The organism is Ciceribacter ferrooxidans, from assembly GCF_004137355.1.
In the GTDB taxonomy this organism is placed as follows: domain Bacteria; phylum Pseudomonadota; class Alphaproteobacteria; order Rhizobiales; family Rhizobiaceae; genus Allorhizobium; species Allorhizobium ferrooxidans.
In genome coordinates this window covers 168597-226267 of sequence record NZ_SDVB01000311.1, presented here as the reverse complement: position 1 = coordinate 226267, position 57671 = coordinate 168597, and the positions used below count along the sequence as shown (strand labels likewise).

Sequence of the window (57671 nt, the reverse complement as noted above, 5' to 3'; positions counted from 1 at the left end):
CGACGTATTCGCTGCCGTCCTTGTCGAAACCGCCGAAGCCGTTCCAGAAAAGCAGATCGCTCTGTTCCGTCAGCAGAACGTCCCGACCCTTATGTGGCTGGGCGGGCGGCAACCCGCTCCAGTCGGGTTCGGCGCCCTCTGGCAGCCGGGGTGTAGCGAACAGGGAAACCGCGCGATTGACCTGGTCTACGATCTTGCCGTTACGGGCATGGAGGACGACGCGGGCCGCTGCCACGAGAGCCTGGGTTGTGCCTTCCTCCATGAGGTCGTTACGCACTGTGAACACGTGCTGGCGCCCACCGTCGGCCTGCCGGTAGCGCAGGTTCTCGGCGAGCCGTTCCAATGCGTGCTGCATGTCCTGCGCATAGGAGGTTGCTCGTTCGTTGATGACCGCAAGATCGGCGACCACGCCGCGCCGACGCAGGAATTCGAGGGCGCTGAGCGCTTCGCGTGCGATCTCCATGTCCATATCGTCGTTGATGCGTAGCGCGAAGATCGGGAAGTCTCCCGAGATCGCCAGCGGCCAAAGCGCGGGCTGCGACGCAAGCCCGGTTCTGACGGTTTCCGGGTCTGAACGCAGATGATTATCGGGATAGACCAGATAGCGACCCAGATGCTGAAACGCGGCGGCCTGCTGCGAGGTGATGCCGATGTGCCGCAACTCGACCTGCGCACGTGTCCAAGCATGCACCAGCTCGTGACTGAAGGCATCGGGGTGACGATAGCGCTCGATGGCGCGATCCACCTCCGGCCGGCTCGGGGCCGCAATGGTCCAGAAGATCACGCTGACCTTCTTGCCGGAGGGCACCCGTACGACCCGGCGCAGGCTGAGGATCGGGTCGAGGGTGTACCCCTCCGTCCCCGAAAGCGTTGCCCCCGGATCGAAGGCTGCCGCATTGGCGAGATTCCGGCCACGGCCGAGGAACTTGCGCCGGTCGGTTTCGAATTCGGTCGGCCGGCCCGGACCTGCATTATCGACCACGAGATGTGCAACGCAGATATCCGGATCGGAGGGGCTGCGCTTGTTGCGTTCCGCACGAATGACGTCACGGCGGCGGCCGAACTCGGTCTTGATGAACATCCGCGAGAACGCCGTGTGGGCATTGTCCGCGTCTTCAAAGGCGAGAACCGGTTCGAGGTAGGATGTCACCTCGACAAACCGGTCGTCCGGCCCGGTATTCAGGAGTGTGACGCGTCGGCCTTCGGCGTCATGCTCGGTTGCGACGATGCACTCGACGGAGCTTGAAATGTCGCCGACGGTCTTGAAGAATTCCGCCTTGTCGTCTCCGAAGATGGCCTTGGTCTTTTCGTCTTCGGCGCGCCGCGGCGTTGCCGTGGTCGACCACCATTCGCCGCTTCCCATGTCGCGCAAGAAGATGAAGGTGCCCCAGCGATCCTCGGTCGGATCTGCCTTCCATCTCGAAACGGCCTGCCCGTTCCATCGCGAGAAGCCCGAACCGGTCGCGGTGAGCATGACGGAGTAGTGTCCATTCGACAGGAAGACCACTTCGCGGTCCTTCATCGCGGGATCGACGATGGTGCGGATCTCGGGTCGCAGGAGATCGGCCTGACCCTTGCCGGGGGTCTGCGGTTCGTACTTCGCGCTCATGACCGGGATCTCGCGTGGCGCCTTTTCCTGCAACAGGAGTTCCGCTGCTTCGATTACCGGATCGGAGTGGAAGAGCTCGCGTAGCCGGCCGTTGAAGGCGACGTTGGCAATGGCGGCAATCGACATGCCGTGATGGTGGGCATAGTAGTTGTAGATGACCGCGCAAGTCTTTCCTTCAGGCACGCGGGTCGGCGTAAAGTCGACCGCGTCGTGGAAGCCGTAGGCGCCCAGCGCGCCCAGTTTCCGCAACCGCTCGAGGTTCTCGAGGGCAGCTTTCGGGAAGTACTGGCTGGCCAGGATCGACGCATAGGGTGCAATGACCGCGTTCTGGCCGAGGCCGCGCTTCAGCCCGAGGGTGGGGACCCCGAAATTGGTGTACTGGTAGGTCAATTCGTGGTCGCGGGCGTTGAAAGCGGCTTCCGAAATACCCCATGGAATGTTGAGGCGCTTTCCGTGATTCATCTGCTCCCGGACGACGAGATTGTTCGTCTGGTTGAGAATGCCGCCTTGCCGCTCCTGCATAACCAGTGGCGGCATCAGGTACTCGAACATCGAGCCGGACCACGAAATCAGCGCGGCGCGGGCGCCGATCGGCACGACCTGGCGGCCAAGACGATACCAGTGCTCGGTCGGAAGATCTCCCTTCGCGATGGCGAAAAGACTTGTGAGGCGGGCTTCCGACGCCAACAGGTCGTAGCATGCCTCGTCGAGTTCCCGGCTGTCGACGCGGTAGCCAATCGACAAAAGGCGACGTTCGGGGCGGAACAGGAAACCGAAGTCCATTGAGAAGGCGATGTCACGGGCGCGGTCGCGCAGCGTGACCAGTCGCTGACGAAGCGGTTCGATAATGGAAAGGTCGAATGTGCTGTCGGAGATGTGCACCTCGCAGGCTCTCACCAGTGATTCCGTCCAGCGGGTGACTTCCTTGCTCTGTTCGGAGCGCACCTCATGGTGGAGGTTCGACGCGAGCTTTTGGATGTCGCGCGCGAGCACCGCCAGATTGATAACCCGGATGGACGCGAACTCATGCTCGCGCTTGACAGCTGCAAGCGCGTTGTTGAAGCCGTTGATGCGCTCTTCGAGCCGGCGGCGCAGCGGGCGAACGGTCTTGCGATCGTCCGGTAATTCGGCAAGCGCTTCCAGCAGGATGCCGCCGACATCGCCGATGCCGTCTAGATTGCCCTGCAGGTGCGCGGAAGGTGCTTCGGCCCATTCCCGGCAAGCGGACGAAACGGCGATGAGATGGCCGGCAAGGTTGCCGCTGTCGACAGCCGAAATGTAACGCGGGCCGAGTGTCTTCAGCGTATCCGTGTAATACCAGTTGTAGAGGTGACCACGGAATTTCTCCATCGTCTCGACGGTCGCGATCGTCTGTTCGAGCCGCTCGATCGTCTGCTCGAAGCTGACCCAGCCGAACTGTCGCGCCGAAACCACGGAGAGCAGATAGACGCCGATATTGGTCGGTGAGGTGCGGCGGGCAAGGACCGGCTCCGGTGTCTCCTGGAAGTTGTCGGGAGGCAGGTAGTTGTCTTCGGCAGTCACGAAGGCTTCGTAGTAGCGCCAGGTTCGGCGAGCGATCTTGCGCAACTCGATCGTGACCTCCTCAGGCACGAACAGGCGATCCTCCGTCTCTGCCGACTGGCTGACATACCATGCGACCACGGGCGAGAGGATCCAGAAGATCGCGAACGGCACGCCGATCAGGAAACCGTAATTGCCGGATAGAGAGGCCAGGCCGATTGCCGCGAGTGCGAGTGCAGGTGCGTGTCGCATCGACCGGTAATAGGAGAGGGGGTTCCCCTGGGCGACGGACTGGATGCTGCCGGCAGTGCGCCACTCGAGCAGGAGCTTGCGGCTGACGAAGAGGCGGTAGAGAGAGCGAACGATCGCGTCCCCCATCATCCATGCGGCGTCGGCGATGAAGACAATGCGGAGGGCAACCTGCGCATTGGCGGACCGGACCTCCGACCAGAGCGACTGGAAATGGGCCTTGGGAACGATATCGGTTTGGCGTGGAACGAGGCCCGAGAGCAGCGACAACGTCGGCGCGACGAAGATGCAGAAGATCAGCAGAAGCTGCCAGATTGCCGCTCCGACCGGGGTCATGGCGTACCAGCCGATCGCCGAGGCCAAGAACCACGCCATCGGCGTCAGAGAACGGCGAAGATTGTCGACCATTTTCCATCGGCCGAGTGCGGTGATGCCGCGTGATGGATCGAAAATGTAGGGGAGGAGCTGCCAGTCACCCCGCGCCCAACGGTGCTGGCGAGAAATCTCGACCTCATAGCGGGTTGGAAAGTCTTCGACGAGTTCTACGTCCGTAACGAGAGCACACCGCGCCATCGAACCTTCGAGTAGATCGTGGCTGAGGACCGTGTTCTCGTCGATGCGGCCCTTCAGCGCCCGTTCGAAGGCGTCGACATGATAAAGGCCTTTGCCGGTGAAAGTACCCTCTCCGGTAATGTCCTGATAGACGTCGGACACCGTGAAGACGTAAGGGTCGACGCCGCGGTTGATCGAGAAAACGCGCTGGAAGACCGAAGCGTCTTCGCCGGTGGTCAGCGACGGCGTGACGCGGGGTTGCAGCACGCCATAGCCGCTGACGACCCGGCCCGTTTCCGGATCGTGTACCGGCCGATTGATCGGATGGTGCATCTTGCCGACGAGCTTAGTCACCGCATCCCGCATGAGTCGGGTGTCGGCGTCGAGCGTCATGACGTACTGGACGCCTTCCGGAACGATGTTGGCTCCGGGTAGATAAGTCGTATCGCGGTCCCCGCGCAGCAGGAGATTGAGCTCGTGCAGCTTGCCGCGCTTGCGTTCCCAGCCCATCCAGACGCCCTCAGCCGGATTGAATAGCCTGCGGCGGTGAAGGAAATAAAAGCGCGTCTTTCCGTCGTGGGCGTAGCGAGCATTAAGGGTCGCTACTTCGCGCTTCGCATATTCCAGGATCTCGATATCCGCGGGCGTCTCCTCCACCGCGCTGTCACGCCAGTCGCTGAGCAGGGCAAAGGAGATTTCACCTCGCGGATTCGTGAGGTGATGAACCTCGAGATTGCGGATGAGTTCGTCGACGTCATCGCGCTTGGCGATAAGGCAGGGCACGACGACCAGCGTGCGCGCGTCTGCCGGAATGCCATCCTTGAATTCGTAACCGGTGAGGCGGGCCGGCTTGACGATGAAGGTCACCAGCGTATTGAAAAGGCCGGTCGCCCCTTCGGAGGCCGGCAGCGACAACATCAGCAACAGGATCAGGATCAGCGGCGAGGAAAGCCCGGCACCGGCGAGGAACCAGCCGACCGTTGCCAGAACCGCGATCGTGATAGCGATCACGGGGATGGCGATTGCCATCCAGTTCATGCGGCGCACGAGATCGGCGATGCGCAGGTGCAGCGGTGGACGGTAGCCGATCGCCTGTTCGAGGCGTTTTCGTTGCGATCCCACCAGGAAGCCGCCGACATTGGAGTGCGCGTCGGCACTCTGCGGATCGCGGGCGGAAGCGGCTGCCATGTCGATTGCAAGCTGCGCGATCTCGATCTCGGTCTTTTCCGAGCGACGGGCGAGGCGTTCTACGGTGTTGCGGTAGGCGTTGCGTGAGCCGAAATCGAGTTGGTGGTAGTCGGTGTGCTGGCCGAGGATCTTGTCGACCTGCGATACCTGTTCGACCCAGACCGACCACTCCTTGTCGTCGATTTCACGAAGACTCTTGACGATGTTGCCGGTGGTGACGTTGCCCGAGGAGAGCCGATTGTGTTCGGCGGTCATCGCCTCGTCTGCAGTGCGGCCCGAGCGCTCGAGGCGCTCTTCCAGCCAATTGACGGCAAAGCTTGTGTCCTGCGAGCCGTTTCGCATGCGATAGAGGAACTGGGTGGCGAAGGTGTTGTCCTCAGCCAGAGGCTCGATGCGGCTGAAGAGCTCCTTGCATGCAGACGGGTCGTTGAGACGGATGACCTCGTCTGCGATCTCGTTCGACTTTCGCCGCATCCGGCGAGAGCGGTCGACGCGCGTCGAAATGCGTCGCAGGTTTTCGATCAGGACGAACCGCACGATCGAAGGGAGTGCCCACAGCTCGCCGATTTCCAGCGTCTGCGACGACTGAAAGCCCTCGACCAGCGCGGTCATGCTTTCCTGGGACACGGTACTGTGGGTATGAGCGACGTAAAGCCAGGCGAGCGCCATCGTGCGCGGGATCTCGTATTCCCCGATCTTCATGGTCGGCAGCTGCCGATAGAAGCGGCGCGGGAAATCCCGGCGGACCTCCTGGATGGCCTCTTCGATGACATAGTGATTGTCGAGCAGCCATTCGGCTGCGGGCGTGATCGTCGCGCCGTTTTCGACGTCGGCGGCCGTCGCTCGGTAGACCCGCAGGATCTCCCGCTCATTCTCCTTGTGGCGCGCGAAAAAGTCGAAGGCGAAGAGAGCCGGCAACTCGCTGGCACCGTCGCGTGCGAGCGCTGCTGCGCTTTCATACAGTTCTTCGTTCGAGAAGTAGGCAGCGCGGATCGAATCGTTGTGATCGATCTGTTTTGTCTCGAATTCGCGCGACGAGGTAAGCAGCGTCATGGGTAAGGACATATTCTCGAGTTCTGTCATAAAGATGATTGCCGGACTGTCCTGACCTGCCTCTGTCCCCGGGCGCACCAATCTGACGGCCATGCTCTTGTTCCGATACCGAACTTTAAGCCGCCGATGGATGACGCTGGTGAAAGAAAACCGGACCTAGACGGAGATAGACTGCCCTCTACGGGAAAATGGGCTTTTTTATGCCTTATTTCAAAGCGGTAGCCAAGAGCTATTGCGCCGAAGCCCGGATGAAGTGACTTGGGCACCGATCCCTTTGTCCCTTTTGTCTCAGCGCCCAGAGGCTTCCGAATCGGTGCCGCGACCCTCCGAAAGGCTCAGACCTCCAAGAAGCAATTCCACCGCTGCGAGGGCGATACCGGGCAGAGGGTCGTCCTCGAAAAGGTCGTCTGCCAATGAACCCTCAAGCCAGAGACCGTCGATCATGCCGTTGATGGCGATGGCAAGCTTCCGGCAGTCCCCGGCGGGCGCGGGCCGCCCGGCGTCCGCGAGGAAGTTTTCCACCAGCTGCTGGAGGACGGCCAGATAGGCGAGGTAGTTTTCCCGCTGGATCTTCGCGAAACCCGGATCTACACGAACGTGACTAATGAAGGCCGCCCACAGCGACATCGTGCGGGGATCAGTAACCGGCGGTGTCAGGTTGGCGACAATGAAATCGTGCAGGCGTACTCTTGGGTCGTCGCCGGCTTGCTCCAGCGCATGAAAGGCTGCCGAACTCATCGTGTCCATGATTTCGCGGTAGGCGGCCTCCAGCATCTGGCCCTTGCCCGAAAAATAATGACGGATGAGGCCGCCGGTGACGCCGGCTCTCGCGGCAATCTGCCGAACCGTCGCTCCTTCCAGGCCATACTCGCTGATACAGTCGAGCGTTGCCCGGATAAGAGCCTTTCGTCGCTCGGCTTCCCCTGCACGGTGGAAGCTCCGTCGGACGGGCGTTTCCTGCGCCGGGTTGGTAGGGTTTTTCTCCGCCATCTGAAGAATCCTCGGGCGCCGATTGGCTTCGCAGGCTGGTTATACGCTTGATGAATTGCAGGACAAGTGCAAAACTCGCCCATCTCGCCGGCCGAGTTCGCGGCTGGCGAGCCACTCTCTTCCTCGCCGGAATCGCCGATGGTGTCCGGATTTCTCCTTCGATCAACAGCCGGTGAAAAGATGACGATACGCTTTTCGAATTACATGCCCGAGATCGTGGCAACGCGACGCCATCTGCACCAGCACCCCGAAATCGGCCTCTCCGAGTTCGAGACCTCCGATTATGTGGCGGCCCAGCTTGCCGCCATGGGGTACGAGGTCACGCGTGGACTCGCGAAGACCGGCGTCGTCGCGACCCTTCGCTATGGAAGCAGCAGCAGGAGCATCGGCATCCGCGCAGACTTCGATGCGTTGCCCATCCTCGAAGAAACCGGTGCCGAATATCAGAGCCGGAATCCGGGTGTGATGCACGCCTGCGGACATGACGGCCATACGGCCATGCTGCTTGGTGCTGCGAAGATTCTCGCAGAGCGGAAGAATTTCGACGGTGTGGTGCATCTGATCTTCCAGCCTGCCGAGGAGAATTTCGGCGGAGCCAGGCTGATGATCGAAGATGGTCTCTTCGATAGATTTCCGTGTGATGCGGTCTTCGCTCTCCACAATGACCCCACGATTCCTTTCGGCCACTTCGCTTTTCGTGACGGGCCGATCATGGCGGCCGTCGACGAGTGCAAGATCACGGTCAACGGGCGGGGCGGACATGGCGCCGAGCCGCAGGATACGGCCGATCCCATCGTCGCTGGCGCCAGCATCATCATGGCGCTGCAAACGATTGTCTCCCGAAATGTTCATCCGCTCGACCCGACCGTGGTGACGGTCGGTGCGTTCCACGCCGGCGGGGCCAGCAACGTCATTCCCGAACGCGCCGAGATGCTGCTCAGTGTCCGCTCCTTCGATGCCAAGGTGCGGGACCAGCTCGAACAGCGCATTCGCGGGATCGCGGAGGGACAGGCCGCTAGTTACGGCATGACGGCGACCGTCGCCTACGAGCGTGGCTACAACGCCACCATCAACCACAAGGCTGAAACCGATTTCGTCCGGGCGCTCGCGACACGGTTTGCGGGATCTGAAAAGATCATCGAGATGGAGCGGCCGACCATGGGCAGTGAAGACTTCGCCTATATGCTCGAGAGGCGACCCGGGACCTATTTCTTCGTCGGCACGCAGCGGACTCCCAACGATCCTCCGCTGCATCACCCGCGTTACGACTTCAACGACGACATTCTGCCGATCGGTACGAGCTTCTGGGTCGAGCTTGCGGAGGCTTGGCTACCGGCCAAATGAACGGCAGGCATATCAGCGTCTGAACGAAGACGCCCGCAGAATCGTCGTTCTGCGGGCGTTTGTTTTGATCGTGCAGGCGCCTCAGGTACGGAGAACGCGGTAGATCGCCGGAATGACGAGGACCGTCAGCAGTGTCGACGATGCCAGACCGAAGAGCAGGGAGATCGCCAGCCCCTGGAAGATCGGGTCGGTGAGGATGACCGCTGCGCCGATCATCGCCGCAAGCGCGGTCAGCAGGATCGGTTTGAAGCGGATCGAACCGGCCTCGATCAGGACGTCCGTCAGCGGACGCTCCGGCGTACGAGCATGGCGGATGAAGTCGACGAGCAGGATCGAGTTGCGCACGATGATGCCGGCGAGTGCGATGAAGCCGATCATTGAGGTCGCAGTGAACGGTGCACCGAACAGCCAGTGGCCGCCGAGGATACCGATGAAGGTCAGCGGAATCGGGGTGAGGATCACCAGCGGCACCTTGAAGGAGCCGAACTGCGCGACGACCAGGATATAGATCCCGAGGAGCGCGACCATGAAGGCGGCACCCATGTCGCGGAAGGTGACCCAGGTCACTTCCCACTCGCCATCCCACAGCAAGACAGGCTTGCTCTGGTCGGTCGGTTGACCGTGCAGGGCGATCTCGGGCTTCTGCAGTCCGGTCCAGTCCTGCGCGTCGAGCGCATCCTGAACGGCAAGCATACCGTAGAGCGGCGCCTCGAAGTCTCCAGCAAGCTCCGCAGTCACCATCTCGGCGTAACGGCCGTTGTGGCGGAAGACCGGGAACGAGGCCTGTTCTTCTTTGACGCGGATGACGTCGCCGAGCTCGACAACCGATCGGGAGCCGGGCAGGAGGTTCGCCGGGATGGGGGTCGCAAGGAAGGTCTCGTCGAGAACCTTGGTACCCTTTGGCCGGGTGATTTCGATCGGAATCGGCGCGCGCCCTTCACCGCGGTGGCTGTAGCCGATCGTCGTCGTGCCGTTGAGGATCGACAAAGTATCGAACACATCGCTTTCCGAGACGCCGTAGAAGTCGAGATCGTCGGTCGAGATCGTCGCACGCAGACGTCTGGCGGGCTGGCCGTAACTGTCGTCGACGTCAACGATGAAGGGAACCGAACGGAACGCTGTCTTCACCTTTTCCGCCGTCGCGCGGCGGGTGTCGGCGTCAGGGCCGTAGATCTCAGCAAGCAGCGTCGCCATAACCGGCGGACCGGGTGGTGGCTCGACGACCTTGAGTGAGCTGCCCTCGGGGACGTCCACTTGGGAGATGAGGCGCTGGCGCAAATCGAGCGCGATTTCGTGACTGGAGCGGTCGCGCTCCCCTTTCGGCAGCAGGTTAATCTGGACGTCGCCCATCTCGGGCTTGGATCGCAGATAGGCATGGCGGACGAGGCCGTTGAAGTTGAACGGTGCCGCGGTCGCTGCATGGGTCTGCACGGAGACGACCTCCGGCGTGTCCAGCACGACCTTGGCGATGGCCTGTGCGACTGCATCCGTAGTCTCTACGGAGGAGCCCTCCGGCAGGTCGATCATAACCTGAAGTTCCGACTTGTTGTCGAAGGGGAGCAGCTTAACCGTGACGTCCTTCGTGTAGAAGAGAGCCAGTGAGCCGAGCGTCGCCACGCCGACGAGAAGAAGGAAGATCCAGCTCTTCTTTTTGGTCGCAAGGATGGGTCTCGCGACAGCCGCATATCCTCGTCCAAGCGTGCCTCCCGATCCATGGTCCGCATCGTGATGGAGGTTCGCCTTGCCGGCGATCTTCAGCATCAGCCACGGCGTCACGACGACCGCGACGAAGAAGGAGAAGATCATCGCGGCCGAGGCATTGGCCGGGATCGGGCTCATATAGGGGCCCATCATGCCCGAAACGAACATCATCGGCAGCAGCGCGACCACGACCGTGAGGGTCGCGACGATCGTCGGATTGCCGACCTCGGCGACCGCGTCGATCGCTGCCTCCCGTCGGTTCGTTCCGTCCGACATGCCCCAGTGTCGGGCGATGTTCTCGATTACGACGATCGCATCGTCGACTAGAATGCCGATCGAGAAGATGAGCGCGAAAAGCGAGACGCGATTCAGCGTGTAGCCCATGAGGTTCGCGGCAAACAGCGTCAGCAGGATCGTGACCGGGATCACGATGGCCACAACGAAGGCCTCGCGGCGGCCGATTGCGATCCACACCAGTGCAATGATCGAGAGCGTTGCAAGCCCGAGGTGGAAGAGCAGTTCGTTCGCCTTCTCGTTTGCGGTATCGCCGTAGTCCCGGGTGACCTCGACGTCCATCGAATCCGGGATGAGGCTGCCCTTCACTTCCTCGACGCGATGAAGGATTTCTTCCGACACTAGAACGGCGTTTGCTCCGGCGCGCTTGGCAATCGCCAGCGTCACCGCCGGAACACGCTTCAGTTCACCGTTCTCGCCGCGGGTCACGGTGGAGGCGCGTGCTTCGGCAGTGTCGGTGACGAACGAGACGTCGGCGACGTCACGGACATAGACCGGACGGTTGTCGCGGGTGGTCAGCAGCAGGTTGCCGATATCTGCGGGGGTGGAAAGCGTCTCTCCGGCCACGACTTCGATCTGCTGCCCGCCGTCGCGAACAAGGCCGGTCGAGAAGGACCGGTTCGCGGCCGTGACCTTGCCGGAAAGCTGCTGGAGCGTCATGCCATAGAGTGCGAGCTTTTCGGGGTCGGGAGCGATGCGGATCGCCTCACCGGTTTCGCCAACGAGATAGCTCAGGCCGACGTTCTCGATCTTCGCTAGCTCGACCCGAAGCTCACGGGCGATGCGCGTCAGGTCGTTGGCTGTAACGTTCGCGCCTTTTTCGAGGGACGGTGTCAGAGTGAGTGATACGATTGCGACGTCATCGATCGTTCGGCCGACGACGAGCGGCTCCGGAATGCCGACGGGGATGGAGCCCATATTCGCGCGGATCTTGTCATGGACGCGCAAGACGGCCGAATCGCCCGATGTGCCAACCACGAACCGCGCCGTGACCATCACCTGATCATCGGCGGTTTGCGAATAGACATGCTCGACGTCGTTGATACCCTTGACGATCGTCTCCAAGGGCTCCGTGACGAGCTTGACCGCATCCTCTGCCTTCAGGCCGTCGGCGCGGACCATGATGTCCACCATGGGAACCGAAATCTGCGGTTCCTCTTCGCGCGGCAGGGTCAAGAGGGCGACGACGCCAAGTGCAAAGGCGGCAAGCAGAAAGAGCGGGGTCAGCGGCGACGTAATGAAGGTCTTCGTCAACCCACCGGCGATGCCCAGATTCTGGATTTTCATGGCAGTACAACCTCATCGCCGGCCCGGATACCCGTCAGGATCTCCGTCATCGGCGCGCCTTCATGGGTGATCGGTTTGGCTGTGACGACGGTACGCTCCGTGGTCGCCTCTCCGCTCTTCACGGTGACATAGTCGACGCCGTAGCGGCTGGTGACCGCGGCTTGCGGAACGAGCAGAGCCTGCCGTTCTCCGACGGGCAGGCGGATCAACAGACGCTTGTTGACGAAGTTTGTGGGCAATGCATCGACTTCCACGTCCGCGATCACGCGGCCGTTGTCGATTTCGGGATAGATCTTTGCGAGGCGGCCCGTACGATGATCGCCGGTGGTTCCGTCGATCTCGATCGTGGCACCTTCCTTGAGCAGGTCGGCATGGCGTTCTGGCACCGCAAGCCGCAGGAAAAAGCCGCCGCCACCGATCGTTGCGACCGTTTCTCCAGCCATGATGACGGTGTCGCGGGTTACTGGCACCGTCAGGACCGTGCCGGTCGTCGGCGCCAGCACCGAGCCTTCCTTGCCCTGCTGGACGATCACCGAGCGCTGTGCCTCGGCCGCGGCGATCTGATTGCGAACCACATCGACCTGTGTGCGGAGCGCATCGAGTCGCTGGGCGGTCGTCACACCGCGCTTGATCAGTTCCTCGCCGCGCGCGAGCTCGGCCTGGGCGTTGTCGAGTGATGCCTTGAGGCCGAGAAGCTGGGCGTCGATCGCCGCAATCTGAAACTCGATCTTGTCGTCCCGAACAGTTGCGATGACGTCGCCGGTCGAGACGTTGTCACCTTCCGTGACCTTCAATTCGACGACAGTGCCGCCGATCCGCGCACGCGCCGGCACGTTGTCGCGGGCTTCGACGCGCCCGTAGACGGCCTTCCATTCGGGAATGGTCACCGGTTTGACCTGCAGGGTTTCTGCGGCCGTGGCGGAAGCGGAGAGAGTGAGAGCGAGCGCAACCAGACGTGCGAGCGGCGGGCGATACATTTTGCTTTTCCTTTTCAGGACTGCGTCAGAAAGCCGTTCCCGGACGGAAGCCGAGCTTCTTGAAAATCATGGCAGCAGGGCAGAATCCGGTGAAGGCGGACTGCAACATATTGACGCCGATGAAGACGGTAAACCAGACGAAAAGCGGATGGACGTAGACCGTCAGGAAGACGGACAGGAGAACCATCACGCCGGCGAAGGCGAGTACTGCACGATCGAGAGACATTGGAAACCTCCACAGGACTTTTATCTACAAATATTCGTATATACGATGGTTGACCCGCATGCAACAGGATTTGCGTCGCCAGTAATCTTCGCGACGAGTTCCGGCGCCCTCGACACGAGCATTCGTTGCCGTTCGACGTTTCGGTGGGAAACAAAATGTGAGCGTCGTTGTGGGATGTGTCGCTTGCGAGTTCAATCGATTTAAATAGATTGCAAGCGCTTGCAGTGGAGGAAATCATGACCGAAACTCAATGTGAGACAGCAGTCGGAACGACGACGCACTCCTTTTTTCCAGCCACGCGCCGGGCCGTGTCGCTGCTCTTTTTTCTGAATGGGCTGATGATGGGATCCTGGGCGCCCAAGATTCCGCTCTTTGCCGCCGCCCTCGGCCTCTCCGAGAGCGGCCTCGGCATCATGCTCTTTGTCTTTGGGGCAGGGTCGCTGCTCTTGATGCCGATCGCCGGGTTTCAAATCGTCCGTTTCGGATCGCGGCAGGTCGTTCAGGTCGCGACCATTCTGTTCGTCCCCACGCTGCTCGGGATCTCGCTGGTCGACAATGTCTGGTCCGGCGCCATCGCCGTCTTTCTGTTCGGCGGGCTGACCGGCGCTATGGATGTCGCCATGAATGCCAACGCGGTCGAAGTCGAGCGGGCGATGCGGCGCTCGATCATGTCGTCCTGTCACGCCTTCTGGAGCCTTGGCGGTCTGGTGGGGTCGGCCCTCGGGGGATACCTGATCGCCGTCACCGGGGATCTTGGACACTCGGTGCTCATGGTCGGTACGGCGCTGATATTGTTCCTGATCGCCCGTCCGAGCATCCTTGCCGACCGACCGCATACCTCCGAGCAGCGGACAAAAGCACGGTTACCGTTGACGCCGCTTCCGTGGTTGGTCGGGCTCGTCGCACTCTTTTCTATGATCCCGGAAGGCGCAACGCTCGACTGGGGAGCACTCTATCTGCGCACTGAGCTCGGTGCATCAGTCTCCTTCTCCGGCTTTGCCTTTGCCGCCTTCTCGCTCGCAATGGCGGGTATGCGTTTTGCCGGCGACCTGGTGCGCGACCGCCTGGGGGCCGTGAGAACACTGCGTCTTTGCACGGCTGCATCATTCATCGGTTTGGTAACTGCGGGTCTCGCACCCAATCTGACCGTTGCGCTGGTGGGCTTTGCCGTTGCCGGTGTCGGCATCTCCAACATGGTGCCCATCGCATTCTCGGCGGGCGGCAATATACCGGGGCTTGCGCCCGGCATCGGCCTGTCGGTGGTGACGACCCTCGGCTATTCGGGAATTCTCTTTGCGCCGTCGGTGATCGGCTTTGTCGCGGAGCACACCTCGCTCTCGGCGGTCTTCACTGCCGTCTCGTTCCTGAATGTCGTCGTCTTCGCGCTTTCAGGTCTGGCGAGGCACGCCGACCGCACAAGCGGCTGAGCGCCCATCAGACAAACCTCACCTCTTCGGAAAACGGCAGGCGCCGGAGGCGCTTGCCGGTCAGAGCGAAAATCGCGTTTCCGAGTGCCGGCATGGAGGGCGGCGTTCCGGGTTCGCCGGCACCACCCAGCCGCGGTGCATTTTCGAGCAATTCCACTTCGATCAGCGGACATTGATTCATGCGCAGGGCATCGTAGTCGTGGAAGTTCGACTGTTCGACCACTCCGTCGGCGAAAGTGATCTGCTGCCCGACCGCTGCCGACAGGCCGAAGACGATGCCCGACATCATCTGCGCCCTGAAATTCAACGGATCGAGCACAATCCCGGGATCCGCTGCGCACCACACCCGCTCGATCCTGATACTGCTGCCGGTTTCGGAGACCTCGACCACCTGGGCGACCCATGTCCCGAAGGAAAGGGCGAAGGCGAGGCCGCGCGCTTTGCCGGTTTCGGGTGCCGTGCCCCAGCCTGACATCGACGCCACCTTTTCAAGGACGGCCAAGGCCACCGGATAATCCCGCATGAGTCTGCGCCGTAATTCGAGCGGATCGTTGCCGCCGGTCTGGGCGATCTCGTCGATGAAGCTTTCGTGCATGAAGGTGTTGTAAGAAAAGCCAACCGAGCGCCAGAAACCGACCGGGACGGCAATGTCGACCTTCCGGCCGTCCACGCGGTAGTTCGCGATGCCATAGGGCTGATTGTAGGCTCCGTCGACGAGAGTGCTGTCAGGGCCGCCTGTGGGCAGATCCGGGAAATAGCGTCCGAGCGTGCTGGCAATCACCGAGGGAGCCGCAACCGATCCGACCAGCGCTTTCGGGAGGCCGTCGTCATCAAGCACCGCCTTATAGCGCCCCATGGCGGCCGGCCGATAGGGCCCGTGGCTGATGTCCTCTTCCCTTGTCCAGGTGACCTTGACCGGCCTGCCATCCGCTTCTTTCGCCAGACGGAGCGCATAATCGGAGAAATCGGGTTCGATGCGCCGGCCGAAGCCGCCGCCGAGAAACGTCGTGTGAACCGCGATGCGGTCGTCAGGAGCGCCCGTCACCCGGCTCGCCACGATTTTCACGAGCGAGGGGCTCTGGTTCGGCGCCCATACGTCGACAAGTCCGTCCCGGATATGGGCGGTCGCGTTCATCGGCTCCATGGCGGCGTGGGAGAGGAACGGGACCTTATAGGCGGCCTCCAATACTCTTTCGGGCGGGGCATCGGCAAAAACGAGGTCCGGATCGCCGGCCGTCCTGAGAGAGAAGGAGTCGGTGCCGTTCAGTGCTGCTCCCAATGCCGTGTCGACGTCGACCGAGCTCGCTGGACCCGGTCCACTCTCCCACTCGATCTCGACGGCCTCGGCGGCCCTGAACGCGCGCCATGTGTTGTCCGCGATCACCCCGATCCCATGGCCATAGGGACTGTCGATCTCGATGATCTTTTTGACGCCTGCCATCGCGAGGGCAGCCTTGGCATCGAACCTCGTCATCCGCCCGCCAGGCCTGGGGTTCATGCGCACCGTTCCGTAGAACATGTCCGGCAGGCTCACATCGATCCCGAAGATCGGGGCGCCGGTCACCTTTCGCACCATGTCCTGGCGTGGTTGCGGTGTGCCGAGAATTTTCCACCGGGAGCGGTCGCGAAGCACAACGTCGGAGGGCGGATCGAGCTTTGCGGCATCGAGGACGAGGGTACCGTAGGCGAGGCGTCTGCCGGACTTGGGATCGGACACGAAGCTCTCGGCAGTCGTCAAGCTCTCGCGTGACACACCCAGTTTCGCCGCGGCCGCTGCCTTCAGCATTTCGCGGGCAGTTGCCCCTGCGAGGCGCATCTTCTCGAAGCCGTCGGCCATGGAGGTCGACCCTCCGGTGAACTGCAGGCCGGCGAATTTGGCGACGACGCCCATGATGTCGCGAAGGCTCTCCGCGAGAAGCCCGTCGTCGAATTGCGGGAACGGGGCGCCGTCGCGAAATGCCGCTTCGTTGAAATAGGCCGGAGACGCCGGACCGTGCTCGATCGCAACCTGCTCGATCGCGACGTCGAGTTCCTCCGCGACGAGTGCCGCGAGCGTCGTATAGACCCCCTGACCCATCTCGGCACGGGGCGCGATGATCGAAATGCGATTGTCGGTGGCGATCTTGACATACGGGTTGAAGGCGACCTCATCCTCCCTGAGTCCATCGCGGAGCGGATTCGGATAAGGCCGCTTGTATTGATAATAGCCGAATGCAACGCCACCTGTGACGGCGACGGCGCCGACCAAGAGTGTGCGCCGGGTAATTTTGCCGATGGTGCCCATCCTCATGCTCCCGCCAGCTTCGCTGCCGCCTTGTGAACGGCTGCCCTGATGCGCGGATAAGTGCCGCAGCGGCAGAGATTGCCTGCCATCGCCGCGTCGATCTCGTCATCGTTGGGCGCAGGATTGGACTTGAGCAGCGCCACCGCGTTCATGATCTGGCCGGCTTGGCAATAGCCGCATTGCGCGACCTGTTCCTCGATCCAGGCCTGCTGAACCGGGTGAAGCTCGTTGCCGGCAAGTCCCTCGATGGTCAGGACCGGTTTGTCGACGTCGCCGACAGCAGTCTGGCAGGAGCGGGCCGCCTCGCCGTCGACGATCACCGTGCACGCGCCACACAAGCCGGCGCCGCAGCCGAACTTCGGACCCTTGATGTCCAGGATGTCTCGAAGCGCCCACAGTAGTGGCATCTCCGCTTCCGCCTCCAGAACATGCTCTCTGCCATTTACGGTCAGCTTCACGTCGGTCCTCCTCGAGGCCGAAAGAAAAAGAACTTCGACAAGGTATCGGTAAATGTCGAAGCGTCAACGATGGATGACATATGAGGCTGTGTGGTTCTGGAGATGGTCGGGCCGGTCGCCACTCGGTGAGAACGGCCGCAGAGTTGACAAGAAGCCATGTTTGATCCACCTGAAACACAGGATTTCCCGCAGATTGCGAGCAGGTAATGGCCTCGGCAGAAGAATTTGATCCCAAACCGCGTCGCGCCTCCGTCGCCGTGGATGTCGGCGGAGTGATCGTCGGCGGTGGCGCGCCCGTCGTCGTTCAGTCGATGACCAACACGGACACAGCTGACGTTGACGCGACCGTCGCCCAGGTGGCGGCCCTCTTTCGCGCAGGATCCGAGATCGTCCGTATCACTGTCGACCGCGACGAGAGTGCGGCGGCCGTGCCGAAGATCCGCGAGCGGCTGCTCCGAATCGGGCTGGACGTACCGCTGGTTGGTGACTTCCATTATATCGGGCACAAGCTGCTCGCCGACCATCCGGCCTGCGCGGAGGCGCTCGCGAAGTATCGCATCAATCCGGGCAATGTCGGCTTCAAGGACAAGAAGGACAAGCAGTTCTCCGAAATCGTCGAGATGGCGATCCGTCACGACAAGCCGGTCCGCATCGGCGTCAATTGGGGATCGCTGGATCAGGAACTGCTGACCCGGCTGATGGACGAGAACCAGGCGAATGGATTTCCGTTGTCTGCCCGGCAGGTGACGCGTGAAGCGATCGTGCAGTCGGCGCTGCTTTCGGCCGAGCTTGCCGAAGAGATCGGCCTGCCGCGCAACCGCATCATTCTCTCGGCGAAGGTCAGCCAGGTACAGGATCTGATTGCCGTCTATTCGATGATTGCAGCGCGCTCGGATCATGCGCTGCATCTCGGACTTACCGAGGCAGGCATGGGCTCGAAGGGCATCGTCGCCTCGTCGGCGGCCATGGGCTATGTGCTGCAACACGGGATCGGCGACACGATCCGCGTCTCGCTGACGCCGGATCCGAACGGCGACCGCACGCGCGAGGTGCAGGTGGCGCAAGAGCTTCTGCAGGTCATGGGCTTCCGGCAGTTCGTGCCGGTCGTTGCCGCCTGCCCCGGGTGCGGGCGAACGACGTCCGCGGTGTTCCAGGAACTCGCGCAGCGTATCCAGGAGGATATCCGCAAGAACATGCCCGTCTGGCGGGAGAAATACCCAGGCGTCGAGGGCCTGAACGTCGCAGTCATGGGCTGCATCGTCAACGGGCCAGGCGAGAGCAAGCACGCCGATATCGGCATTTCGCTGCCCGGCACCGGCGAAAGTCCGGCCGCTCCCGTCTTTATCGACGGGCAAAAGGCCATGACGCTTCGCGGCCCCAACATCGCCGCCGACTTCGAGGCGCTGGTGATCGACTATATCGAGAAGCGTTACGGGCACAAAAACGCGGCGGAGTGAGCCCCGCACAGGATTGCAACGTCATATTGCCGCAATTGATCTGTTGAGGCCTTTTAGGAAACCTTTGGAGTGATTCCGACGATGCTGAAGAAAATTGCCGTTCTGGCCCTCGCGACGACCTATCTTTCCGCCTGCACCACCACTGATCCGTACACCGGCGAACAGAAGATGTCGAACACGGCAGGCGGTGCGATGCTGGGCGCCGCAGCCGGCGCCCTCGGCGGCCTTGCCATCGGCGGCGGCGGTCGCGAAGGCCGTAATGCCGCGCTCATCGGCGCGGGCATCGGCGCACTCGCGGGTGGTGCGATCGGCAACTATATGGATCGCCAGGAAGCCGAGCTTCGGGCGCAGCTTCAGGGCACCGGCATATCCGTGACCCGCATGGGCGACCGGATCATCCTGAACATGCCGTCGAACATCACGTTTGCGACGGACCAGGACGCGGTGATGCCGCAGTTCTACCCGACGCTCAATTCGGTCGCGATCGTGCTGCGCAAGTTCGACCGCACGCTGATCGACGTCAACGGCCATACCGATTCGACCGGCAGTCTCGCCCACAACCAGGCGCTGTCCGAACGTCGCGCCATGTCGGTCGCGAGTTACCTGAACTCGCAGGGGATCGATCCCCGCCGCGTCTCATCGTTGGGCTTTGGCCCGAGCCAGCCGGTCGCCTCGAACGCGACGCCGGAGGGCCGCGCTCAGAACCGCCGCGTCGAAATTCAGATCGCGCCGATCACTGCAGGTTGACGGATCGACAGACCCGCTCGTCAAAGGCGCCGCCTCCACGGCGCCTTTTTTGTCGGCGTCACAGACGTGCGGTCAGCAGTTTCACGCCGGCGGCACAGAAGAGTGCCGCCATGGCGCCGTCGATCCAGCGACGTGCTGCCTTGTAGGCGTTGAGAGCGCCTTCGGTCGAGAAAAGCAGGGCATAGCCCGTAAACACCGTCAGACCGGTCAGCAGGCAACCGCCGACAATGATCGCCACCGCGCTTGCCGAGGCATTCGCCGGTAGTCCGAGAGAAATGATCGCCACCCAGGCAAAGATCGCCTTGGGGTTTGTGAGGTGTATGGCATAGCCCCGCAGGAATACCTGTCTCGAGCTCTGCAACTTGTTCACAGCCGGAGTGCTCGGCGTTTCCTCTTTTCGGAGGGCGGAGCGCAAAGCCTTGTAGCCGAGATAGAGAAGATAGAAGCCACCGGCGATCTTCAAGGCGTAGAGGAGTTCAGCATAGGTCTGAAGGACGGCAGCCAGCCCCAGCGCAGCTGCGACAGCCCACGTAAATGAACCCGCGAAGACGCCGACGGCAAGCGTGAGGCCCGTCTTTCTGCCGCCGCTGATTGAGGACGCGATGATGGCCATGACCGCGGGCCCGGGGCTGATCACCGCAACGAGATAGATGGTGTAGGCGGCCGCAACCTGCGACCAATGCTGCAAGACGAGATCCATGACGCCTCCCTGTATGCCATAGTGTACCGGTTGGCGATCATTACAGAAAACGCCTACAAAGCAATCCGGCCGGCTGCCCGGCGATCAGAGAAGGCCGTCGACCGCCTCGATCAACCGTCGGCATTCGTCCTCCGTGCCGATCGAGATCCGCAGGAAATCGGCAATGCGCGGCTTGGCGAAGTGCCGGACCAGGACGGCTCTTTCGCGGAGCCTTGCGGCGAGGTCGGCGCCCGGGCGGCCGGGCAGGCGGGCGAAGACAAAATTCGCCTGCGACGGCAATACCTCGAAACCGCGTTCTTCAAGCTGCCTTGTCAGCGTGGCACGGTTTGCCATCACCTTGCCGCGGCTCTCCTCGAACCATGTGTCATCCTCGATCGCGGCACAGGCGGCAGCCTGGGCGAGCGTGTCCAGCGGATAGGAGTTGAAGCTGTCCTTCATTCGTTCGAGGGCCTCGATCAGGGGACGCTGCCCGATCGCAAAGCCGATGCGGAGCCCGGCAAGCGCCCGCGATTTTGAAAACGTCTGAACGACCAGGAGGTTCTCGAAGCGCGGCACGAGCGCTACGGCGCTTTCACCGCCGAAGTCGACATAGGCCTCATCGATCACCACCACCTGGTCCGGATGCGCGGCCAAGAGGCGTTCAATCTCCGGGAGCGGAAGGCCAATACCCGTCGGGGCGTTCGGATTGGGAAGGATGATCGCCCCACAGGGGATATCGTAATCGTCGATGACGATGTCGAATTTCTCGCGCAGCGGGATGGTACGGGTTTCGATGCCGTAAAGCTTCGCATAGGTCGGATAGAAGCTGTAGGTGACATCCGGGAAAAGCAGCGGTGCATCGTGCTTCAGCAGACTTGCGAAGACGAACGCGAGCACCTCGTCCGAACCGTTGCCGACGAAGACCTCGTCGGCGGAAACGCCGTTATGACGGGCGATGCTCTCGCGAAGCCGCCGGGCGGTCGGGTCGGGATAGCGGCGTAGATCCGCGGTCGCCGCGTGTCTGATCGCCTCCAGAGCTTTCGGCGACGGACCGTAGGGGTTTTCGTTGGTGTTCAGCTTGACGAGATTCGGAATGGCCGGCTGTTCGCCGGCGACATAAGGCTCGAGCACAGAGACGATCGGCGACCAGAACTTGCTCATGTCAGCTCTTTCTGTTGGCCACGAAGCGGGCTGCTTCGATCAGCATGGCGGCGCGAGCTCCATAGGGAGCAAGCAGCGCCTCGGCTTCGCTCACCAGTCGTTCAAGCTCCGCCTCCGCCCAGGCTTGGCCTTTGAGGCTCGCCAGCGTCGCCTTGCCTCGCGCGGCATCCTTGCCGGTCGCCTTGCCCATGGTTGCGGCGTCTGCAGTCAAGTCGAGCAGGTCGTCGGCAATCTGGAAGGCACGACCGGTCACCTCGCCGAAGCGGCGGATTTGTCGGCGATCGGTGTCTGACGCCCCGGAAAGGATAGCGCCGGCCTCGCAGGCGAAGCGCAGGAGCGCGCCCGTCTTCATGGCCTGCAGGGTCACGATACCGGCCTCGTCGGGCCGATGATTTTCCGCGGCGAGATCGAGTGCCTGGCCACCAGCCATTCCGCCCAACCCGGCTGCGCGGGCGAGGGCCAGGACCAACTCGGTCTTCGCGTGATCCGGCAATGCGGTTTCCGGCGCGACGATAATGTCGAAGGCATAGGTGAGCAGGCTGTCGCCGGCCAGAATGGCTGTCGCCTCGTCGTAGGCGATGTGTACGGTCGGTTGGCCCCGACGCATGTCGTCATTATCCATCGCCGGTAGGTCGTCATGGACCAGCGAATAGCAGTGCAGGCACTCGAGGGCCGCTCCGACACGCAATGCGGCCTCGCCGTCGCCACCGAAAAGAGCCGCACTCGAAGTCACCAGGAAGGGTCGCAGGCGCTTTCCGCCGTTCAGCACTGCGTGGCGCATTGCCGCCAACAGATGACGGGGGCGCGCAATCTCGCCGGCAAGCGCCTCACCCTCCAGCAGCGAAGACAGCAGACGTTCCGTTTCGACGGCGATTTCGCGCAGATGTGTTTCAAACGTGTTGGTCGAGATAGTCATGGCGGTTCTTTGGCATGCAAGCCGTGGGGTGGCAACGGCTTTTGCGCGGAAAATGCGGGCGAACGGCGCGCGTGGACTGGCCAATTTCCAAGAGGGAAGCTAAGAGAAAAGGCTCTTGCAGTCTTGGGCACAGTCACTTTTGGTGGAACAGAGCGACATCGGAGAAATTATGGCGGATGCGCCCGAACGCGCTCGCTCCGGCCTGCCCGTCGTAAAGAAGATTGCCGCGGTTCTCCTCGGGCTTCTGCTGCTGCCCTATCTTCTCATCCTGCTTTATCGCCCGAGTTTCATACATCCCGTATCAACGCTGATGCTGGCGGACCTTTTCCTCCTGCGTGGCTACGATCGTGAATGGGTGGCTTTCGACGACATTTCGCCGAACCTGGTGCGTGCGGTGATGATGTCCGAAGACGGGCAGTTCTGCTCGCACTACGGTGTCGACTGGGGACAGATGAAGGAAGTCGTCGACGACGCCCTGTCCGGCGAAGCGACCCGCGGCGCCAGTACAATCCCGATGCAGACCGTCAAGAATCTGTTCCTGTGGAACAGCCGCTCCTTCGTGCGCAAAGGTCTCGAGGTGCCGCTCGCGGTCGTCGCAGATTATCTCTGGTCCAAGAAGCGGGTGATGGAGATCTATCTGAATATTGCCGAGTGGGGCCCGGGCATCTACGGCATCGGTGCCGCGGCGCGGCGTCATTTCAAGGTGCCGGCATCGAAGCTCTCGGCCCGGCAATCGGCGCTGCTGGCGGTTTCCCTGCCGAACCCTATTGATCGCGTTGCAAGCCGCCCGACCGGCAGCATGAAACGCCTTGCTGCCGTGGTCGATCGCCGCGCCAAGCGATCGGGTGCATACATCACTTGTCTTTATGAGTGACTTTCCAAAGTTTCGTTGGTGCGTGTCCGTGATGGTCTCTAAGGTCCGGTCGGTCGTGATCTGGCGGAGTTAGGATATGGATAGGCTCATTCTCTACATCGGCAACAAGAATTACTCGTCGTGGTCCTTCCGTCCGTGGATGGCCCTGACCGGATGCGGCATAGACTTCGAGGAGCGGCTCATCCCGTTTGACTTCGAGGCAGGCAACCCCAGGATTCGCGAGATTTCCCCGACCGGCCGGGTTCCCGTTCTCTATCACGGCGATATCTGTGTCTGGGAATCGCTGGCGATCATCGAATATGCCGCCGAAATCTTCCCTGATGCCGGAATTTGGCCGAAGGCTCGCCGGGATCGGGCGGTCGCACGCTCGGTTTCCATGGAGATGCTGTCGGGCTTTCGCGCTCTGCGCAACGCGTGTCCAATGAACATACGTCGCAAACAAGCGCGGCTTGAAGTCTCCGACGACGTCTGCACCGATGTCGAGCGGATCGAAACGATTTGGCGAGAACTGCGTGCGGCTTCCGGCGGGCCCTTCCTCTTCGGGGCTTTCTCGGCGGCAGATGCGATGTTTGCGCCAGTCGTCAATCGCTTCGACATCTATGATCTGGTGCATAGTGAGGACGCGCTCGCCTATATGGCGGCCGTCAAGTCACATCCAGCCTGGACAAAGTGGCAGTCGGCCGCCGTGGCAGAGCCGTGGGTCGTTGCCGAAGATGAGGTCTGAAGAGCGGTTCATCCGTGCACTACAGGAAAAAATGAATTCGGGGACTGGTCAAGGGCGCGCTTGACATGTATAAGCCGCCCAAATTCCGATACTGAGACGTGTGATCTTCGGCTCCGGTTCCAGCCGACCTGCATGTCTTGCCCGTCAAGTGGAGTAGTTGAAATGGCTGTACCGAAGAGAAAAACGAGCCCGTCGAAGCGCGGTATGCGCCGTTCTGCCGACGCGATCAAGGCCCCGACCTATGTCGAAGACAAGAACTCCGGCGAACTGCGCCGTCCGCACCATATCGATCTGAAGACCGGTATGTATCGCGGTCGCCAGGTTCTGACGCCGAAGGAAAACGCATAAGTCACGGCACCATATGTGCTTTGATCAAGGCCGGCTCTCGCCGGCCTTTTTGCTTTTGTGATAGGGCGTTTTCTCAGAACCTCTAATCGTCTATGACATCGTTGAGCGATGCTGACGCGGGATTACTTTGGAGGTACCGAGATGCTGACTGCCATTCCGCTGATGATCGTGCCTCTAGCACTCTACAATCTCGCGCTGGCCGGAGCCTTCGGCGGCGGAGGTGTGGCCGGCCTTTCGCGGGTGGTGTTTACGCTGCCGATGCTTTCCGGCGCGACATGGATTATGTCAGCGGCGGATGTTCTCATTCTGGTGGCGCTGGCGCTTCTGTTCGCCGAGATTCTCAAATCGACCCGTAATGGGTCCGGCGCACTCCTCAACCATATCCTGTCGATGCTGGTTTTCGTGGCATTTCTGGTCGAATTCCTGCTGGTGCGTGATGCCGCCACGCAGGTCTTCTTCGTTCTCCTGACAATCGCGTTCATCGATGTCGTCGGTGGATTCGTGATTTCCGTCCGGTCTGCCGGTCGCGACGTATCCATCGGGCTGTAAGCTGAGGCGGGCCTGGTCGCTGCTCAGAGCGTCAGAGGCTGTCCAGCTTGTTCTGCAGGTTGCGGAGCTGTTCCTTAAGCTCGTCGATGTCCTTCGATTCCGCCTTTTTCGTTTCCTTCGGCGGCTGCGGCGACAGGAACGGCGAGAACATCTGCATTGCCTGGTGGAACATTTCGGTGTTGCGCTTCACCTGTTCCTCCATCAGTTGCATCGGAGCCTGCAGGTTCTTCGACAGCGGACTTTCACCGAAGGCCCGCGTCATCTGTTCGCGCATCTGTGTCTGCTGTTCACTGAAAGCCTTCATCGAGTGTTCCAGAAAGCTCGGAACAACCATCTGCATCTGATCGCCGTAGTAGGAGATCAACTGGCGCAGGAACGATATCGGCAGCAGGGTATTTCCGGTTTTTGACTCTTGCTCGAAGATGATCTGGGTCAGGACGGAGTGGGTGATGTCCTCGCCGGTCTTTGCGTCCTGGACGACGAATTCCTCCCCTCGTTTCACCATTTTTGCCAGATCTTCCAGCGTTACGTAGGTGCTGGTTCCGGTGTTGTAGAGGCGTCGATTGGCGTATTTCTTGATGGTGACTTCGCCGTCGGCTTTAGCCATTTCGTTCTCCACCCCATTGAACATGCGTAGATTTCTCTTCCCGCTCCAAATCTAAGCCCAAAAGAAGCGCGGTGACAATCTCTTTGTGCGTTGCAGAAGCGACGTCCCCGTGTCCCGGACCGGCCCTCACCCTATGCGTGTCTTCAATGGAAGATCGAGGACGATGTGCTTGCCGTTTGACTCCGGTCGAGAGCTTTGCCAGTTTGGGCGCAAACCGGAACATAAGCGAGGACACATCCATGAGCAATTCGTCAGTCGTCATTGCCAGTGCAGCTCGGACCGCCGTCGGTTCGTTCAATGGTGCCTTCGCGAACGTGCCGGCGCACGAGCTCGGAGCCGTTGCCATTATAGGTGTTCTCGAGCGTGCCGGCGTTGATCCCAAGGAGGTTGACGAAATCATTCTCGGTCAGGTTCTCGCAGCGGGCCAGGGACAGAATCCGGCACGCCAAGCGGCCATGAAGGCGGGAATTCCTCAGGAAGCAACGGCATGGGGACTCAATCAACTCTGCGGATCCGGCTTGCGCGCGGTCGCCGTTGGCATGCAGCAGATCGTCACCGGCGATGCTACCATCATCGTCGCCGGTGGTCAGGAGTCGATGTCCATGGCGCCCCACTGCGCCCACCTGCGAGGGGGCGTGAAGATGGGCGACATGAAGATGATCGACACGATGATCAAGGACGGCCTCACCGACGCCTTCTACGGCTATCATATGGGCAACACGGCCGAGAATGTCGCGCGCCAATGGCAGCTCTCGCGCGATGAACAGGACCACTTTGCGGTTGCATCGCAGAACAAGGCGGAAGCGGCGCAGAAGGCCGGACGCTTCGCCGATGAAATCGTTCCGGTGACGGTGTCGTCACGCAAGGGCGACGTCGTCGTCGACGCCGACGAGTACATCCGTATGGGAGCGACCCTCGACGGCATGGCCAAGCTGAAGCCGGCCTTCGAAAAGGAAGGTTCGGTAACGGCGGGCAATGCCTCCGGCATCAACGACGGTGCAGCTGCAGCCCTTCTGATGTCGGAAGCGGAGGCAAACCGCCGTGGAATCGCGCCGCTTGTGCGCATCGCATCCTGGGCAACGGCGGGCGTCGATCCGCAGGTGATGGGCACCGGACCGATTCCTGCGTCCCGCAAGGCGCTACAGAAGGCCGGCTGGAGCGTTTCCGACCTCGATCTCGTCGAAGCCAACGAAGCCTTCGCCGCCCAGGCCTGCGCGGTCAATAAAGACCTTGGCTGGGACACCTCGATCGTCAATGTCAACGGCGGTGCGATCGCGATCGGTCATCCGATCGGCGCCTCCGGCGCCCGCATCCTGAATACGCTTGTCTTCGAGATGAAGCGACGTGGCGCGAAGAAGGGGCTTGCCACGCTCTGCATCGGCGGCGGCATGGGCATTGCCATGTGCCTCGAAGCATTCTGAGACACGGCAAGACTGGGAGCCGATCTCGGTCCGGAGCAGCGTTTCACGAGCAAACTATGCCGATAACTGTCCCGACAGAAGGGCCGGTGCATGATCAAATGACCTCAGAGGAGAGAGAGCATGAGCAGAGTTGCGTTGGTCACCGGTGGTACGAGGGGAATTGGTGCGGCGATCTCGATCGCGCTCAAGGCGGCAGGATACCGCGTCGTTGCGAACTACGCGGGAAATGAAGAAAAGGCCAAGGTGTTCGCAGAGGAAACAGGGATCCAGGTGCGCCGCTGGGACGTTTCCAACTATCAGGCTTGTGCTGACGGAATTGCCGAGATTGAAGCGGCGGTGGGTCCGGTCGAGGTTCTGGTCAACAATGCCGGGATCACCCGCGACGCGATGTTCCACAAAATGACGCCGCAGCAGTGGAACGAGGTGATCGGCACCAATCTCACCGGCGTCTTCAACATGACCCATACGGTCTGGTCCGGTATGCGTGACCGGAGCTTCGGGCGCGTTATCACAATCTCCTCGATCAACGGCCAGAAGGGGCAGGTAGGGCAGGCCAACTACTCGGCGGCCAAGGCGGGCGACCTCGGTTTCACCAAGGCTCTGGCGCAGGAGGGAGCGGCCAAGGGCATCACCGTGAACGCTGTCTGCCCTGGTTACATCGCAACCGAAATGGTGCTGGCCGTTCCGGAAAAGGTCTTGAACGAGAGGATCATCCCCCAGATACCCGTCGGCCGCCTGGGACAGCCGGAGGAAATCGCCAGAGTCGTGGTCTTTCTCGCTTCGGACGAGGCAGGTTTCATCACAGGATCAACGATCTCTGCCAACGGCGGACAATTCTTCGTCTAGAGCTTATCTATCTTTGGCGAAGAAGAAGGACCGGCCCTTTTTGGGCCGGTCTTTTTTTGTCCGAGTGAACTTCCGCGATGACCACGTCGCGCGGCGAGTTCATCAATATCAACGGCGTGCTATGCGCCGTGATCGCAGCAACATACTATATGTAGTCGTGAACAAATCGGGAAAGCGGATGAGTCAGCGATTCGTAGCCGATTCGTTCCGGATTCATTCGACGGGCCGAAGAGCGCCGAAAAAGGCCGACAGAAACCTGCCGGCCCTCCATATTTGCAGTCATGTCAGCGACACTCCGCCTCGTAACGGCGCCCGTAGCGGTCCCGATAGATGCAGTAGCCCGGGCGTTCCGCCTGGGCGATCAGAACGCCGGCCGCGCCGCCGATCACGGCACCAGCCGCGGCTCCACCAACAGAATTGGTCGCTACCCCTCCGACGACGGCGCCGGTGGCTGCTCCGATACCGGCACCCCGTTCTGTTGCAGTACAGGATGCGAGAGGCGCGACGAGCGCAAGGGCGAGCAATGTCTTCTTCATCGTCAGATTCCTTTGCTGTGTCGATCCGGCGTTGTCAGATCTTGTCCATGAGCATCAGTATGATGAGGATGACGACAATCAGGCCGAGGCCGCCTGAGGGTCCGTACCCCCAGCTTCGACTGTAGCCCCAATTGGGCAAGGCCCCAATCAGAAGCAAGATGACGACAATGATGAGAATTGTGCTCAGCATGATGGGCTCTCCGTCTCAGCTTCTTGGTCACATCCGGGCTTTCCAACGCCTTTGCCATCGAATGGTTCCACTTGCCCGAGACGCCGGCCAACGAGCGTCTTGCGAAGACCTCTCGGATATCGCCGGATCGCCCCACAGGTCGCGTAACCGGGAATGGACGGTGCGGTCCCTGTTTTGCCGGCTTGCCTTTGATGACAATCATCGCCATGTCTGTGCCAGACCGCTTCGGCCGATCGCCTCCATTGGCGATACCCATCCCTATGGAGCAGGAAAGTGAATTCGCAACCCATGATCCTCAGTGGCCGCGGCGTGACGGCGGTGCTGGGGCCCACCAACACCGGCAAGACGCACTATGCGATCGAGCGTATGCTTTCCCACGGATCCGGCATCATCGGCCTGCCGCTCCGCCTGTTGGCGAGAGAGGTCTACGGCAGGGTTGTCGAACGCGTCGGTGCCGCGCAGGTCGCGCTCGTCACCGGGGAGGAAAAGATCGCGCCGCCGGGAGCGCGCTTCTCCGTCTGCACCGTCGAGGCGATGCCGCGGGAGACGCGGGCTTCCTTCGTCGCGATCGACGAAGTGCAGCTTGCGGGCGATCTCGAGCGCGGCCACATATTCACTGACAGGCTATTGCATTTGCGTGGCCGGGACGAGACGCTCCTCCTCGGCTCCGGAACCATGAAACCGATCCTGCAGCAGCTTCTTCCCGGTATTACGGTGGTGGAACGGCCGCGGCTCTCGCAGCTTTTCTACGCGGGACAGAAAAAGATCACGCGCCTGCCGGAGCGGACGGCAATCGTCGCGTTCTCGGCCGACGAGGTTTATGCGATCGCGGAACTGATTCGGCGCCAGCGCGGCGGCGCGGCTGTGGTGCTCGGGGCGCTCAGCCCCCGGACACGCAACGCGCAGGTCGCACTCTATCAGGAGGGCGAGGTGGAATATCTCGTCGCGACCGACGCCATCGGTATGGGCCTCAATCTCGACGTCGATCACGTCGCGTTCGCTCAGGATCGGAAATTCGACGGATATCAGTTCCGCAATCTCAATCCTGGCGAACTCGGTCAGATTGCCGGTCGTGCCGGACGTCATCTCAAGGATGGCACGTTTGGCGTGACGGGACGGGTGGACCCCCTCGACGACGAGTTGGTGGAACGTCTCGAAAGCCACGAATTCGAGCCCGTCAAGGTCCTGCAGTGGCGTACGGCAGCATTCGACTTTGCCTCGATCGATGCGCTGCGAGGCAGCCTGGATGCGGCACCGCGCGTGGCTGGACTGACGCGCGCGCTTCCCGCGGTCGATCAACAGGCACTCGAGCATCTTGCAAAATATCCCGAGATCAAGGATCTCGCGACGACGCCCGCGCGGGTTGAACGGCTGTGGGAGGTTTGTGCCCTTCCCGACTACCGCCGTATCGCCCCCGCCCAGCACGCCGATCTTGTCGCGAGCCTCTTTTCCGATCTGGTCCGCTATGGCACGGTGGACGAGAACTTCATGGCGGAACAGGTTCGCCGGGCCGATCATACCGATGGTGAGATCGACACGCTTTCCGCACGGATTGCGCAAATCAGAACATGGACCTATGTGTCGAACCGGCCGGGATGGCTTGCCGATCCGACACACTGGCAAGAAAAGACGCGCGAAATCGAAGACCGATTGTCGGACGCGCTACATGAAAGGTTGACGAAACGCTTTGTTGATCGCAGGACATCTGTGCTCATGAAGCGCTTGAGAGAGAATGCGATGCTGGAAGCTGAAATCAGTGTGAATGGTGATGTCTTCGTCGAGGGGCATCACACGGGACAACTCGCAGGGTTCCGCTTTACGCCCCTGGCGGGCATAGAGGGCTCCGATGCGAAGGCTGTTCAGGCGGCGACGCAGAAAGCTCTCGCCCTCGAATTCGAGGCGCGGGCGGCCCGGCTGCACGCATGTGGCAATAGCGACCTCGCAATCGGATCAGACGGTGTCGTGCGCTGGCTTGGCGACCCCGTCGCGAAACTCGCTGCCGGGGATCATGTGCTGCATCCTCGCGTCATCCTGCTGGCGGACGAGCAACTCACCGGCATCGCCCGCGACCATGTGGCGGCGCGCGTCGAGCGTTTCGTCAACCATCACATCTCGACCGTCTTGAAGCCGCTCGATGACTTGTCCCGCGCCGAAGATCTTCAGGGTCTCGCCAAAGGGCTGGCGTTCCAGTTGGTCGAGAACCTCGGCGTGCTCTTCCGCCGCGAGGTATCCGACGATGTAAAGTCGCTCGATCAGGATGCGCGTGCATCGATCCGGCGCTACGGTGTCCGCTTCGGGGCCTACCACATCTTCATGCCGGCGCTCCTCAAGCCTTCTCCGGCGGAGCTCATCACGCTCCTGTGGGTGTTGCAGAACGACGGTATGGACAAGCCGGGGTACGGCGACCTCATTCCTGTGCTTGCGGCAGGCAGGACCTCGGTGGTCACGGATCCTGGTTTCGACAGAACTTTCTACAAACTCGCCGGTTTCCGCTTCCTCGGCAAACGGGCGGTTCGCATCGATATTCTGGAACGGCTGGCGGATCTGATCCGTCCTCTCCTGCAGTGGAAACCTGGGTCAGCTTCGCGTCCGGAAGGCGCATATGACGGCCGGCGGTTCACCACGACGACGGCCATGTTGTCTATTCTCGGGGCGACACCGGACGATATGGAAGAGATCCTGAAGGGGCTTGGTTATCGCGCTGACAGTGTCCCCGCCGACGAGGCCAAAGCTTTCCTTGCTGGCCAGGACGCGAATGCGGCTCCGACCATGGGCGAGGATGCAGGTTCTGCGGTACCTCAGGTGGAAAGCGAGGCCCCGGGTGTGGAAGCCACGCCGGAAGGCGCGGAGGCTGGCGACGTCTCGGTGGAGGCTCCAGCCGAGGTAGTGGTCGAGGACGCCGAGGCCAACGAGCCAAAGAATGTGCTGTTGTGGCGGCCGGGTGGTCGAAACGAGAGCCAGCAGAACGCTCGCCAAAAGGGCGGCCGCCCGGCCTCCGAAGAGCGTCGTGATGGTCGTCGCCCGGGAACCTCGACCGAGGGCAAGAACCGTGGCAATGGTGCGAAACGTGGGGATCGTCAGGAACGGGGCGATCGCAAGGATCGTCCGCAACGAGGTGAGCGGGACGGCACGCCGCAGGCAGCGCGGTTTGAGGCGAAGCCTCCGCGCAAGGAGAAGCCGGTCGACCCCGACTCGCCTTTCGCAAAACTGGCAGCGCTCAAGGAGCAGATGAAGAAATAGGGCGATGAGCGAGGAGAAACAGCCGCAGTCGGATTCGCGTCAGCGCCTCGACAAGTGGCTGTTCTTTGCCCGTATGGCGAAGTCTCGCTCGATCGCCCAGCGTCGAATCGCGGCCGGAGACGTTCGTGTGAACGATCAGAAGGTACTTCACGCGAGCTATACGGTGAGAGCCGGCGACCGGATCGTCTTGGCTGCAGGCACGCGAAGCCGCGTTCTCATAGTGAGGGCCGCCGGAGTGCGGCGCGGGCCTTACGAGGAGGCTCGGCAGCTCTATGACGACGTCACGCCTGCCGCGCAGGAGCAGCAGCTTTCCAACGTTTCCAGCCACGCGACTCGTGAAGCCGGGACCGGACGTCCGACCAAGAAGCAGCGCCGGGTGCTCGATGAACTGCGCTCGGACGGCGATTGGTGGAGCGAATAGAAGAACCGTTTCAAATGCGGCGTCTTGTCGTAAGGTTTATTCTTGCATTCGCCGAAATAACCCATTAGCTGACTTGCCAGTCCCGCAGACACCATGAGGGCGTGCCCTCCGTCTGTCTCCCGTGTTTTGCCTGTTCGTATCTGTGGTCGGCCGCAGTCCGCCACGGCGCCGAGAACGAAAGATTGCTGGAGTGCCGCAATGACGTACATTGTCACCGACAATTGTATCCGCTGCAAATATACCGACTGCGTCGAGGTCTGCCCTGTAGACTGCTTCTACGAGGGCGAGAATTTCCTGGTCATCCATCCGGACGAGTGCATCGACTGTGGCGTCTGCGAGCCCGAATGTCCCGCGGAGGCCATCAAGCCCGATACCGAACCGGGGCTTGATCATTGGCTGAAGGTCAACACGGAATTCGCGCAGATCTGGCCGAACATCACCAGCAAACGTGATCCGCTGCCCGAAGCGAAGGAGATGGACGGCGTCCCCGGAAAGTTTGAAAAATACTTTTCGCCAAAGCCAGGTCAGGGTGATTGACGCTCTTATCGGCTGGGTGTCGCGAAGTTCATTCTGGCGAGTCTAAGTCGTTGAGGGAAAGGAAAAACTTTCCTTCCGCGGCCGTTGCAGAGCGGCTGCAGCAAAATATTGATTTATTCATCTTTTTGTGTTAGTTTCGGCATACTGATCCACGTTGCGGCATTGTTATGCCCTGAGCCATCACGAAAGCAAACACCAGACCAAGCGCGGTTTCCGTGACATAAGCGGCAGTTCTGTTGTCGCGTCGCAGTCGCGATGGTGGGTTTTGTTTGCGTCTTGGCCTACCGGATTGGTGTGGAATGATCCGACGGCTTCCCCCGTCTCATCCGGGCCTGACCGACCCGGCTCCGGCAATGCCGGGAGCTCAACAGGGAGTTTTTGATTCGAATGACAATCCAGCAGAAAAAATCTTCAACGCGCCAGGGATTCAAAACCGGCGAGTCGATCGTCTATCCCGCACATGGCGTCGGTACCATCACCGCAATCGAAGAGCAAGAAGTCGCCGGCATGAAGCTCGAGCTTTTTGTGATTGATTTCGAGAAGGACAAGATGCGGTTGAAGGTGCCTGTCGGCAAGGCTGTCAGCATCGGCATGCGCAAGCTGTCGGAGACGGATTTCGTTGATCGTGCGTTGAAGGTCGTGCAGGGAAAAGCTCGCGTTAAGCGCACCATGTGGTCGCGTCGCGCACAGGAATATGATGCGAAGATCAACTCGGGTGACCTGATCTCGATCGCGGAGGTCGTGCGTGATCTTTATCGCGCCGAGAACCAGCCGGAACAGTCGTACTCCGAACGGCAGCTTTACGAGGCTGCGCTCGACCGCATGGCCCGTGAGATCGCTGCCGTCAACAAGATGTCGGAGACCGAAGCGGTGCGTCTCGTGGAGGTCAACCTGGCGAAGGGTCCGAAGCGTGGCAAGGTCGTGGACGACGAGGACGCCCAAGAAGAAGAAGCTGCCTGATCGGCGATGCTTCGCGGGCCGGGCAAGTTTGTCGACAAGAACCTCCGGGATCAACCGGAGGTTTTTTGTTGCCTGTGCCGGCAAAGACCAGTTCGGCGGGAAGGGCGGTTGGACGGGTGCCGTCGATCGCCTCTCGGTTCGTCAATTGATGTTCAAGGGCAATAGCCGATTGACGCCCTTTCGCCGCTTGTCTAAGTGCTAGGGAAAATCCCGTGCCGAGTGCCACGGACAGTTGTGCTGAAACTATCAGATCTGCGATGTTTAGATGACGGTAGAAGTAATCGGGCGCGCATGCGCCGCACCTGGGGCGAATTCACCCGAGGAATTGTTCGAGTTGATGCGCGCCGAGGTATGCTCCGTTACGAGCATACCGGGCGACCGCTGGGATTTGGCGCGATTCTGGCACCCGGAAATGGGCGTGGCTGGCAAGTCCTATACTTTCGCGGCGGGCGTTCTCGGCGACATCTACAGCTTCGACCCTGCATTGTTCGGCATTTCGAAACGCGAAGCCGTTTTCATGGATCCGCAACAGAGGCTGCTCCTAGAGGTCACCTGGCGAGCGCTCGAGGATGCCAATATCCCGGTGGCCAAGATTCAAGGGGAGAGGGTGGCCGTCTTCGTCGGTGCATCCAGTCTCGATCACGCCAATCTTTCGGTTGAGGACCCGGCGGCTCCTGGTCCCTACTTCATGACGGGCAACACGCTTTCGGTCGTCGCCAACCGTATTTCTCACGTCTTTGGTCTGAACGGTCCCAGTTTGTCGGTCGATACGGCCTGTTCATCGTCGCTGGTGGCACTCGATCAGGCGGTCAAGGCGCTTGAATCGGATGAAATTGACACCGCAATCGTCGGTGGCGTCAACGTTCTCGTTCATCCTCTTCCGTTCGTCGGCTTTGCGCAGGCGCGCATGCTCTCGATGGACGGTCTCTGCAAGGCCTATGACGACGACGGTATCGGTTACGTCCGTGCGGAAGGAGCGGCCGCCCTCGTGCTGAGGCGGTCCGATAGAGTGCGCCGGGAGGGTGATCGCAGTCGCGCTACGATCGTGGCGACGGGCACCAATGCGGCCGGTCGAACGAACGGCATCTCTCTTCCGTCGCGGGAGGCGCAAGCCGAGCTGTTGAGGGCTGTCTATGACGGTAACGGCATCGACCCCAACGATGTCGTCTTCATCGAGGGGCATGGAACCGGCACCAAGGTCGGTGACCCGGCTGAAGTGTGGTCTCTTGGCCAGGTCATCGGCAAGCGTCGCCGCCAGCCGATCCCGATCGGATCAATCAAATCCAATATCGGCCATACCGAACCGGCTTCCGGTCTCCTTGGCATGATAAAGGCCATGCTGGCGCTGGAGAACAACTATCTTCCGGCTTCGCTGCATTTCGAGAAGCCGAATGAGGACATCGACTTCGAGGGACTGAACGTCCGGGTGGCCAATGAGCCGATTCTGCTCGAGAGAAGCGATCGTCCTCGTCTTGCGGGCGTCAATTCGTTCGGCTTCGGCGGTGCGAACGCCCATGTCGTCCTCTCGGACCCCCAGGCGGGCGTGGACCAGCGTGCCGGTGACGATCAGGGCGAGACTCCTGTCTTTCTGGCGTCAGCCCACACGGCCGAAAGCCTGCGAGGCCTTCTCGAAGGCTACCGCGAACGGCTGGAAGAGGCTTCGAGCGCAACGGAAAAAAGAGCTATTGTCGCAGCCGCCGGTGCGAACAGAAGCGCGATGCGGCACCGCTTCGTTATGCGCGGCTCCGCCGAAAGTGTGTCGGAGACGATCTCAGCCTATCTTGCGGGTGCCGGTCGCGGCATAGCGGAGATCGGCGAGGCCACGGCACGCGACCCCAAGGTTGCGCTGGCGTTCTCTGGCAACGGTGCCCAGTGGGCTGGCATGGGGCTGGACGCGTTGAACCGTAACGAGGTATTCCGCACCACGTTCTCGACGGTCTCCCGATTGTTCCATGCCTATTCGCAGGTCGACCTGCTTGAGGTTCTGTCCGATCCGGAACTTACGGAGAAGCTCGGCGACACCAAGATCGCCCAGCCGCTGCTGTTTGCGATTCAGGTCGCATTGTTCGATGCCCTGGTAGCTCTTGGTCTGGACACACAGGCGGTGCTCGGTCACTCCGTCGGCGAAGTGGCGGCGGCTTACGCGGCGGGTGCCCTGACGCTCGAGGACGCCGTTACGGTGATCGCAAAACGTTCGCTTCACCAGGATGTGCTGGCGGGTGACGGTACAATGGCCGCCGTCAAACTCGGCGAGCAGGCTACACTCGACCTCATCAAGTCCCTGGAGCTTGATGGAATTACCGTTGCCGCGATCAACGCACACAACTCCGTGACCGTATCCGGCACCTACGAGCAGGTGAAGGCCCTGCGAGAAAAGGCGCGCAAGCGTAAGGTCGCGGTTCAACCGCTCGACATCAACTATCCCTTCCATCATCCGCTCATCGACCGGGCACGCGACGCTTTTATGGCGGACATGCCCACCATTTCCCCCCGGTCTTCGGCGACTGCCTTTATCTCGACGGTTACGGGAACGGTTCTGGACGGCGCCTCGCTTACGCCGGAATACTGGTGGCGCAACGTTCGCCAGCCGGTGAAATTCATGCATGCCGTCGAGGAGGCGATCGCGCAGGGCTGCACCGTGTTCATCGAGGTCTCGCCTCGCGCCATTCTAGGCGGCTATATCGGCGACATTGCCAAGAACCGCTCGGCCTCGGTGAGCGTCGTTCCGACGCTTTCGCGGGATGATCACGAATTCGGCGTTGACCCGGTCTTCCAGTCGATGGCGCGCGCGATGGCGAGTGGTGCGGCTTTCGACGAGGAGCGCGTTTTCGGACGCCGGAATGCATTCGTCTCTCTCCCGGCCCTTCCCTTCGATAAGGTCGATCTGCGTCCTGACCGGACCAGCGATCGCGCTGACATCTATGGTCGTGACAACGAATACGGTTACACGCTCGCCGGCTGGCGCATCGATCCCAACGGGGCATCGTGGAAGAACCACATCGACGCCCATCTCTTCCCCGATCTTGCCGAGCACGTGGTCGATGGGCGTGCGATCATGCCGGGCAGCGGGTTTATCGAAATCGCGCTTGCCGCCGCACGGCAATTCTATCGCCATGATCAGGTGGAGATCTCAAATCTCGAGATCGTGCGTCCGCTTGAACTCAGCCGTAACCGCCTGATCGAGCTGTCGACGATTATCTCACCGGAAACGGGAGACCTCGAAATTCGTTCACGCGAACGGTTGAGCGAGGACGACTGGTCGGTTCATGTCGTGGCGCGTAGCCGGAAGCTGACGGCCGCCGAGTTGGCATCGGCCCCCGAAATCGAGGCGGACGGCGCCAGTGCAGAGATAGATCCGGCCAACACCTACCGGATTGCTGCCAATTTCGGTCTCGATTACGGCCCTAGCTTCCAGCTCATGGCGCAGACCGTCTGCCATGGCGAGCGCCTGATCGAGGTGCGCCTCAACGAGGCCGAGAAGCCGGCGCATCCGAGCCTCCGTTACAACCTGAATCCCATGTCGGTCGATGCGGCCTTCCACGGCTTGGTCGCACTCTTCGACCGGTTCAGCGGCGATCATAGCGGAGCACCGTATATTCCCGTTCGTTTTGGAGCGATCCGCGTAGCGGTGACGGAAAAGCCGCTCCGTCGTGCCGTCATCGAAATTGAACGATTGAGCCCGACGTCGATCAAAGCGAAGTTCCATCTCTTCGACGAGGATGGCCGCCGCATTGCGACGTTTGAGGATTGCCGTTTCCGGCGTACTTATTTGAAGCAGCGCAAGACGCTCGGTGCGCTTTCCTTCCACTACGAGATGCTGCCTGCCACAGCGCGACAGACGATTGCTTCAGCCGCTGGGGCAGCTTCCGGCAAGGCGCTGTTCAACGATGCTCCCGAAAGCGCGCTCGACAACGAAACGTTTCTCTTCAATGCGGCCGTCTTCCGCGCGATGCATGACCTTCTGTCGATTGTTGGCCAAGGGAAGCAGGTTATTGCAGCCTCCGATCTACCGGAGGATCCGCGTCTTCGTCCGTTCTTGTTCAATGGCCTGCATCTGTTGACTGACGCCGGTCTTGCGGAGCAGCGCGAAGACGGATGGCAACTTGCCAGTGAGTGTTCCTTGCCTCCGGTCAGCGAGGTTTTGGGTGAACTCTACGCGAGCGCGCCCGAACGAACGGTCGAGGCTGTGCTCATCAATGACTGCTATCGGGAGGTTCGCGAGCGCCTTAGCGCAGTGTCGGTGACATCCGGCGAGGAAGGCGGAAGGGCCGACCGCTTCATCAGCGAGGCGACGCTGGAGCACTTGACGATCCATTCGGTCGCCGCGCGAAACCGCGCCGCTATGCTCGTTGAGGCGCTGCGAAATGCGCTCGCAGATGGCAGCGGAACTGCCCGCATTCTCGAGCTTGGAAGCACGTCGCCACACCTTACGCGCAGGCTTGCGGAGATTGCCGAGGCGAAGAATGCCACGTTTGCCATTTACGAGCCGGACAATGGTCTGAGGCACCGCCTTGAGTTGACCTTCGAAAACGATCCCCGTGTGACTGTGCTTGACCGGCTCGAGACAGAGCTTGCGGCTGATATTGTCGTGAGCGCGAGCGATCGGCTGCGAGCGCTCATCGAGGATGATGTGGCGAAGCTTCCCTCGGACTGGCTTGTGCGCTCGGCCGTCTTGCTGGCAGCCGTCAGCGCACCCGGCGTCTTCCAGGATTTCGTCCATGGCTTGAACGAAGACTGGTTTTCACGAAGCAGATCGGAAGAGTTCCCCATTGGCTCTCTCCCGTCCACCCCTGAGTGGTCGGAGCTCCTCAAGCAGAGAGGCTACGTTCACACCAATGTTCGCCAACGGGACATGACCGGCGGGAGCGCCATCCTGATCGAGGCCAGCGGAAGCCGGGCGATTAGCGCCGAAACCGTCGTGGAAACCTCGGCAGTTGTCGAGCCCTTCCGTCCGGTCGTCATGGTTCATCGAGGTGGCACCGACAGCGGCACGCTCGCTGACATCGCCAAGGCGGCAGGCTTCTCCCGCACGCAGTCGTTTGCCGCCAGCGGTGATCTTGCCCTCGACAAGGCGGCTTTCCTCGACGTGTTCTCCCGCGATGGTGGAGCCACCGATAAGATCGTGTTCCTCAGCCCCCGGCATCTGCCGGTCGAGGACGCTTCCCGCGAATTGCAGCAGCGAGTTCTGGCGCTGAGCGCACTGGCACTGGCGCAGGCCGAATACCGCAACACCGTCACTCAGACACAGAAGCTTCGCCTGATTGTTGTCGCTCCCGGCGGTGCCCCGGCCGGTGGCTCGTCGGTCGGCCAGCCGGCTGATCCTGTCAATTCCGGCCTGTGGGTGTTCCTGCGCGTCCTGCGCAACGAATTCGACTTCCTTGACGTGGAGTGCGTCGATGCCGCCGGCGAAAGTGATGACCTGAAGGTGTTGCTCGAAACGGCACGTAGGGTCTCCGAGAGCACCGGACGTAACAGAGAATGGCGGATCGAAGCTGACGGAACGGTCTCCGAGATTCGTGCAGTACCGGGTGCAGCGCCGCGTGCGTTCGGCGTTACCAGTGATTTCACGGCGGCGGTCATCCGCCAGCAAGTGCCGTCGCAGGTCGCGAGCATACGGTGGGAAAGCTGTGAATTGCCAAAGATCGGCCCCGACGAGGTGCTGGTCGAGGTCGCTGCGACAGGGCTCAATTTCCGTGACGTGATGTGGGCGATGGGCCTGTTGCCGGAAGAGGCTCTGGAAGACGGTTTTGCCGGCGCCTCGATCGGCATGGAGTTCTCCGGCCGCGTGGTCGGAATCGGCAGTGCGATAGACGACCTGACGATCGGCGATCCTGTGATGGCGATCGCGGCGTCGGCGTTCTCGACGCACGTGGTGGTGAAGCGGACGGGCGTTGCCAGACTGCCGGCCGGTATCGACCCGGTCGCTGCGGCCTCGATTCCCGTGGTCTTTCTCACGGCATATTACGCGATCGTCGAGCTCGGCCGCGCGCGGCTGGGTGAAACGATTCTGATCCATGGTGCCGCCGGTGGGGTCGGCCTTGCAGCGCTGCAGGTTGCCAAGCATACTGGTCTCAAGGTCATCGCGACTGCGGGAACCGAGGAGAAGCGCCGGTTTGTCGAGATGCTCGGCGCCGATCACGTCTTCGATTCCCGCACTTTGAGCTTTGTCGGTGACGTTCTCAGTGTGACCGGTGGAGAGGGCGTGGATATCGTCCTGAACTCGCTCTTCGGCGAGGCGATGGAGAAGAGCCTGTCGCTGGTCAAGCCGTTCGGTCGGTTCCTGGAGCTCGGCAAGCGCGACTATTATGCCGACAGCAAGATCGGTCTTCGTCCTTTCCGGCGCAATGTCAGCTATTTTGGCATCGATGCCGACCAGCTGCTGGTCCTGCATCCGGAACTCTCGCGCCGTATGCTGGCGGAGATCGGTGCGCTCTTCGAGGAGGGTGTCTTCTCGCCGCTTCCGTATCGCGCCTTCGATCATGACGAGATCGGCGATGCGTTCCGCCTGATGCAGAACGCCGGGCATATCGGCAAGATTGTCGTCCTTCCTCCGAAGGCCGGCGTTGACCACGTGGTCGCGAAGCCGCCGAGGACGATGAAGGTCGACCCGCAAGGTGCGCACCTCGTCGTGGGCGGCATTGGTGGCTTCGGTCTCGTCGCTGCGGAATGGCTGGTGGAGAAGGGCGCACGGACAATCGCGCTCTGCTCCCGCCGAGGAATTGCTGACGAAGCGACCGCCGCGGCCATTTCCCGATGGACGCAGAGTGGCGTCGACGTCAGGCTTTTTGCCTGCGATGTTACGCGCGAGAGCGATGTAAAGGCGATGCTCGCCGACTTGCGTCGGGCAGCCCCGTTGAAGACGGTGATTCATGCCGCGATGGTCCTGGACGATGCTCTGATCGGCAACCTCACCGAAGAGCGGAACCGTCCTGTCATCGACGTCAAGGCGAAGGGTGCCGCGATCCTTGACGCCGAGACCCGGTCGGACGTGCTCGACAACTTCATCCTGTTCTCATCGGTGACTACCCTCGTCGGTAATCCGGGGCAGGCGAACTATGTCGCGGCCAACGGCTTCCTGGAAGGGCTTGCGCGGGCGCGTCGAGCCGAAGGTCTGCCGGCTCTCGCCGCTGGCTTCGGCGCGATCGCGGACGCCGGTTATCTGGCGCGCAACACCGATGTCGGTCAGCGGCTGGACCGGCGGCTCGGCAAGACGGCGATCAATGCGCGCGACGCCCTGAATGCCGTCGAGGAGTATATCGGGAGTGCGCCGGACACAGTCGATGCGGCTGTCGTCATGATCTCGGAGTTCGACTGGGCCGCCGCGCATAATCTTGCGGTGGTGAATGAAGCCCTCTTCGACGTTGTGATGCGCAAGGCTGCTCATCACGCCAGCGGTACCGAGGGCGGTGACATCGACCTCGTCGCGATGATCGAAGGCAAATCGCCGGCCGAGGCACAGGATGTCCTCTTCGACATTCTCGCCTCCGAGATCGCGACGATCCTCAGGGTTTCTCGCGAAAGTATCCTCAAGGAAAGCGTGCTCAAGGATATCGGGCTCGACAGCCTTATGGCCGTTGAACTCGGCTTGAACTTCGAACAGAATACGGGCTTCGACATGCCGCTGAGCAGCCTCGCCGATAACGCGACGGTGGGCGATATAACGCGCCGTCTCTACGAGAAGGTGAAGGCCCGCAACGGAACGGAAGAGACCGACGCGGACGTCTCGGCGGAAACGCGCATTGTCGACGAGTTGAGCCGTCGGCACGCCGGAGCGGAGTAGTGACGAACCGACTGGCGGTCGGGTGCCTGGAGTTATGGACTTATGGACGAAAGCAAGCGGCAGAATATCCTGAACAGGATGAAGGGCCTGCAGAAAGACGTGGATCAGGGGCGAGTTTTCCGAACGGAACAAGCCCTCAATTCGCTACCTCGTCGTAAGCAGCCGGGATTTGGCGATCTGCCCGAGTACAAGCAGGTGGTCATGCAGCAACGTGCCAGCGAGTATCTCGGGATGGAGAACCCGTTCTATCGGGCTCACGAGGGCGCAAGCGGGGCGACGGCAACCATCGACGGACGCACCTTCGACAATTTTGCCTCTTACGATTACCTAGGTCTGAATCGGCATCCGGATGTGCTCGGTGCTGGCGAACGTTCTATCCGGCAGTTCGGCATCTCGGCATCTGCGAGCCGGCTTGTGGCCGGAGAGCGCACAATCCACCACGAGCTGGAATCGGCGATCGCCGAGAACTACGGCGCGGAAGCCGCGATTTGCTTCGTCAGTGGTTACCTGACCAACGTGGCGGCTATCAGTTGCCTCATGGGCCCGCGCGATCTGGTGATCCACGACGAGTTCATGCACAATAGTGGGCTGGCCGGTGTCAAACTCTCGGGGGCTACTCGTCGCTTCTTCAAGCACAATGACGTTGCCGATCTGGAGCGCGTACTCAAGTCTCTGGCCGACCAGTATGAGCGGATACTGGTTATCGCCGAGGGTGTCTACTCGATGGATGGTGACATCGCGGACCTTCCCGGGCTTCTCCGGCTCAAGGAACAATACGGCTTCTGGCTGATGCTCGACGAAGCCCATTCGCTCGGCGTGCTCGGGGACGGCGGTCGAGGCGTCTTTGAGCATTACGGCGTCGACCCGATCTCCGTCGACATCTGGATGGGAACGCTCTCGAAGACGACATGCAGCTGCGGCGGCTATATCGCGGGAAGCGAGGCCCTGGTTACCCTCCTGAAAGCCCAGGCTGGTGGTTTCGTCTACAGCGTCGGTCTGGCCCCGGTTCTGGCAGGTGCGGCCATCGCCAGCCTTGGAGTACTGAGGGCGGAACCACAGCGAACACAGGACCTTAGGCGAAACAGCCAGCTGTTTCTCGAATTGGCCCGGCGGCGCGGACTCGATACGGGGCTGAGTCAAGGATACTCCGTCGTGCCGGTTCTGGTGGCCGACTCGCTTCGTGCCGTGCAATTGTCGAACGAGTTGTATGAAGCCGGCGTCAATGTCCTGCCCATCATTCATCCGGCGGTGCCCGAAGGATTGGCTCGGCTGCGCTTCTTCATCACAAGCGCACACACCGAAGAACAGATCGCCCGTGCAGTCGATCTGACGGCGACCATCCTCGAGAGGCTGAAGCAGCAGAATTTCGGGCTAGCGTCGGTGGACGTCGGCCAGTTGATGACGAGGCTTGGCAAGGGCTGAGGCGCCAGCACGCGATGGCGCGGCGTGTTGTTGGCCTTTGAGGATCGAAGAGCCGATGGTTCATGTCATCGTAACAGGCGGATCGAGCGGGATAGGGCTCGCTGTCGCGCGCTGCTATTTGCAGCGGGGGGCTACCGTCACCCTTGTGGGGCGAGATCCCGGTCGGCTGACCGGTGCCCGATATCGTCTGTGTGACGAAACCGGTTGTTCTCAGGAGCGTATTCATCTCGGACAGGCGGACGTCGCCGACGAAATCCAGCTCGAGAGTGTGATCGCGGCGGCAGAGGCGAAGCACGGTGCGTGCGATATCCTGGTGGCGTCAGCGGGCGTCGTTGCGCCGGCGGAGTTCCACCTGCAAGAGGCGCAGGACTTTCGCCGGCAAATCGACACGAACCTGGTCGGGGCGGTGAATGCAGTGCGGGCCGTCTACGGCGGGATGAAGGCGCGCGGACACGGCAAGATACTGGTGGTGTCGTCCGGCGCCGCGCTCATCGGCATCTTCGGTTATGCCGCCTATTGTGCTTCAAAGTCTGCCCTCATGGCCTTCGTCGAAGCGTTGCGCCTCGAGGCGACAGCTCACGGGATCGACGTTTCGATTTGTTTCCCCCCGGACACCGATACGCCGCAGCTCGCCGCTGAACTGCAGGTCCGCCCGGCACAGGCGGCGGCCATGATGAAAGCTGGCGGTGCCTGGACCGCCGAGGCCGTAGCGTCCAGAATTGTCCGGGCGCTCGACCGAAATGAGCGCACCGTCTATTTCACCACGACCATCTTCCTGCTTGGCCGCTTCGGCTCGGTTGTACGTCCGTTCGTTTACTGGTGGTTCGAGCGCAAGCGCATCAGGCTGCGGTGACCGGCGCCTGTTCCAGTTCCGGCTGGTAACGGTAGGCATTTACGACTGCAGCTGGCCGCTCAAGTGCGGAGGAGGGGTCGAGGATGCGCTGCACGACGTTGCGCGCTCCGATGGCGATTGCTTCCGCACCGAGAAAGCCGCCGCGAACCTGGGTTGTCGCGACGAGTGCTTTTGCTAGTACCTCAGGCATTCCCGGTTGCGGTGCTTGCGGTGCTCTCCAGAAGCTCGCGAGGCTGCCCTGATGCGTGATACCGGCTATGTCGTAGATCGCGGCACCGAGTGTGATCACCGGCTTGCCTGCCATGACAGCAGAAAGGCCGACGGTCGAATTCACTGTCACAATTCCGGCTGCGCTGGAAATCAGCTTGTCGAGGTCACCGCCATCGATGAGGTCGACGCGATTCTCGACGCCATAACGCCCGGCTTCTCCGACGATGACGCCGGCCCATCCGCTCAGGCCGTTGTCGATCGGGTGGATCTTGAACAGCAGCCTTGTTTCAGGTGGCGCTTCACGCGCGAAAGACGCGATCGTTGCGGCTACGATCTCGAAATGGTCGCCGAACGGGGCATGGATGCGGATCTGGTAGTCCCCTGGCAGTTGGAGCGGAAACAGGAAATACCGAGGTGGCGCAGTTTCCTTCGGCAGATAGACCCGCTGCACTTCTTGCGCCTGCCTGCGCCGGCGGCCGGAAGTCAATCCCTTTCTGATCCAGCCGGCATATTCCACCGCCGGGTGAACGGGGCCGTGCGTCCGGTAATGGGGATGAAGGAGCCAGCCCATGAGGACGTTGGGCACATGGTAGGCAAGATCATAGAGCGCGTAGGTGAGAAAACTGTTCCTGAAGTGGCTCCGCATGTCGACGGCCGGAACATCATCCGCGAGCGCGCGCAACGTGGCGGCGTCGCGGGGAAACCAGGAGCGTCCGGACATGCCTTCCGGCTCGATGGTGAGCCAGTCAGGACGAAGATAGCCCTGTTCCAGGATATGGACCCTGACACCCGCCTCGCGTGCGATCTCCACTGCGGCGGCGTGCTTCGGCCGGCCGTCTCCAAGCATCAAGATGTCGGTGATGCCGTTACGAGGAAGATAGTTACGAAGGAAAGCGGGCCAATCCCCGCTCGGGCCGGTAAACCAGTCGGCCTTTCGCGGCCACCAAAAGACGGCGTCTCCTAGGCAGAAATTAATCTTGAAGACTTTCGTGCCAGTGCTCTCCGCTTGTCTCGCGACTTCCTTGAGGAACGGCGAGGCGGGCCCCTGCAAAATAAGGAGTGTCAAACCGCGCATGATCCCGACCTGCAAACTTGTTCGTCCTTGACCGACCTCTTATAGTCACCTAACGAGAGCGACAAAAGCTCGATATTAGCGGATAAGATGTAATGGTATCGCATATTTCCAGCCTCGGACCTGCCGTCTGATGCAGCGGTCGGTTAATGGGCCCGTCGTTTTATTCCTTCAGGGGCCCCCTTCAGTTTTTTGGCGAGAGCTGGCCGAAGCCTTCGAGCAGGCGGGTGTACCGACACATCGCGTCAATTTTTCGCTCGGTGATCAAGTTTACTGGCTGAAGCGGGGTGCCATCAACTATCGCCGCTCGTTGAAACATTGGCCCATCTTTCTCGAAGAACTGATCCGACGGGAAAAAATCACCGATATTCTCTATTATGCGGACCAGTTGCCCTATCACAAGATCGCCTGCGAGGTCGGAGCGAGGCTCAGTGTCCGTTGTCACGCCGTGGAATTCGGCTACCTGCGACCGGACTGGATCACGCTCGAACGCGACGGGATGGGCCATCTCTCCCATTTCCCTAATGATCCCGCCGCGGTGAGAGCAATCGCGGAAAAGGTCAATGCACCCGATCTTCATGTCCGGTACCCGCACACCTTCGGGCAGGAGGCGTTCAACGAAGTCTTCTACAATATCACCGCGTTTTTCGGTCGTGCCTTCTTCCCACTCTACGTGGCCGACAAATATTACTCCGCGCTGGTCGACTATCTGCCCTGGCTCGTACGATGGGCGCACCGCCCGCGCACCACACCGCCCGAGCTCTTCGAGAACGGTCATGTGCCGTTTTTCATCGCCGCCCTTCAGCTGCAGAGCGACTATCAAATCCGAGCGAACTCCCCCTACGGACATCTGGAGGAGATGCTGGAAGAAGTCATCGCGTCGTTCGCGATGCACGCCGCTGCCGAGCATGCCCTCGTATTCAAGCAGCATCCGCTCGATAACGGCCTGGAGCGATGGGGCAAGAGGATCGCGCGGATCGCCGAAAAATATGGTGTCGCCGAACGGGTCATGTTCATCGAGCAGGGCAATCTCGACGCGATCCTCCGGCAGGCGTCCGGGACCGTCGTCGTCAATTCGACGGTTGGGATTCACAGCATCAGAAAGCTGAAGCCGACGATTGCCCTCGGCTGTGCCGTATACGACATTCCGGGACTGACACATCAAGGAAGTCTCGATGCGTTCTGGACCAATCCTGAACCGGTCGACGAGCAGCTTCTTCACGATTTCATAGCCGCTCTGGCAGCTACAATTCAGGTCAAGGGAAGCTTCTACAACAAGGAAGGCCGGCACGTCGGAGCGACTGAAGTCGTGCAGCGAATAGTCGAAGCCAGGGTCAACGAGCCGGGCGCCTTCGTCGATCCGGCGCCTCGTATTGGCTCAGCCAAGGCATCGCCGCGGCGATAAGGCCGCACTGCAGTCTGTACAAACGGTAGCGTTTCAGACCCCTTCGACAATGAAAAACCCGCTGGCACGACCAGCGGGTTCTTGTCTGTCGCAGTTGATGTCGGCGTTACTCGCGGTTGCCGAGGAAGCGCAGCAGGAACAGGAACAGGTTGATGAAGTCGAGGTAGAGCTGCAGCGCGCCCATGATCGCCTTGCGACCGGCGGCATCGCTGCTGTCGGCTTCATAATAGGATTCCTTGATCCGCTGGGTATCCCAGGCAGTGAGTCCTGCGAAGATCAGTACGCCGATGATCGAGATCGCGAACTCGAGTGCCGACGAAGCCAGGAACAGGTTCACGAGGCTCGCGATGATAAGACCGAACAGGCCCATGATCAGGAACGAGCCCATAGCGGAGAGATCACGCTTGGTCGTATAGCCGTAGAGCGAGAGGGCGCCGAAGGACGCTGCCGTCACGAAGAAGGTCTGCACGATGCTCTGCCCGGTGTAGATCAGGAAGATCGAGGAGAGCGACAGACCCATCATGGCGGCGTAGATCCAGAAGGTAAGCTGCGCGGCCGCAACACTCATCGTGTGGATGCGGAAGCTCATGAAGAAGACAAGCGCTACCGGCGCGAAGATGACGACCCACTTCAGGCCGCTGACATAGATCGCCTGACCGAAAGCGGTCAGTTGACCGTTGTCCACGGCAAGATTGAAGCTTAGATAAGCTGCAACTCCCGTGATCGCCAGACCAAGTGCCATCAGGTTGTAGACCTTCAGCATATAGGCGCGAAGGCCTTCATCGATCATCGTGGCCGATTGAGCGCTGCCGCTCGTCCGGCTTTGGTAGTTACGAAGTTCAGCCATTGTTTCCTCTTTTCAAGCTTCGGAATGGTTACGGTGTCGGGTCATGATCCCGAGGCGCCGCTGCGAAGCTCAGCATGCCTGTGTACAATATGAGGTTTTCCCGGGTTTGCTACAAGAGCAAGCGCCCTCAAAAAACCGGGAGCATTATTCGCTGGTACGCGACCAGCGGGGTCTTAGAGCTCTCTCAGCACGGGAGCCGCCTTCTGCCCGAGTATCCGCCAGGTGCCCGCGAGCCCGACACCGACCGTAATCAGAAGCGAAAGCGCGAGCGTCGTCAGGGCCACCGTGGGAAGGAACGAAGACGGCAGATTCATGATTCGCGCGGTGACGTACCAAGCCGCCGCGCCGCCGCCTGCAAGCGCAAAGGCAGCCGTGGTGGCGCCGAGGAGAAGGTATTCGTAGGTGAAGGCGCGGATCAACAGGCCGCGCGTGGCACCGAGGGTTTTCAATATGACGGCGTCGTGGGTCCGCGCGCGGTTGCCGGCCGCCAGCGCCCCCGACAGAACAAGGACCGAAGTGACAAGTGCAATCCCGGCCGCTGCCCGGATCGCAGTCGCCAACTGACCGACGAGCCGTTCCACGACGTCCAGGGCGTCCTTGACCCGCACACTTGTGATGGTCGGATAACTGCGGGTTACCGCTCTCAATATGGCCGCTTCCTCCGCACTCGTGGCGTCGGGCAGCGTAAGTGTCGCCAACCATGTGTGCGGTGCGCCGGCAAAGGTGTTCGGAGAGAAGATCATCACGAAATTGATCGACAGCGATTCCCAGTCGACTTTGCGGAAATTGGCGATACGGGCGGTGATGCTTCGTCCAAGGACGTTGACAGTCACCTTATCGCCGATCTTTAGTCCAAGCTGTGCCGCCTCTTCCGCGGAAAAGGACACCAGAGGCTCGCCGGTATAGCCCGCTGGCCACCATTTGCCGGCGGTTACTTGTGCATTGCCGGGCAGCGCTTCCGAATACGTGATGCCGCGATCGCCACGAAGCACCCAGCGGCCGGCCGGAGGTACCTCCATCTTCGTCACGTCCGTACCGTTGAAAGCGAGAATGCGGCCTCGCAACATCGGCACTTCCTCGACTCTGCCTGCCGGTGAGCGAGCGATCAGAAGGCGACGGAAACCGTCCAGTTCCGTCTTCTGAATGTCGACGAAGAAGAAGTTCGGCGCCCGTTCCGGGAGACTGCTGGTCAGTTCACGGCGCAGGTTGCCATCGACGAGCGCAAGCGCGACGAGGAGCGTAAGGCCAAGCCCGAGCGAAAGAACCACAGAGGGCGTGAGCGCACCTGGGCGATAGATGTTGCCGATCGCTAGACGCAGGGCTGCAGATGCCGGGCGCGGGACGCGTCGCGCTGCCATTGCAATCAGGAGTGCGACGAAACGCAGGACGACGAAGCCGACGGCGATCGAAACCAGAAAGAGGGTTGCGATCCAGCGATCGTCCGAGACACTGATTGCCAGCGCTGCGAGCGCGACAAACAGGAACGCAGCTGCAAGGATGTAGGTGCGCGAAGGCCAGCCGCCGGCCTCCAGGCCCTGCTCCCGAAAGAGGGCGGTTGCGGGTATCTCGCGGACATGACCCAGAGGCAGGATCGAGAAGGCGAGCGTGACAAGCATGCCGAACAGCGTTGCAAGCACCAGCGCACCCGGGTAGAGCGCCGGCGCGACGGGGATCGGCAGCACCTGTCCGAGATATTGTGCGGCAACGATCGGCGCCACGATCCCGACGACGATCCCGCCGGCGATGCCGACGGCTGCGATGATGGCGATCTGTATGAAATACACCAACACGACCACGCTTGCCGGCGCCCCGAGGCACTTCAGCGTGGCGATCACCACGCGCTTGCTGTCGAGAAACGCGCGAACGGCATTGGCTACGCCGACGCCCCCGACGATCAGGGCCGTGAGGCCGACGAGCGTGAGGAACTGCGAAAAGCGTGCGATATTCTCACTCAGTGCCGGCGCGGCGCGATCACTGGTGCGGATCGACCATCCGGCATTCGGCAGCGTCGCCTGTGCTTTTTCGCGCAGGTCCGCGGGAGAGAGTTGCGGCTCGTGGAGCCGCACCTTGTAGGCATGTTCGACGAGACTACCGGTCTCGACGAGGCCTGAGGCCTTTAGGCCGTCGAGACTCGTCAGCAGACGAGGAGCAAATCCCATTCCGTCGGAAATGGCGTCCGGCTCGTTTGCGATTATGCCTGAGATATGGAATCGGGCTTTTCCGACCAGAAGCTCGTCGCCCGCAGCAAGGCCGAGACGCTCCAGCAGGAGCGGTGCGGCGAGCGCTCCGAAAGCCCCGTCTTTCTTTGCGAATGCGTCAGGAAGGGACTGCGGCGGGTCGGCGGCAAAGGTGCCATAGAGCGGATAGAGCTGATCTACTGCCTTCACTTCAACCAGCGACTGATCCGAGCCATCCGGCAGGCGGGCCATCGAACGCAGGACGGTCGACACGGCAATAGTTCCGAGATCGTTCAGAAAGCGTCGCTCCTCAGGCGTCGCCTCGCGGTTGTTCAGTTCGAAGCGCGCATCGCCGGCAAGCAGCTCCCGGCCTTGCGAGGCGATGGCGTCCGTAATCGCCGTGGAAACCGAATTGACGGCCGCGATCGCCCCTGTGCCCAGCGCGATGCAGGCGAGAAAGATGTAGAAGCCGCGCAAGCCGCCGCGCAACTCGCGGACCGCTATCCTGAAAGCGACGCGAAGGCGCGGAAGAAAAGCTTTCATGCCGGCAGCCGCTCATCATGTCGTTCGCTGTATAGGCGGTCCTCGACGATCGTACCCGACATCACCTTGACCTGCCGCGAGCAACGCGCGGCCAGCAATGGATCGTGGGTGACCAGCAGCAACGTCATGGCACGCTCGGCCTGTTCGGCGAAGAGAAGATCGGCGATCTGGCGGCCGGTCTCCGTATCGAGGTTGCCCGTCGGTTCATCGGCGATCAACAAGGCTGGGGAAGGTGCGAGTGCTCTCGCAATGGCGACGCGCTGCTGTTCTCCGCCCGAGAGCTGTCCCGGATAGTGGTGCAGCCGCTCGCCGAGACCGACCGCCTGAAGCTCGCGGCGGGCGATCTCGAACGCATTACTGACATTCGCGAGCTCGAGCGGCACTGCGACATTCTCTAGGGCGGTCATGTTGGCGATCAGGTGAAAGGACTGAAAGACGATGCCGATGTTGCGGCCTCGGAAATCCGCCAGCGCATCCTCGTTCAAATCATGCAGGGCCGCCCCATTGATGAAGATCTCTCCTCGATCGAGCCGCTCGAGTCCGGCCAGCACCATGAGAAGCGTCGACTTCCCCGATCCGGACGGGCCGACGATCCCGACTGCCTCGCCACGGTCGATTTCGAGGTCGATTCCTTTCAGCACGTGGACTGCCGCCGCCGCGCTTCCGAGCGTCAGGTCGGCCTTCTTTACTTCGATGATTGTTTTTCCCACGCGCGCTCGCCCTATATGTTGAGTATCACCTGCAGGACCGGTCTGCCGTTCTGCCGCGGGCTCTGGTCAATTTAGGGAAGGCAATATGAGATTTAAAGCAGCGCTCCCCCTTTTTGCCGTTCTGGCCTTCGTTCTAACGTTGATGCCCGGCCCGCTCGAGGCGGAGGACAATGGCCCGGTACAGATCGTCGGCTTTGGCGACAGCCTCATGGCCGGCTATCAATTGCCACCAGAGGACGCACTTCCCGCGCAGCTCGAAAAGGCCCTGGCCGCTGCCAACCGCAAACTCGTGATTACGAACGCCGGCGTGTCCGGTGACACATCTGCTGCAGGGCTCGCGCGCGTGGATTGGTCAGTGCCCGACGGGACCGACGGCGTCATACTCGAGCTTGGTGCGAACGACGCCCTGCGCGGCATAGCGCCGGAGGAGACCGAGAGGAATCTCGAGGAGATCATCAAAAGGTTACGCGGTCGAGGCATCGAGGTTCTCCTCATCGGCATGATGGCTCCACCCAACATGGGAACGGACTATCAGGACAGATTCAATCCGATTTACAAACGGTTGGCCGACAAATACGGGCTGGAATTCTATCCCTTCATCCTCGACGGTGTGGTGACCGAGGCCGACCTGAAGATCGAGGACGGAATGCATCCCAATGCGAAAGGGATTGCCGTCATCACCCGGCGAATGCTGCCGGTCGCGGAGCGCTTTCTCGACCGCATATCCTCCGCTACAAATTAGGGGGTTGCGCGGATCGGCATTGCGTGATTCGCTGTTGTTATCTGCAAGAGATTCGGGGAGCTCGCTATGCCGAGATTGTTCACTGCCCTCGAAATTCCGCGTAATGCGGCTCTCAGTCTTTCCCTGTTGCGTGGCGGACTTCCCGGAGCTCGCTGGATTGATGTGGAGAACTACCACATCACCCTGCGCTTCATCGGGGACGTCGACGGGCGGACGGCTGACGAGATCGTCGACCGGTTGGACCGGATCGATCGCCCTGAATTTCTCCTCAGTTTGAGCGGCATCGGTTCCTTCGGTTCGAAGAAGCCGCATTCGGTTTGGGCCGGCGTTTCACCGGCGCCGGAAATGTACGCGCTTCAGGCCGAAATCGAGCGCATTTGCCAGCGTATCGGCTTGCCGCCGGACCCCAGAAAGTTCAGCCCGCACGTGACGCTCGCACGGCTCAAGTCTTCAAGGGTGGACGACGTCGTTCACTATCTCTCCGGGCGAGGTGATTTCCACACCGGCCCCTTCCTCGTTCCGCGTTTTGTTCTCCTCTCGTCGAAAGAATCGGTCGGGGGCGGACCTTACCTGACCGAGGAGGTGTTCCCGCTTCACGAGGCCCGTCCGACTGTAAGCTTTGCGAGCAGGGACTCGCAGTCGGCGAAGAGCATGCTGTAGACGGCCCGGAGACCGTCATCTCCACCGGCGTAAAGATCCGGTCAGCGCGAGCATGGCTGGTCTGTTGTCGCGCGGGCCTGCTGCCGGATTGCCGCGGACAGATCATGAGCTGCTGTGACGGGGAATTGAATTCCGCTTCCGTTTTCCCATATCGTTGCGGAATGCGAGGACGAGCCATGGATGAGATCAAGTTCGGCGACATTCTGCTGCCCGGGGATGAAGACACCCAGGAGCGACAGGAGAAGACTGTTCGGGCGAGGTTCTGGCCGACGATGCGTAAGGCCATACGCCAACTGCCCCTTGGACGCGACGTCGTTGCCGCATACTACTGCGCGACCGATCGACAGACGCCGTTGCGCGTGCGCGGCATCCTGCTGGCGGCGCTCGGCTATTTCGTGCTTCCTTTCGATACGGTCCCCGACGTGCTGGCACTCGTCGGCTTCACCGACGATATCGCAGTTTTGACGACAGCGTTTGCGTTAATCAACAGCCACATCCGCGAGCGGCACTACGAGGCGGCAGATCGTGCGCTCGCCGACGAACCCGGCGTTGCCGCCCGGTGACAGACACAGCGACAATCCGTGCGGAGGCGATGTCACTGTGTGGACCCACACTGCTGCCGAGAAAGGACAAACTCTCGCCGGATTTGTTCTGTTCTGATCAGGCTGCTGGGGTAGTGCGCAACGTTTGATGACGTGGGCGATCAAAAATAGGTCTGATCGGCTGAAATGCTGCCTTCGGCGACGAGATCGAATGCCTTGTTGACGGTTTGGTAACCTAAATTAAGTCAAACTGAATCAGGTTTTAAGATAATGGCTCGGCGCGCGGTCGGGTCTTGGACGGAAACGTAAGCGGCAGGACAACATGTTTGTAAGACGTATCGCAACCGCATTGGCAATCGTGCTGGCAGGCTACGGGACAGCCGCCGCTCAGGCGCCGACCCGCATCGAGCAATTCAAGGCATGGGGGGCGTATTCCTACAAGTCGAACGGCGGAACGGTATGTTACGTACTCTCGGTTCCGACCGCGAAAGAGCCTCCGGCCGTCGATCACGGCGACATATTTTTCATCGTCTCGCAGCGTCCTGGCCAGAACATCTCCTACGAGCCGCAGGCGATGATGGGCTACAAGCTGAAGGACGGCTCGAAGGTGAACGTCACCATCGACAGCAAGAACTTCGTGATGTTCACGAAAGACAAGGCCGCCTGGGTCGAGAATGCAGCAGAAGAACCGGCGCTGGTCGCGGCGATGAAGGGCGGCTCGTCGATGACCGTCAAGGCGACGTCCGCCCGCGGCACGCCGACCTCCTACACCTATTCGCTTTCCGGCATTTCCGCAGCTCTCAGCAAGATCGAAACCTGCAAGTAATCGGAGCGGCGCGCATGCGACCGCTTGTACGTGACGGGGCGGTCGCGCCGGCCCGTCATTCGGCGTTTCCAGGTATCACCGATGCCGCCTCTACATTCCGGATGACGCGGTCCCTGTTTGGTGGTAAAGGGCGGCCGGAAGACCTATATGGTCTGGATTAATTCCAATTCCCCGGTGGAACTCGACAGGAACTAGACGGCCGGCACGCCCGCAGCGACAGGATCGCGGGTGAGGCATGGTGCGTGAGGTGAAACGGTATGGCTTCTCTCGACGCTGTGATTTCAGGCAAACCCAAGATGGCTCTGGCGCCGGTCCAGGACGCTATCTCCGGCAAGCCGTCGCTGATCGGCCTCGACCGGGAGCAGCTTGCTGCGGCGCTGCGCGACAAGGGCGTGCCCGAGAAGCAGGTCAAGATGCGCGTCGCGCAGATCTGGAACTGGATCTACGTCCGCGGAATCTCCGATTTCGACGCCATGAGCAATGTCGCGAAGGACATGCGCGAAATGCTGAAGGCGAACTTCGCCATCGCCCGGCCCGAAATCGTCGAGGAGCAGGTCTCGAACGACGGGACCCGCAAATGGCTGCTGCGCTTTCCGCCACGTGGAGCGGGCCGCCCCGTAGAGGTCGAAACCGTCTATATTCCGGAAGAGGGCCGCGGCACACTCTGCATCTCAAGCCAGGTTGGCTGCTCGCTCACCTGTTCCTTCTGTCACACCGGGACGCAGAAGCTGGTTCGAAATCTCACCTCGGAGGAGATCCTGTCGCAACTGCTGCTCGCGCGCGACCGGCTCGGCGATTTCCCCGACCGTGACGTGCCTGTCGGTGCGATGGTACCTTCCAGCGATCGCAAGATCACGAACGTGGTCATGATGGGCATGGGCGAGCCGCTCTACAATTTCGAAGAGGTCAAGCGCGCGCTGCTGATCGCTTCCGACGGCGACGGGCTCTCGCTTTCCAAGCGGCGCATTACGCTTTCGACATCCGGCGTCGTGCCGGAAATCTACCGGACGGGCGAGGAGATCGGCGTCATGCTGGCAATCTCGCTGCACGCGGTGCGCGACGAACTTCGCGATATGCTGGTTCCGATCAACAAGAAGTATCCCTTGAAGGACCTGATCGCCGCCTGCCGTGCTTACCCGGGTCTTTCGAACGCGCGCCGTATCACTTTCGAATACGTGATGCTGAAGGACGTCAACGACAGCCTCGAGGACGCCAAGGGACTGGTGCAACTGCTGAAAGGCGTCCCTGCGAAGATTAACCTGATTCCGTTCAATCCTTGGCCCGGCACGAACTATCAGTGTTCCGACTGGGCGCAGATCGAGAAGTTCGCCGATTTCATCAATCAGGCGGGCTATGCCTCGCCGATTCGCACGCCGCGTGGCCGCGACATTCTCGCTGCCTGCGGTCAGCTCAAATCCGAGTCCGAGCGTATGCGCAAGACCGAGCGGCTGGCGTTTGAGGCAATGATGATCGCCAATCACGGCGAAGACGATTAAAAACTCTCCAACAGGACGAAAAGCCGGCATTTGGGAGCGCGATTCCGTATTCTAGGGATCGGATCGCAATTGATTTCGTCCGATCATCTGCCTAAGAAGGCCGCCAGTAAGCGACAGAGATTGGAGATAAACTCATGCGCGCTCTCGTACTCGCCCTCGTAGCCGCCACGGCTCTTGCCATGCCGGTCCGTGCCGATGAAGTGACGGTTGCTGTCACGGCCATCGTCGAGCATCCGGCGCTTGACGCCGCCCGCGACGGTGTCAAGGAAGCCCTGGCAGAAGCTGGCTTCAAGGAAGGAGAGAACCTCAAGTTCCTCTACGAGTCGGCGCAGGGTAATCCGGGCACAGCCGCCCAGATCGCCCGGCAGTTCATCGGCGAAGGCCCGAACGTGATCGTTCCGATCTCCACCCCGTCGGCACAGGCCGTCGTCGCCGCCACCCGTGACATTCCCGTCGTCTTTACCGCGGTGTCCGACCCACTCGGCGCGCAGCTCGTCAAGGACATGCAGAAGCCCGGCGGCAACGTGACCGGTCTCTCGGACATGTCCCCGGTTGCCGACCACATTGCGCTTATCAAGGAAATCACGCCCAACGCCAAGACCATCGGGTTCATCTACAATTCCGCCGAAGCCAACTCCGTCTCGACGCTCGCCGCACTGAAGGCGGAAGCCGAGAAGGCCGGCCTTGAGGTCGTCGAGTCCGTCGCAACCAAGTCGGCGGAAGTGCAGGGAGCGACGCGCGCGCTCGTTGGCCGCGCCGATGTGATCTACATCCCGACGGACAACACGATCGTGTCCGCCTTTGAGGCTGCCGTCGGTGTGGCGGTCGAGGCGAAGATTCCGCTCTATGCCGGCGACACCGACTCGGTCGCTCGTGGTGCCGTTGCCGCCCTGGGCTTCAACTACTTTGACGTCGGCAAGCAGACCGGTGAGATCGTCGCCCGCGTCCTGAAGGGCGAGGCCCCCGGCGACATTCCGGTTCGCGTTGCGGCCGGCACCGACCTCGTCATCAACAAGTCCGCGGCCGCCAAGATGGGCGTCGAGTTCCCCGAGAGCATCGTGAAGCGGGCGACAAAGGTCGTCGAATAAGCCAATCTCACGCAAGGCCGCCACGAAGGCGGCCTTGCTCACTGCCCGTGCCGTAGGTGTCGGGTTGAACAAGGACTGTCCGTCGTGAGCCAAATCGCCTTCTGGGGTGCCGTCGAGCTCGGCCTGGTTTTCGCCTTTGTCGCTATCGGCGTGTACTTGGCCTTCCGCGTCCTCGATTTTCCTGACCTTACGGTCGACGGGTCGTTTCCCCTTGGGGCGGCCGTAGCAGCTGTTCTGATCATTGCCGGGCTGAATGCCTGGCTTGCGACGGTGGTTGCGATGGCGGCCGGGTCCATCGCAGGCTTGGTGACAGCGGTGCTCAATGTCCGCTTCAGGATTCTCAACCTGCTGGCCTCGATTCTGACGATGATCGCGCTGTTCTCGGTCAATCTGCGGGTCATGGGCAAGCCGAACGTCGCGTTGCTCAACCAGGACACGATGCTCACGCCCTTCTACGGGCACGGACTTGCCGACTATTACGTCCGGCCGCTGTTTCTCTTTGTGCTTGTCGGCGTTGCGGTCCTCCTCGTCTGGCGCTTTCTCGAGAGCGATGCGGGGCTCGCGATGCGGGCGACCGGTGCCAATTCCCGTATGGCTCGTGCGCAGGGGGTGCAAACCGGCAACCAGATCTATCTCGGCATGGCGATATCCAACGCGCTCGTCGCGCTCGGTGGAGCACTGTTCGCGCAGACGAACGGCTTTGCCGATGTCACCTCGGGTGTCGGCACCATCGTGGTGGGCCTCGCCGCCGTCATCATCGGTGAAACCCTGTTCGGGAACCGTGGTCTGCTGATAGCGCTCATCGGCTGCATTGTCGGTTCGATCGCCTACCGTCTTGCCATTCAGCTCGCATTGTCGTCTGACGTGCTCGGTCTGAAGGCCTCCGACCTCAACTTCGTCACCGCCGTTCTCGTCGCCGTTGCGCTTGTTCTTCCGAGACTGCGTCGCGGAGGAGCCTCGTCATGATCTCGCTCGAAAACATCCAGGTCGTTTTCGGTCGCGGTACGCCGCTTCAGAAACAAGCCCTTTCGGGCGTCAGCCTCACCATCGAGACAGGCTCGTTCGTCACCGTCATCGGCTCCAACGGCGCCGGCAAGTCGACGCTGCTCGGAGTATTGGCCGGGGACGTTCTTCCGACAGGTGGCCGCGTCACCATCGGCAACGCAGATGTGACCCGGAAAACGACGGCGCAGCGCGCAGGACTGGTCGCCCGGGTCTTTCAGGATCCGCTGGCCGGAAGTTGCGGTGCACTCAGCATCGCCGAGAATCTCGCTCTTGCGGCCATGCGCGGGAAGCGCCGGGGCCTGGCAGACGCTCTCGGCGGGAGCCGTCGGGCCGAGTTCAGGGACCGGATCGCCGCACTCAATCTCGGCCTGGAAGATCGCATGGGCGACCGCATGGATCTGCTCTCCGGTGGCCAGAGGCAGGCTGTGTCGCTGGTCATGGCGACGCTCGCCGGTTCGGAGGTCCTATTGCTCGACGAGCATACGGCAGCGCTCGATCCCGGCATGGCGGAATTCATCATGGAACTCACCCAGTCGATCGTTGCGGAACGCAAGCTCACGACCTTGATGGTCACCCATTCCATGCGTCAGGCGCTGGACTACGGTAGCCGGACGATCATGCTGCATGCCGGTGAGATCGTACTCGACGTCTCGGGTGATAGCCGCAAGGATCTGCAGGTCGAGGATCTGATCGCCATGTTCCGCAAGATCCGCGGGCAAACACTCGATGACGACGAATTGTTGATCGGCTGATTTCGCCCGGCGGTGGTCTTTTCGAGAATGGCACCTGGCTTCCGCCCGGTGCCGTTTTTATTTGGCCTTCAACGCGCTTGGGTAAAGAAGATCTTCACGGCGAAGATCGAGAAGACGCCGGCGAAGGTGTAGTCGATGGCACGCAGTACCTTTTGGTTCGTCTGCAGC

Annotated in this window: 44 protein-coding genes (2 of these 44 cut by a window edge); 26 read left to right on the top strand and 18 right to left on the bottom strand. The window is 61.3% G+C overall.

Annotated features, from left to right (window positions below; all coding sequences use genetic code 11):
• A protein-coding gene (locus EUU22_RS21190; RefSeq protein WP_129333965.1) for a GH36-type glycosyl hydrolase domain-containing protein crosses the window boundary here: on the bottom strand, nt 1-6184 show its 5' portion. 2318 nt of this gene lie to the left of the window's left edge; only the first 6184 of its 8502 coding nucleotides appear in the window; its start codon is at nt 6182-6184; its stop codon lies beyond the left edge, outside the window.
• Nucleotides 6185-6460: 276 nt separating this feature from the next.
• Nucleotides 6461-7162: a TetR family transcriptional regulator C-terminal domain-containing protein gene (locus EUU22_RS21185; protein WP_129333964.1), complete on the bottom strand. Its 702-nt coding sequence runs from the start codon at nt 7160-7162 to the stop codon at nt 6461-6463.
• Between the two features lie 180 nt (nt 7163-7342).
• On the opposite strand from EUU22_RS21185, the gene EUU22_RS21180 reads away from it, so the two are divergent.
• The gene (locus tag EUU22_RS21180) at nt 7343-8506 is read left to right on the top strand and encodes a M20 aminoacylase family protein (RefSeq protein ID WP_245485207.1); all 1164 of its coding nucleotides are present in this window, start codon (nt 7343-7345) and stop codon (nt 8504-8506) included.
• Between the two features lie 81 nt (nt 8507-8587).
• On the opposite strand, the gene EUU22_RS21175 is transcribed toward EUU22_RS21180, so the two are convergent.
• From EUU22_RS21175 to EUU22_RS21165, 3 genes are read right to left on the bottom strand one after another with little or no spacing between them, the layout of a single operon-like run.
• Nucleotides 8588-11788 carry an efflux RND transporter permease subunit gene (locus EUU22_RS21175; RefSeq protein WP_129333963.1) on the bottom strand — a complete coding sequence of 1067 codons (3201 nt, stop codon included), beginning with the start codon at nt 11786-11788 and terminating at the stop codon, nt 8588-8590.
• Nucleotides 11785-12765 carry an efflux RND transporter periplasmic adaptor subunit gene (locus tag EUU22_RS21170; RefSeq protein WP_129333962.1) on the bottom strand — a complete coding sequence of 327 codons (981 nt, stop codon included), beginning with the start codon at nt 12763-12765 and terminating at the stop codon, nt 11785-11787. Before EUU22_RS21170 ends, EUU22_RS21175 begins: the two co-directional genes overlap by 4 nt.
• 25 nt (nt 12766-12790) lie before the next feature.
• Complete coding sequence (locus EUU22_RS21165) at nt 12791-12991, bottom strand: YgaP family membrane protein (RefSeq protein ID WP_129333961.1); 201 nt, start codon at nt 12989-12991, stop codon at nt 12791-12793.
• A gap of 338 nt (nt 12992-13329) precedes the next feature.
• On the opposite strand from EUU22_RS21165, the gene EUU22_RS21160 reads away from it, so the two are divergent.
• Nucleotides 13330-14418: an MFS transporter gene (locus EUU22_RS21160; RefSeq protein ID WP_245485205.1), complete on the top strand. Its 1089-nt coding sequence runs from the start codon at nt 13330-13332 to the stop codon at nt 14416-14418.
• A 7-nt stretch (nt 14419-14425) separates the two neighbouring features.
• On the opposite strand, the gene EUU22_RS21155 is transcribed toward EUU22_RS21160, so the two are convergent.
• Both EUU22_RS21155 and EUU22_RS21150 read right to left on the bottom strand, forming a co-directional pair.
• On the bottom strand, nt 14426-16702 hold the full coding sequence (locus EUU22_RS21155; protein WP_129333959.1) for a xanthine dehydrogenase family protein molybdopterin-binding subunit: 2277 nt from the start codon (nt 16700-16702) through the stop codon (nt 14426-14428).
• A 2-nt stretch (nt 16703-16704) separates the two neighbouring features.
• Nucleotides 16705-17160 carry a (2Fe-2S)-binding protein gene (locus EUU22_RS21150; RefSeq protein WP_129333958.1) on the bottom strand — a complete coding sequence of 152 codons (456 nt, stop codon included), beginning with the start codon at nt 17158-17160 and terminating at the stop codon, nt 16705-16707.
• Nucleotides 17161-17366: 206 nt separating this feature from the next.
• Here EUU22_RS21150 and ispG point away from each other — a divergent pair, with 206 nt between their 5' ends.
• Nucleotides 17367-18617 carry a flavodoxin-dependent (E)-4-hydroxy-3-methylbut-2-enyl-diphosphate synthase gene (gene ispG / locus EUU22_RS21145; RefSeq protein ID WP_129333957.1) on the top strand — a complete coding sequence of 417 codons (1251 nt, stop codon included), beginning with the start codon at nt 17367-17369 and terminating at the stop codon, nt 18615-18617.
• An 81-nt stretch (nt 18618-18698) separates the two neighbouring features.
• Nucleotides 18699-19364 (top strand): YiaD family glycine zipper/OmpA-like lipoprotein, encoded by a 666-nt coding sequence (locus EUU22_RS21140; protein WP_129333956.1) that lies wholly within the window; start codon nt 18699-18701, stop codon nt 19362-19364.
• A 58-nt stretch (nt 19365-19422) separates the two neighbouring features.
• Here the strand turns inward: EUU22_RS21140 and EUU22_RS21135 are convergent, their stop codons facing one another.
• The 3 genes from EUU22_RS21135 to EUU22_RS21125 all read right to left on the bottom strand — a co-directional run bounded on the left by EUU22_RS21135 (nt 19423) and on the right by EUU22_RS21125 (nt 22120).
• On the bottom strand, nt 19423-20064 hold the full coding sequence (locus tag EUU22_RS21135) for a LysE family translocator (protein WP_129333955.1): 642 nt from the start codon (nt 20062-20064) through the stop codon (nt 19423-19425).
• A gap of 84 nt (nt 20065-20148) precedes the next feature.
• A complete protein-coding gene (hisC, locus tag EUU22_RS21130; RefSeq protein WP_129333954.1) occupies nt 20149-21204 on the bottom strand; it encodes a histidinol-phosphate transaminase in 1056 nt (351 codons plus the stop codon).
• A gap of 1 nt (nt 21205) precedes the next feature.
• Entirely contained in the window at nt 21206-22120 is a 915-nt protein-coding gene (locus EUU22_RS21125) for a polyprenyl synthetase family protein (RefSeq protein WP_129333953.1), read from the bottom strand.
• Between the two features lie 169 nt (nt 22121-22289).
• On the opposite strand from EUU22_RS21125, the gene mtgA reads away from it, so the two are divergent.
• From mtgA to EUU22_RS21105, 4 genes are all read left to right on the top strand, one after another.
• On the top strand, nt 22290-22994 hold the full coding sequence (mtgA, locus tag EUU22_RS21120) for a monofunctional biosynthetic peptidoglycan transglycosylase (RefSeq protein WP_129333952.1): 705 nt from the start codon (nt 22290-22292) through the stop codon (nt 22992-22994).
• 76 nt (nt 22995-23070) lie between these two features.
• Complete coding sequence (locus EUU22_RS21115; RefSeq protein ID WP_129333951.1) at nt 23071-23718, top strand: glutathione S-transferase family protein; 648 nt, start codon at nt 23071-23073, stop codon at nt 23716-23718.
• A gap of 162 nt (nt 23719-23880) precedes the next feature.
• On the top strand, nt 23881-24066 hold the full coding sequence (gene rpmF, locus EUU22_RS21110) for a 50S ribosomal protein L32 (RefSeq protein ID WP_112686348.1): 186 nt from the start codon (nt 23881-23883) through the stop codon (nt 24064-24066).
• A 141-nt stretch (nt 24067-24207) separates the two neighbouring features.
• A complete protein-coding gene (locus tag EUU22_RS21105) occupies nt 24208-24615 on the top strand; it encodes a hypothetical protein (protein ID WP_129333950.1) in 408 nt (135 codons plus the stop codon).
• Nucleotides 24616-24646: 31 nt separating this feature from the next.
• Here EUU22_RS21105 and phaR read toward each other — a convergent pair whose 3' ends face one another.
• The gene (phaR, locus tag EUU22_RS21100) at nt 24647-25222 is read right to left on the bottom strand and encodes a polyhydroxyalkanoate synthesis repressor PhaR (protein ID WP_129333949.1); all 576 of its coding nucleotides are present in this window, start codon (nt 25220-25222) and stop codon (nt 24647-24649) included.
• Nucleotides 25223-25461: 239 nt separating this feature from the next.
• On the opposite strand from phaR, the gene EUU22_RS21095 reads away from it, so the two are divergent.
• Both EUU22_RS21095 and phbB read left to right on the top strand, forming a co-directional pair.
• Nucleotides 25462-26643: an acetyl-CoA C-acetyltransferase gene (locus EUU22_RS21095; protein ID WP_129333948.1), complete on the top strand. Its 1182-nt coding sequence runs from the start codon at nt 25462-25464 to the stop codon at nt 26641-26643.
• Between the two features lie 120 nt (nt 26644-26763).
• A complete protein-coding gene (phbB, locus tag EUU22_RS21090) occupies nt 26764-27489 on the top strand; it encodes an acetoacetyl-CoA reductase (RefSeq protein ID WP_129333947.1) in 726 nt (241 codons plus the stop codon).
• Between the two features lie 284 nt (nt 27490-27773).
• Here phbB and EUU22_RS21085 read toward each other — a convergent pair whose 3' ends face one another.
• Both EUU22_RS21085 and EUU22_RS21080 read right to left on the bottom strand, forming a co-directional pair.
• Nucleotides 27774-28025, bottom strand: a complete 252-nt coding sequence (locus EUU22_RS21085) for a YMGG-like glycine zipper-containing protein (RefSeq protein WP_129333946.1) — start codon at nt 28023-28025, stop codon at nt 27774-27776.
• 34 nt (nt 28026-28059) lie between these two features.
• Entirely contained in the window at nt 28060-28215 is a 156-nt protein-coding gene (locus EUU22_RS21080; RefSeq protein ID WP_129333945.1) for a DUF3309 domain-containing protein, read from the bottom strand.
• Between the two features lie 288 nt (nt 28216-28503).
• On the opposite strand from EUU22_RS21080, the gene EUU22_RS21075 reads away from it, so the two are divergent.
• The 7 genes from EUU22_RS21075 to EUU22_RS21045 all read left to right on the top strand — a co-directional run bounded on the left by EUU22_RS21075 (nt 28504) and on the right by EUU22_RS21045 (nt 43428).
• On the top strand, nt 28504-31455 hold the full coding sequence (locus tag EUU22_RS21075) for a helicase-related protein (RefSeq protein WP_129334137.1): 2952 nt from the start codon (nt 28504-28506) through the stop codon (nt 31453-31455).
• Between the two features lie 4 nt (nt 31456-31459).
• Nucleotides 31460-31876 (top strand): RNA-binding S4 domain-containing protein, encoded by a 417-nt coding sequence (locus EUU22_RS21070; protein ID WP_129333944.1) that lies wholly within the window; start codon nt 31460-31462, stop codon nt 31874-31876.
• 198 nt (nt 31877-32074) lie between these two features.
• Nucleotides 32075-32413 carry a ferredoxin FdxA gene (gene fdxA, locus EUU22_RS21065; protein ID WP_129333943.1) on the top strand — a complete coding sequence of 113 codons (339 nt, stop codon included), beginning with the start codon at nt 32075-32077 and terminating at the stop codon, nt 32411-32413.
• Nucleotides 32414-32800: 387 nt separating this feature from the next.
• Nucleotides 32801-33373, top strand: a complete 573-nt coding sequence (locus EUU22_RS21060; protein WP_112686364.1) for a CarD family transcriptional regulator — start codon at nt 32801-32803, stop codon at nt 33371-33373.
• Between the two features lie 265 nt (nt 33374-33638).
• Nucleotides 33639-41153: a type I polyketide synthase gene (locus tag EUU22_RS21055; protein ID WP_129333942.1), complete on the top strand. Its 7515-nt coding sequence runs from the start codon at nt 33639-33641 to the stop codon at nt 41151-41153.
• 42 nt (nt 41154-41195) lie between these two features.
• Nucleotides 41196-42575 carry an aminotransferase class I/II-fold pyridoxal phosphate-dependent enzyme gene (locus EUU22_RS21050; RefSeq protein WP_129333941.1) on the top strand — a complete coding sequence of 460 codons (1380 nt, stop codon included), beginning with the start codon at nt 41196-41198 and terminating at the stop codon, nt 42573-42575.
• Nucleotides 42576-42630: 55 nt separating this feature from the next.
• Nucleotides 42631-43428: an SDR family oxidoreductase gene (locus EUU22_RS21045; protein WP_129334136.1), complete on the top strand. Its 798-nt coding sequence runs from the start codon at nt 42631-42633 to the stop codon at nt 43426-43428.
• Here the strand turns inward: EUU22_RS21045 and EUU22_RS21040 are convergent.
• Nucleotides 43415-44485, bottom strand: a complete 1071-nt coding sequence (locus EUU22_RS21040) for a capsular biosynthesis protein (RefSeq protein WP_165351252.1) — start codon at nt 44483-44485, stop codon at nt 43415-43417. The genes EUU22_RS21045 and EUU22_RS21040 overlap by 14 nt on opposite strands.
• A 358-nt stretch (nt 44486-44843) precedes the next feature.
• Here EUU22_RS21040 and EUU22_RS21035 point away from each other — a divergent pair, with 358 nt between their 5' ends.
• A complete protein-coding gene (locus tag EUU22_RS21035; protein ID WP_129333939.1) occupies nt 44844-46115 on the top strand; it encodes a capsule polysaccharide biogenesis protein in 1272 nt (423 codons plus the stop codon).
• A 106-nt stretch (nt 46116-46221) separates the two neighbouring features.
• On the opposite strand, the gene EUU22_RS21030 is transcribed toward EUU22_RS21035, so the two are convergent.
• The 3 genes from EUU22_RS21030 to EUU22_RS21020 form a co-directional block, all read right to left on the bottom strand.
• Nucleotides 46222-46962, bottom strand: a complete 741-nt coding sequence (locus tag EUU22_RS21030; RefSeq protein WP_129333938.1) for a Bax inhibitor-1/YccA family protein — start codon at nt 46960-46962, stop codon at nt 46222-46224.
• A gap of 173 nt (nt 46963-47135) precedes the next feature.
• Entirely contained in the window at nt 47136-49682 is a 2547-nt protein-coding gene (locus EUU22_RS21025) for an ABC transporter permease (protein ID WP_129333937.1), read from the bottom strand.
• A complete protein-coding gene (locus tag EUU22_RS21020) occupies nt 49679-50392 on the bottom strand; it encodes an ABC transporter ATP-binding protein (RefSeq protein WP_129333936.1) in 714 nt (237 codons plus the stop codon). Before EUU22_RS21020 ends, EUU22_RS21025 begins: the two co-directional genes overlap by 4 nt.
• An 85-nt stretch (nt 50393-50477) precedes the next feature.
• Here EUU22_RS21020 and EUU22_RS21015 point away from each other — a divergent pair, with 85 nt between their 5' ends.
• The 8 genes from EUU22_RS21015 (at nt 50478) to EUU22_RS20980 (ending at nt 57503) form a co-directional block, all read left to right on the top strand.
• Nucleotides 50478-51134 (top strand): arylesterase, encoded by a 657-nt coding sequence (locus tag EUU22_RS21015; protein WP_129333935.1) that lies wholly within the window; start codon nt 50478-50480, stop codon nt 51132-51134.
• 66 nt (nt 51135-51200) lie between these two features.
• The gene (gene thpR / locus EUU22_RS21010; protein WP_129333934.1) at nt 51201-51794 is read left to right on the top strand and encodes an RNA 2',3'-cyclic phosphodiesterase; all 594 of its coding nucleotides are present in this window, start codon (nt 51201-51203) and stop codon (nt 51792-51794) included.
• 176 nt (nt 51795-51970) lie between these two features.
• Nucleotides 51971-52357, top strand: a complete 387-nt coding sequence (locus EUU22_RS21005) for a YkvA family protein (RefSeq protein WP_129333933.1) — start codon at nt 51971-51973, stop codon at nt 52355-52357.
• Between the two features lie 301 nt (nt 52358-52658).
• Nucleotides 52659-53162, top strand: a complete 504-nt coding sequence (locus tag EUU22_RS21000; RefSeq protein WP_129333932.1) for an invasion associated locus B family protein — start codon at nt 52659-52661, stop codon at nt 53160-53162.
• A 296-nt stretch (nt 53163-53458) separates the two neighbouring features.
• The gene (gene rlmN, locus EUU22_RS20995) at nt 53459-54658 is read left to right on the top strand and encodes a dual-specificity RNA methyltransferase RlmN (RefSeq protein WP_439329180.1); all 1200 of its coding nucleotides are present in this window, start codon (nt 53459-53461) and stop codon (nt 54656-54658) included.
• A gap of 134 nt (nt 54659-54792) precedes the next feature.
• Nucleotides 54793-55746: an ABC transporter substrate-binding protein gene (locus EUU22_RS20990; protein ID WP_129333930.1), complete on the top strand. Its 954-nt coding sequence runs from the start codon at nt 54793-54795 to the stop codon at nt 55744-55746.
• Nucleotides 55747-55830: 84 nt separating this feature from the next.
• Complete coding sequence (locus EUU22_RS20985) at nt 55831-56712, top strand: ABC transporter permease (RefSeq protein WP_129333929.1); 882 nt, start codon at nt 55831-55833, stop codon at nt 56710-56712.
• Nucleotides 56709-57503 (top strand): ABC transporter ATP-binding protein, encoded by a 795-nt coding sequence (locus EUU22_RS20980; protein ID WP_129333928.1) that lies wholly within the window; start codon nt 56709-56711, stop codon nt 57501-57503. The genes EUU22_RS20985 and EUU22_RS20980 overlap by 4 nt, the downstream gene beginning before the upstream one ends.
• Before the next feature lie 68 nt (nt 57504-57571).
• Here the strand turns inward: EUU22_RS20980 and EUU22_RS20975 are convergent, their stop codons facing one another.
• A protein-coding gene (locus EUU22_RS20975; protein WP_129333927.1) for a LysE family translocator crosses the window boundary here: on the bottom strand, nt 57572-57671 show its 3' portion. It continues 542 nt past the right edge of the window; 100 of the gene's 642 nt are visible here — the last part of the coding sequence; the start codon falls outside the window, past its right edge; it ends in the stop codon at nt 57572-57574.

Excerpts from the sequence above, each read along its gene's own strand:
- EUU22_RS21015 (WP_129333935.1), top strand. The coding sequence starts at position 50,478 with ATGAGATTTAAAGCAGCGCTCCCCCTTTTTGCCGTTCTGGCCTTCGTT.
- EUU22_RS21180 (WP_245485207.1), top strand. The coding sequence starts at position 7,343 with ATGACGATACGCTTTTCGAATTACATGCCCGAGATCGTGGCAACGCGA.
- EUU22_RS21125 (WP_129333953.1), bottom strand. The coding sequence starts at position 22,120 with ATGACTATCTCGACCAACACGTTTGAAACACATCTGCGCGAAATCGCC.
- phaR (WP_129333949.1), bottom strand. The coding sequence starts at position 25,222 with ATGGCTAAAGCCGACGGCGAAGTCACCATCAAGAAATACGCCAATCGA.
- EUU22_RS21050 (WP_129333941.1), top strand. The coding sequence starts at position 41,196 with ATGGACGAAAGCAAGCGGCAGAATATCCTGAACAGGATGAAGGGCCTG.
- EUU22_RS20980 (WP_129333928.1), top strand. The coding sequence starts at position 56,709 with ATGATCTCGCTCGAAAACATCCAGGTCGTTTTCGGTCGCGGTACGCCG.
- EUU22_RS21175 (WP_129333963.1), bottom strand. The coding sequence starts at position 11,788 with ATGAAAATCCAGAATCTGGGCATCGCCGGTGGGTTGACGAAGACCTTC.
- thpR (WP_129333934.1), top strand. The coding sequence starts at position 51,201 with ATGCCGAGATTGTTCACTGCCCTCGAAATTCCGCGTAATGCGGCTCTC.
- EUU22_RS21155 (WP_129333959.1), bottom strand. The coding sequence starts at position 16,702 with ATGGGCACCATCGGCAAAATTACCCGGCGCACACTCTTGGTCGGCGCC.
- EUU22_RS21055 (WP_129333942.1), top strand. The coding sequence starts at position 33,639 with ATGACGGTAGAAGTAATCGGGCGCGCATGCGCCGCACCTGGGGCGAAT.
- EUU22_RS21185 (WP_129333964.1), bottom strand. The coding sequence starts at position 7,162 with ATGGCGGAGAAAAACCCTACCAACCCGGCGCAGGAAACGCCCGTCCGA.
- EUU22_RS21105 (WP_129333950.1), top strand. The coding sequence starts at position 24,208 with ATGCTGACTGCCATTCCGCTGATGATCGTGCCTCTAGCACTCTACAAT.
- hisC (WP_129333954.1), bottom strand. The coding sequence starts at position 21,204 with ATGAGCAAGTTCTGGTCGCCGATCGTCTCTGTGCTCGAGCCTTATGTC.
- EUU22_RS21170 (WP_129333962.1), bottom strand. The coding sequence starts at position 12,765 with ATGTATCGCCCGCCGCTCGCACGTCTGGTTGCGCTCGCTCTCACTCTC.
- rlmN (WP_439329180.1), top strand. The coding sequence starts at position 53,459 with ATGGCTCTGGCGCCGGTCCAGGACGCTATCTCCGGCAAGCCGTCGCTG.
- mtgA (WP_129333952.1), top strand. The coding sequence starts at position 22,290 with ATGGCGGATGCGCCCGAACGCGCTCGCTCCGGCCTGCCCGTCGTAAAG.
- EUU22_RS20990 (WP_129333930.1), top strand. The coding sequence starts at position 54,793 with ATGCGCGCTCTCGTACTCGCCCTCGTAGCCGCCACGGCTCTTGCCATG.
- EUU22_RS21060 (WP_112686364.1), top strand. The coding sequence starts at position 32,801 with ATGACAATCCAGCAGAAAAAATCTTCAACGCGCCAGGGATTCAAAACC.
- EUU22_RS21095 (WP_129333948.1), top strand. The coding sequence starts at position 25,462 with ATGAGCAATTCGTCAGTCGTCATTGCCAGTGCAGCTCGGACCGCCGTC.
- EUU22_RS21070 (WP_129333944.1), top strand. The coding sequence starts at position 31,460 with ATGAGCGAGGAGAAACAGCCGCAGTCGGATTCGCGTCAGCGCCTCGAC.
- EUU22_RS21040 (WP_165351252.1), bottom strand. The coding sequence starts at position 44,485 with ATGCTTGGAGACGGCCGGCCGAAGCACGCCGCCGCAGTGGAGATCGCA.
- rpmF (WP_112686348.1), top strand. The coding sequence starts at position 23,881 with ATGGCTGTACCGAAGAGAAAAACGAGCCCGTCGAAGCGCGGTATGCGC.
- EUU22_RS21035 (WP_129333939.1), top strand. The coding sequence starts at position 44,844 with ATGCAGCGGTCGGTTAATGGGCCCGTCGTTTTATTCCTTCAGGGGCCC.
- phbB (WP_129333947.1), top strand. The coding sequence starts at position 26,764 with ATGAGCAGAGTTGCGTTGGTCACCGGTGGTACGAGGGGAATTGGTGCG.
- EUU22_RS21005 (WP_129333933.1), top strand. The coding sequence starts at position 51,971 with ATGGATGAGATCAAGTTCGGCGACATTCTGCTGCCCGGGGATGAAGAC.
- EUU22_RS21080 (WP_129333945.1), bottom strand. The coding sequence starts at position 28,215 with ATGCTGAGCACAATTCTCATCATTGTCGTCATCTTGCTTCTGATTGGG.
- EUU22_RS21045 (WP_129334136.1), top strand. The coding sequence starts at position 42,631 with ATGGTTCATGTCATCGTAACAGGCGGATCGAGCGGGATAGGGCTCGCT.
- EUU22_RS21160 (WP_245485205.1), top strand. The coding sequence starts at position 13,330 with ATGATGGGATCCTGGGCGCCCAAGATTCCGCTCTTTGCCGCCGCCCTC.
- EUU22_RS21000 (WP_129333932.1), top strand. The coding sequence starts at position 52,659 with ATGTTTGTAAGACGTATCGCAACCGCATTGGCAATCGTGCTGGCAGGC.
- ispG (WP_129333957.1), top strand. The coding sequence starts at position 17,367 with ATGGCCTCGGCAGAAGAATTTGATCCCAAACCGCGTCGCGCCTCCGTC.
- EUU22_RS21165 (WP_129333961.1), bottom strand. The coding sequence starts at position 12,991 with ATGTCTCTCGATCGTGCAGTACTCGCCTTCGCCGGCGTGATGGTTCTC.
- EUU22_RS21085 (WP_129333946.1), bottom strand. The coding sequence starts at position 28,025 with ATGAAGAAGACATTGCTCGCCCTTGCGCTCGTCGCGCCTCTCGCATCC.
- EUU22_RS21135 (WP_129333955.1), bottom strand. The coding sequence starts at position 20,064 with ATGGATCTCGTCTTGCAGCATTGGTCGCAGGTTGCGGCCGCCTACACC.
- EUU22_RS21140 (WP_129333956.1), top strand. The coding sequence starts at position 18,699 with ATGCTGAAGAAAATTGCCGTTCTGGCCCTCGCGACGACCTATCTTTCC.
- EUU22_RS21075 (WP_129334137.1), top strand. The coding sequence starts at position 28,504 with ATGATCCTCAGTGGCCGCGGCGTGACGGCGGTGCTGGGGCCCACCAAC.
- EUU22_RS21030 (WP_129333938.1), bottom strand. The coding sequence starts at position 46,962 with ATGGCTGAACTTCGTAACTACCAAAGCCGGACGAGCGGCAGCGCTCAA.
- EUU22_RS21115 (WP_129333951.1), top strand. The coding sequence starts at position 23,071 with ATGGATAGGCTCATTCTCTACATCGGCAACAAGAATTACTCGTCGTGG.
- fdxA (WP_129333943.1), top strand. The coding sequence starts at position 32,075 with ATGACGTACATTGTCACCGACAATTGTATCCGCTGCAAATATACCGAC.
- EUU22_RS21025 (WP_129333937.1), bottom strand. The coding sequence starts at position 49,682 with ATGAAAGCTTTTCTTCCGCGCCTTCGCGTCGCTTTCAGGATAGCGGTC.